The organism is Arthrospiribacter ruber (assembly GCF_019343195.1).
Lineage (GTDB): Bacteria > Bacteroidota > Bacteroidia > Cytophagales > Cyclobacteriaceae > Arthrospiribacter > Arthrospiribacter ruber.
Genome location: NZ_RPHB01000002.1, coordinates 576,714 through 634,384 on the forward strand (window position 1 = coordinate 576,714; position 57,671 = coordinate 634,384).

General features: G+C 41.2%; 52 protein-coding genes and 1 pseudogene (2 of these 53 cut by a window edge). 35 read left to right on the forward strand and 18 right to left on the reverse strand.

Features of this window, described 5'->3' with window-relative positions; translation table 11 throughout:
• Positions 1 to 366: the 5' portion of a DoxX family protein gene (locus EGN73_RS05415; RefSeq protein WP_219287498.1), read on the reverse strand. The gene continues 87 nt to the left of window position 1, outside the view; 366 of the gene's 453 nt are visible here — the first part of the coding sequence; the start codon lies at positions 364 to 366; its stop codon lies off the left edge, out of view.
• Between the two features lie 154 nt (positions 367 to 520).
• Here EGN73_RS05415 and EGN73_RS05420 point away from each other — a divergent pair, with 154 nt between their 5' ends.
• Complete coding sequence (locus EGN73_RS05420) at positions 521 to 1,105, forward strand: CAP domain-containing protein (protein WP_219287499.1); 585 nt, start codon at positions 521 to 523, stop codon at positions 1,103 to 1,105.
• A gap of 105 nt (positions 1,106 to 1,210) precedes the next feature.
• Positions 1,211 to 1,753: a fasciclin domain-containing protein gene (locus EGN73_RS05425; RefSeq protein WP_219287500.1), complete on the forward strand. Its 543-nt coding sequence runs from the start codon at positions 1,211 to 1,213 to the stop codon at positions 1,751 to 1,753.
• 209 nt (positions 1,754 to 1,962) lie between these two features.
• Here EGN73_RS05425 and EGN73_RS05430 read toward each other — a convergent pair whose 3' ends face one another.
• Together EGN73_RS05430 and EGN73_RS05435 are read right to left on the reverse strand one after the other, a co-directional pair.
• The gene (locus EGN73_RS05430; protein WP_219287501.1) at positions 1,963 to 3,453 is read right to left on the reverse strand and encodes a xylulokinase; all 1,491 of its coding nucleotides are present in this window, start codon (positions 3,451 to 3,453) and stop codon (positions 1,963 to 1,965) included.
• Between the two features lies 1 nt (position 3,454).
• On the reverse strand, positions 3,455 to 5,098 hold the full coding sequence (locus EGN73_RS05435) for a sodium/sugar symporter (RefSeq protein ID WP_219287502.1): 1,644 nt from the start codon (positions 5,096 to 5,098) through the stop codon (positions 3,455 to 3,457).
• A 393-nt stretch (positions 5,099 to 5,491) separates the two neighbouring features.
• On the opposite strand from EGN73_RS05435, the gene EGN73_RS05440 reads away from it, so the two are divergent.
• The 3 genes and pseudogenes from EGN73_RS05440 (at position 5,492) to EGN73_RS05450 (ending at position 10,521) form a co-directional block, all read left to right on the forward strand.
• Complete coding sequence (locus EGN73_RS05440) at positions 5,492 to 7,750, forward strand: PAS domain-containing protein (RefSeq protein WP_219287503.1); 2,259 nt, start codon at positions 5,492 to 5,494, stop codon at positions 7,748 to 7,750.
• Positions 7,751 to 7,886: 136 nt separating this feature from the next.
• Positions 7,887 to 9,788, forward strand: a pseudogene (locus tag EGN73_RS05445) (fumarate reductase/succinate dehydrogenase flavoprotein subunit).
• A 1-nt stretch (position 9,789) separates the two neighbouring features.
• Positions 9,790 to 10,521 (forward strand): succinate dehydrogenase/fumarate reductase iron-sulfur subunit, encoded by a 732-nt coding sequence (locus EGN73_RS05450; RefSeq protein WP_219287504.1) that lies wholly within the window; start codon positions 9,790 to 9,792, stop codon positions 10,519 to 10,521.
• A gap of 250 nt (positions 10,522 to 10,771) precedes the next feature.
• Here the strand turns inward: EGN73_RS05450 and EGN73_RS05455 are convergent, their stop codons facing one another.
• The 3 genes from EGN73_RS05455 to EGN73_RS05465 form a co-directional block, all read right to left on the reverse strand.
• A complete protein-coding gene (locus EGN73_RS05455) occupies positions 10,772 to 13,624 on the reverse strand; it encodes a S9 family peptidase (RefSeq protein ID WP_219287505.1) in 2,853 nt (950 codons plus the stop codon).
• Positions 13,625 to 13,782: 158 nt separating this feature from the next.
• The gene (locus EGN73_RS05460) at positions 13,783 to 15,702 is read right to left on the reverse strand and encodes a M14 family metallopeptidase (RefSeq protein WP_219287506.1); all 1,920 of its coding nucleotides are present in this window, start codon (positions 15,700 to 15,702) and stop codon (positions 13,783 to 13,785) included.
• A gap of 232 nt (positions 15,703 to 15,934) precedes the next feature.
• A complete protein-coding gene (locus EGN73_RS05465) occupies positions 15,935 to 16,375 on the reverse strand; it encodes a hypothetical protein (RefSeq protein ID WP_219287507.1) in 441 nt (146 codons plus the stop codon).
• A 377-nt stretch (positions 16,376 to 16,752) separates the two neighbouring features.
• Here EGN73_RS05465 and EGN73_RS05470 point away from each other — a divergent pair, with 377 nt between their 5' ends.
• The 18 genes from EGN73_RS05470 to EGN73_RS05555 all read left to right on the forward strand — a co-directional run bounded on the left by EGN73_RS05470 (position 16,753) and on the right by EGN73_RS05555 (position 35,305).
• Entirely contained in the window at positions 16,753 to 17,220 is a 468-nt protein-coding gene (locus EGN73_RS05470; RefSeq protein ID WP_219287508.1) for an Lrp/AsnC ligand binding domain-containing protein, read from the forward strand.
• 287 nt (positions 17,221 to 17,507) lie between these two features.
• A complete protein-coding gene (gene sufB, locus EGN73_RS05475; protein ID WP_219287509.1) occupies positions 17,508 to 18,953 on the forward strand; it encodes a Fe-S cluster assembly protein SufB in 1,446 nt (481 codons plus the stop codon).
• A gap of 41 nt (positions 18,954 to 18,994) precedes the next feature.
• Positions 18,995 to 19,756, forward strand: coding sequence for a Fe-S cluster assembly ATPase SufC (gene sufC / locus EGN73_RS05480; protein ID WP_219287510.1), 762 nt, complete (start codon positions 18,995 to 18,997; stop codon positions 19,754 to 19,756).
• 36 nt (positions 19,757 to 19,792) lie between these two features.
• Positions 19,793 to 21,067 carry a Fe-S cluster assembly protein SufD gene (gene sufD / locus EGN73_RS05485; protein WP_219287512.1) on the forward strand — a complete coding sequence of 425 codons (1,275 nt, stop codon included), beginning with the start codon at positions 19,793 to 19,795 and terminating at the stop codon, positions 21,065 to 21,067.
• 6 nt (positions 21,068 to 21,073) lie between these two features.
• Positions 21,074 to 22,297, forward strand: coding sequence for a cysteine desulfurase (locus tag EGN73_RS05490; protein WP_219287513.1), 1,224 nt, complete (start codon positions 21,074 to 21,076; stop codon positions 22,295 to 22,297).
• Positions 22,294 to 22,725: a SufE family protein gene (locus EGN73_RS05495; protein WP_219287514.1), complete on the forward strand. Its 432-nt coding sequence runs from the start codon at positions 22,294 to 22,296 to the stop codon at positions 22,723 to 22,725. The genes EGN73_RS05490 and EGN73_RS05495 overlap by 4 nt, the downstream gene beginning before the upstream one ends.
• A gap of 5 nt (positions 22,726 to 22,730) precedes the next feature.
• The gene (locus EGN73_RS05500) at positions 22,731 to 23,072 is read left to right on the forward strand and encodes a DUF59 domain-containing protein (protein WP_219287515.1); all 342 of its coding nucleotides are present in this window, start codon (positions 22,731 to 22,733) and stop codon (positions 23,070 to 23,072) included.
• 23 nt (positions 23,073 to 23,095) lie between these two features.
• Complete coding sequence (locus tag EGN73_RS05505) at positions 23,096 to 23,515, forward strand: BrxA/BrxB family bacilliredoxin (RefSeq protein WP_219287517.1); 420 nt, start codon at positions 23,096 to 23,098, stop codon at positions 23,513 to 23,515.
• A gap of 302 nt (positions 23,516 to 23,817) precedes the next feature.
• Positions 23,818 to 25,107, forward strand: a complete 1,290-nt coding sequence (locus EGN73_RS05510; RefSeq protein ID WP_219287519.1) for a citrate synthase — start codon at positions 23,818 to 23,820, stop codon at positions 25,105 to 25,107.
• A gap of 137 nt (positions 25,108 to 25,244) precedes the next feature.
• Entirely contained in the window at positions 25,245 to 25,505 is a 261-nt protein-coding gene (locus tag EGN73_RS05515) for an acyl-CoA-binding protein (protein WP_219287520.1), read from the forward strand.
• A gap of 202 nt (positions 25,506 to 25,707) precedes the next feature.
• Positions 25,708 to 27,462 carry a DEAD/DEAH box helicase gene (locus EGN73_RS05520; RefSeq protein WP_219287522.1) on the forward strand — a complete coding sequence of 585 codons (1,755 nt, stop codon included), beginning with the start codon at positions 25,708 to 25,710 and terminating at the stop codon, positions 27,460 to 27,462.
• Positions 27,463 to 27,628: 166 nt separating this feature from the next.
• The gene (locus EGN73_RS05525) at positions 27,629 to 28,345 is read left to right on the forward strand and encodes a 16S rRNA (uracil(1498)-N(3))-methyltransferase (protein WP_219287524.1); all 717 of its coding nucleotides are present in this window, start codon (positions 27,629 to 27,631) and stop codon (positions 28,343 to 28,345) included.
• Positions 28,342 to 28,827, forward strand: a complete 486-nt coding sequence (locus EGN73_RS05530) for a hypothetical protein (RefSeq protein ID WP_219287526.1) — start codon at positions 28,342 to 28,344, stop codon at positions 28,825 to 28,827. The genes EGN73_RS05525 and EGN73_RS05530 overlap by 4 nt, the downstream gene beginning before the upstream one ends.
• Before the next feature lie 87 nt (positions 28,828 to 28,914).
• Complete coding sequence (locus EGN73_RS05535) at positions 28,915 to 30,054, forward strand: alpha/beta hydrolase (RefSeq protein ID WP_219287527.1); 1,140 nt, start codon at positions 28,915 to 28,917, stop codon at positions 30,052 to 30,054.
• Positions 30,055 to 30,087: 33 nt separating this feature from the next.
• The gene (locus EGN73_RS05540; RefSeq protein WP_219287528.1) at positions 30,088 to 31,512 is read left to right on the forward strand and encodes a leucyl aminopeptidase family protein; all 1,425 of its coding nucleotides are present in this window, start codon (positions 30,088 to 30,090) and stop codon (positions 31,510 to 31,512) included.
• A gap of 3 nt (positions 31,513 to 31,515) precedes the next feature.
• Positions 31,516 to 32,733, forward strand: coding sequence for an ATP-grasp domain-containing protein (locus tag EGN73_RS05545; protein ID WP_219287529.1), 1,218 nt, complete (start codon positions 31,516 to 31,518; stop codon positions 32,731 to 32,733).
• A 486-nt stretch (positions 32,734 to 33,219) separates the two neighbouring features.
• Entirely contained in the window at positions 33,220 to 34,737 is a 1,518-nt protein-coding gene (locus EGN73_RS05550; protein ID WP_219287530.1) for a hypothetical protein, read from the forward strand.
• A 1-nt stretch (position 34,738) separates the two neighbouring features.
• On the forward strand, positions 34,739 to 35,305 hold the full coding sequence (locus tag EGN73_RS05555; RefSeq protein ID WP_219287531.1) for a hypothetical protein: 567 nt from the start codon (positions 34,739 to 34,741) through the stop codon (positions 35,303 to 35,305).
• A 385-nt stretch (positions 35,306 to 35,690) separates the two neighbouring features.
• Here the strand turns inward: EGN73_RS05555 and EGN73_RS05560 are convergent, their stop codons facing one another.
• Both EGN73_RS05560 and EGN73_RS05565 read right to left on the reverse strand, forming a co-directional pair.
• Positions 35,691 to 36,326 (reverse strand): LysE family translocator, encoded by a 636-nt coding sequence (locus EGN73_RS05560; RefSeq protein ID WP_219287532.1) that lies wholly within the window; start codon positions 36,324 to 36,326, stop codon positions 35,691 to 35,693.
• Entirely contained in the window at positions 36,323 to 37,873 is a 1,551-nt protein-coding gene (locus tag EGN73_RS05565) for a GH3 family acyl-acid amido synthetase (RefSeq protein WP_219287533.1), read from the reverse strand. Before EGN73_RS05565 ends, EGN73_RS05560 begins: the two co-directional genes overlap by 4 nt.
• A 48-nt stretch (positions 37,874 to 37,921) precedes the next feature.
• Here EGN73_RS05565 and EGN73_RS05570 point away from each other — a divergent pair, with 48 nt between their 5' ends.
• The 6 genes from EGN73_RS05570 to EGN73_RS05595 all read left to right on the forward strand — a co-directional run bounded on the left by EGN73_RS05570 (position 37,922) and on the right by EGN73_RS05595 (position 43,015).
• The gene (locus tag EGN73_RS05570; RefSeq protein ID WP_219287534.1) at positions 37,922 to 38,596 is read left to right on the forward strand and encodes a YggS family pyridoxal phosphate-dependent enzyme; all 675 of its coding nucleotides are present in this window, start codon (positions 37,922 to 37,924) and stop codon (positions 38,594 to 38,596) included.
• Position 38,597: 1 nt separating this feature from the next.
• Positions 38,598 to 38,981, forward strand: coding sequence for a DUF423 domain-containing protein (locus EGN73_RS05575; RefSeq protein WP_219287535.1), 384 nt, complete (start codon positions 38,598 to 38,600; stop codon positions 38,979 to 38,981).
• Positions 38,982 to 38,985: 4 nt separating this feature from the next.
• Entirely contained in the window at positions 38,986 to 40,287 is a 1,302-nt protein-coding gene (locus EGN73_RS05580; protein WP_219287536.1) for a D-alanyl-D-alanine carboxypeptidase/D-alanyl-D-alanine-endopeptidase, read from the forward strand.
• Positions 40,288 to 40,384: 97 nt separating this feature from the next.
• The gene (locus EGN73_RS05585; RefSeq protein ID WP_219287537.1) at positions 40,385 to 41,425 is read left to right on the forward strand and encodes a S66 peptidase family protein; all 1,041 of its coding nucleotides are present in this window, start codon (positions 40,385 to 40,387) and stop codon (positions 41,423 to 41,425) included.
• Positions 41,426 to 41,430: 5 nt separating this feature from the next.
• On the forward strand, positions 41,431 to 42,132 hold the full coding sequence (locus tag EGN73_RS05590) for an SGNH/GDSL hydrolase family protein (protein ID WP_219287538.1): 702 nt from the start codon (positions 41,431 to 41,433) through the stop codon (positions 42,130 to 42,132).
• A gap of 121 nt (positions 42,133 to 42,253) precedes the next feature.
• Entirely contained in the window at positions 42,254 to 43,015 is a 762-nt protein-coding gene (locus tag EGN73_RS05595; protein ID WP_219287539.1) for an META domain-containing protein, read from the forward strand.
• A 124-nt stretch (positions 43,016 to 43,139) separates the two neighbouring features.
• Here the strand turns inward: EGN73_RS05595 and EGN73_RS05600 are convergent, their stop codons facing one another.
• Together EGN73_RS05600 and EGN73_RS05605 are read right to left on the reverse strand one after the other, a co-directional pair.
• A complete protein-coding gene (locus EGN73_RS05600; RefSeq protein ID WP_219287540.1) occupies positions 43,140 to 43,532 on the reverse strand; it encodes a DUF1573 domain-containing protein in 393 nt (130 codons plus the stop codon).
• A gap of 4 nt (positions 43,533 to 43,536) precedes the next feature.
• Positions 43,537 to 45,000, reverse strand: coding sequence for an ATP-dependent DNA helicase (locus EGN73_RS05605; protein WP_219287541.1), 1,464 nt, complete (start codon positions 44,998 to 45,000; stop codon positions 43,537 to 43,539).
• A 22-nt stretch (positions 45,001 to 45,022) separates the two neighbouring features.
• On the opposite strand from EGN73_RS05605, the gene EGN73_RS05610 reads away from it, so the two are divergent.
• From EGN73_RS05610 to coaD, 4 genes are read left to right on the forward strand one after another with little or no spacing between them, the layout of a single operon-like run.
• Complete coding sequence (locus tag EGN73_RS05610) at positions 45,023 to 45,526, forward strand: NUDIX domain-containing protein (RefSeq protein ID WP_219287542.1); 504 nt, start codon at positions 45,023 to 45,025, stop codon at positions 45,524 to 45,526.
• Between the two features lie 51 nt (positions 45,527 to 45,577).
• Entirely contained in the window at positions 45,578 to 46,159 is a 582-nt protein-coding gene (locus EGN73_RS05615) for a hypothetical protein (protein ID WP_219287543.1), read from the forward strand.
• Positions 46,160 to 46,161: 2 nt separating this feature from the next.
• Positions 46,162 to 46,989 carry a DUF3822 family protein gene (locus EGN73_RS05620; protein WP_219287544.1) on the forward strand — a complete coding sequence of 276 codons (828 nt, stop codon included), beginning with the start codon at positions 46,162 to 46,164 and terminating at the stop codon, positions 46,987 to 46,989.
• A gap of 7 nt (positions 46,990 to 46,996) precedes the next feature.
• Entirely contained in the window at positions 46,997 to 47,452 is a 456-nt protein-coding gene (gene coaD, locus EGN73_RS05625; RefSeq protein WP_219287545.1) for a pantetheine-phosphate adenylyltransferase, read from the forward strand.
• On the opposite strand, the gene EGN73_RS05630 is transcribed toward coaD, so the two are convergent.
• Positions 47,440 to 48,126 carry an NUDIX hydrolase gene (locus EGN73_RS05630; protein WP_219287546.1) on the reverse strand — a complete coding sequence of 229 codons (687 nt, stop codon included), beginning with the start codon at positions 48,124 to 48,126 and terminating at the stop codon, positions 47,440 to 47,442. The two genes, coaD and EGN73_RS05630, sit on opposite strands and share 13 nt — an antisense overlap.
• A gap of 105 nt (positions 48,127 to 48,231) precedes the next feature.
• On the opposite strand from EGN73_RS05630, the gene pyrE reads away from it, so the two are divergent.
• Positions 48,232 to 48,888, forward strand: coding sequence for an orotate phosphoribosyltransferase (gene pyrE / locus EGN73_RS05635; RefSeq protein ID WP_219287547.1), 657 nt, complete (start codon positions 48,232 to 48,234; stop codon positions 48,886 to 48,888).
• A 245-nt stretch (positions 48,889 to 49,133) separates the two neighbouring features.
• Here the strand turns inward: pyrE and rfbB are convergent, their stop codons facing one another.
• The 3 genes from rfbB to EGN73_RS05650 all read right to left on the reverse strand — a co-directional run bounded on the left by rfbB (position 49,134) and on the right by EGN73_RS05650 (position 52,601).
• Positions 49,134 to 50,180: a dTDP-glucose 4,6-dehydratase gene (rfbB, locus tag EGN73_RS05640; RefSeq protein ID WP_219287548.1), complete on the reverse strand. Its 1,047-nt coding sequence runs from the start codon at positions 50,178 to 50,180 to the stop codon at positions 49,134 to 49,136.
• A 28-nt stretch (positions 50,181 to 50,208) separates the two neighbouring features.
• Entirely contained in the window at positions 50,209 to 51,261 is a 1,053-nt protein-coding gene (locus EGN73_RS05645; RefSeq protein ID WP_219287549.1) for an NAD-dependent epimerase, read from the reverse strand.
• A gap of 167 nt (positions 51,262 to 51,428) precedes the next feature.
• Positions 51,429 to 52,601, reverse strand: coding sequence for a glycosyltransferase family 4 protein (locus EGN73_RS05650; RefSeq protein ID WP_219287550.1), 1,173 nt, complete (start codon positions 52,599 to 52,601; stop codon positions 51,429 to 51,431).
• Positions 52,602 to 52,805: 204 nt separating this feature from the next.
• Here EGN73_RS05650 and proC point away from each other — a divergent pair, with 204 nt between their 5' ends.
• On the forward strand, positions 52,806 to 53,609 hold the full coding sequence (proC, locus tag EGN73_RS05655; protein ID WP_219287551.1) for a pyrroline-5-carboxylate reductase: 804 nt from the start codon (positions 52,806 to 52,808) through the stop codon (positions 53,607 to 53,609).
• Between the two features lie 182 nt (positions 53,610 to 53,791).
• Here proC and EGN73_RS05660 read toward each other — a convergent pair whose 3' ends face one another.
• The 4 genes from EGN73_RS05660 to EGN73_RS05675 all read right to left on the reverse strand — a co-directional run.
• Positions 53,792 to 55,210 (reverse strand): Glu/Leu/Phe/Val family dehydrogenase, encoded by a 1,419-nt coding sequence (locus EGN73_RS05660; RefSeq protein WP_219287552.1) that lies wholly within the window; start codon positions 55,208 to 55,210, stop codon positions 53,792 to 53,794.
• A gap of 214 nt (positions 55,211 to 55,424) precedes the next feature.
• On the reverse strand, positions 55,425 to 56,108 hold the full coding sequence (locus tag EGN73_RS05665; RefSeq protein ID WP_219287553.1) for an ABC transporter ATP-binding protein: 684 nt from the start codon (positions 56,106 to 56,108) through the stop codon (positions 55,425 to 55,427).
• A gap of 9 nt (positions 56,109 to 56,117) precedes the next feature.
• The gene (locus tag EGN73_RS05670; protein WP_219287554.1) at positions 56,118 to 57,377 is read right to left on the reverse strand and encodes an ABC transporter permease; all 1,260 of its coding nucleotides are present in this window, start codon (positions 57,375 to 57,377) and stop codon (positions 56,118 to 56,120) included.
• A 2-nt stretch (positions 57,378 to 57,379) separates the two neighbouring features.
• Positions 57,380 to 57,671 carry the final stretch of an efflux RND transporter periplasmic adaptor subunit gene (locus tag EGN73_RS05675; RefSeq protein WP_219287555.1) on the reverse strand. It continues 791 nt past the right edge of the window, so only the last 292 of its 1,083 coding nucleotides appear in the window; its start codon lies off the right edge, out of view; its stop codon occupies positions 57,380 to 57,382.

Consider the following 57,671-nt stretch of genomic DNA (forward strand, 5'->3'; position numbering starts at 1 on the left):
AGGTTGGAAAAACAACCGAATTAACCTTGCTCTGTCAGAATCCAATCCAAAAGCATCTACCTCGTTATGGTATTGAGCCAAATTCCCTGGGAAAATCAAGATAAAAAATATCCCCGTAACTAAGCCAAAGAACACTTTCTGAGAAATAAAAAAGATCAAACCTAAACCAAGAATTATTTCTACAATTCCAGACAAAATCACAACCAGATCCGGATCCAAAGGCACCCACCGGGGAACTTGGGCCAAGAACTCTTCTCTATTAAACGTAAGGTGGCTCACCCCAGCATAAGCTAAAGCCAAACCCAAAAGCACTCTCATGATATGCTGTAAGACCATAGTCTTTGCTTTAAACTTAAATATATTCATAACCATAATTTCATTTTAAAATTTATATCGCAAACGATATAAATGTACACGGAAAATAAATCAAATCGCTCACGATCAAAATTATTTTTATTTAAGAAAAGCAAAATGATCAGGCCTTAGCATTATATTTAAGGACAAACCCTCTTTTTATTCTATGAAAAAATTGTTTTCTGCTTTCGCTCTTTTTTCTTTGACCCTTATCGCCTTATCAATTTTCTCAGGATGCGAATCCAAAGAAGAAATCAAAGAAGATCGGGTAAGCCTTTCTCCAGCTGAAATGGAACTTTACAGCCTGTTGATGACTTACAGGGCTGAATTAGGCTTACCGGAAATTCCTCTTTCCACTTCCATGACCATAGTCGCCCAAACCCATGTAAAAGACCTTCAGGAAAACAACCCCATGTCAGGTGAATGCAACAGTCACAGTTGGTCGGAATTTGGGGACTGGACACCTTGCTGCTATACCGCTGACCACTCCCAAGCTGCCTGCATGTGGAACAAGCCGCGAGAACTGACTAAATATACAGGGAATGGATTCGAAATAGCCGCTTACAATATGGCCAGCATCAATCCTTCCGGAGCCCTAAATGCTTGGAAAAACAGCCCCGGGCACGATGCCGTGATCAGAAACGATGGCCCTTGGAATCAAGAGTGGAAGGCCATTGGAATAGGTATAAACGGCAGGTTTGCAACTGTCTGGTTTGGCCGGGAAGCCGATCCTGCGGGGATACCAGGATAGTTTTTATTTCACCTTACGGGTCACTCATCCCCATTTTTCTCAAACTGATAAAAACTTATTGGCTTCTTGTTAGTTAACTAGGGGAGAACTTTAAACTAACTTAATATGAAAAATCTAAGAATTTTATCGCTGGCAGTGGCAACTTGCGTGACTTTGGCTGCCATTAGCTGCAACACAAAACTCAGACAAGAGGAGGATGAACCGGAAGTTTTGGACAAAGTGGTCGTTGAAGAGGAAGCTCCGACTGTGATTGAAATCGCAAGCGCTTCTGCTGACCATACTACCTTAGTAACAGCCATTTCAGAGGCCGGAATGGTCCCATCACTTAACGGTGACGGACCCTACACCATTTTTGCACCGACCAACAATGGGTTTGAAGCACTTCCTGAAGGAACTGTAGAAAACCTGCTTCAAGAAGAAAATAAAGAAAAACTTCAGGACATACTCAAATACCATGTAATATCTGGCGAAATCATGGCTGCTGACCTAGAAGATGGCAAGGAAATCACAACCGTGCATGGAGACAAGCTTAAAGTATCCATTAGGGACAGTAAAGTGTACATCAATGATGCCCAAATCACAGGTGCTGATGTGGAAGGCAAAAACGGAGTAGTACATATTATTGATGGTGTATTGCTTCCAGATTAATAGAACTCCTAAATTTAAAAAAGCCTGTAACTCATAAGAATTACAGGCTTTTATTTTTTAAAGTCAAGAACGATGCATCGGCCACATTTGGGGGGACATCTCAATTTTACGTCAACACCCATTTCGCAACAGCAGCGGTCTCTGGCTTGTTGCCTTTGACAATTTCCTCAAAATGTCAAAATTGGCATGAATCAAACATCAATCAATCCTCAAATCACTCTCCCCAAAGCTTTCTGCCAATTGCCATAAACATCTTTGTAAGCTTCAATTTTAGAACTTTCCGGCTCAAAAGAGGATAATTTTTCAAGGCCTGCAAATGCTTCCCCGGCATTGGAATAAATTCCCGCTCCGATTCCTGCTCCTCTAGCAGCTCCCTGAGCCCCATCGGTATCATAAAGCTCAAGCACCACATTATTCATATTGACAAATGCTTCCCTAAACAAAGGACTCAAAAACATATTTGCCTTTCCTGCCTTTACTGTATTCAGATTTAGCCCCATGTCCTTCATGATATCAAAACCATACTTGAGAGATGATACAATTCCTTCCTGCACTGCACGAAGAACGTGTTTTCGGTCATGCTGCAGTAAGTTAAGCCCTATCATGTGGGCACCTACAGGTTGGTTTTGCATGATGCGCTCTACTCCATTGCCAAATGGAATAAAAGATAATCCTTCAGCTCCAATATGTGTTTCCTGAGCCAGGTCATTCATTTCCGGGTAAGACACGGATTCTCCACCCAACAACTTCTTAACCCAGGAATTGAGTATCCCGGTGCCATTGATACAAAGCAAAACCCCATAATGTGGGTCATTTTCTGTGTGGTTGACGTGAACAAAAGTATTTACTCTTGATTTAGGGTCGTACACAGGCTTGGTACTCACTCCGTACACAGTACCTGATGTACCGGCAGTAGTTGCCAGTTCACCTTCCTGAAGCACGTTGAGCGAAAAAGCATTATTGGGCTGATCACCTGCTCTATATGTAATCGGAACACCTTCCTCTATACCCAAAATTTCCGCGGCATCCTTAGTCACTTTTCCCTGCTCAGAAAATGACGGGACCACATCTGCAATCAGGCCTTTATCAATGCCGTAATTTCCAAGAAGTTTTTCGGACAGCCCATTCACTTTAAAGTCCCAGAAAATCCCTTCAGAAAGACCGGTTTCAGAAGTTTTGATTTCTCCGCTTAGTTTCATGGCAATATAATCCCCAGGGAGCATGATTTTATAAATTTTTGAATAGAGCTCAGGCTCATTTTCCTTTACCCACTTGAGTTTGGATGCGGTAAAGTTTCCCGGAGAATTGAGAAGGTTAGGCAGACAATATTCTTCACCCAACTCTTCAAATGCCTTATTTCCTATTCCTACTGCCCTGCTATCACACCAGATGATCGCAGGTCTGATCACATTGAGTTCTTTATCAACACAGACAAGTCCATGCATTTGGTAAGATATCCCAATGGCTTTTAATTCACCTTTTTTTATTCCACCCTTTTTTACAATCTCTTTGGTGGTTTCGACAATATACTTCCACCACATTTCAGGGTCTTGTTCAGCCCAATCCTTTTTAGGAGCAAGGATTGGCATTTCTATTTTCGGAAGTCCTTCTGAAGCAATGGCTTTTCCGGAATCCGCATCCAACAAGGTAGCCTTTACAGAGGAGCTACCGATATCATATCCAATTAAAAGTCTCCTCATCTTACCAGAAAATTATATATAGTGCCGCTGTAATACCCGTGATGATAAATGCTCCGATCTTAAACGCCGCGCTTGTTTTAAACAATTCGCTATTGATCTCGATGCTGTTAGGATGATCTTTACCTTTACCTTCCACTAAGCTGATCAATACCATCAAAGCTGCAATGACCAAAAATACCACTCCCATCCTGTCAAGGAAAGGCAAATTAGGAGCAAGCCACTTCAACAATACTGAAAGTGGAATACTCACGGCTGCACCAGTAAGGGCTGCATTAGAGGTGGTTTTTTTCCAAAATACCCCAAAGAAGAATATCGCAAACACTCCTGGACTAATAAAACCTGTATACTCTTGGATAAACTGGAACGCCTGATCTAATTGTCCCAAGGCAGGTGCTACAATAGCTGCGATCACAAAAGCCACAACAGCGGTGATTCTTCCTACTGCTACTTGCTTGGTTTCAGAAGCATTTGGGCCAATGTATTTTTTGTAGATATCCATAGTAAAAATGGTAGAAGTACTATTGGCCATAGAAGCCAAAGATGAAACAATTGCCGCTGTCAATGCCGCAAAAGCAAGCCCTTTCAATCCCACTGGAAGCAATTGCAACAGTGTAGGATATGCCCTATCCGACTTGATGATTCCCGAAACAGGATCCTGCATAGACTGGATAAAGCCAGTATCTATTCCATTTTTCACAATCACCAAAGCTGCTATACCTGGTATTACCACGATCAAGGGCATCAATAACTTTAAGAAACCTGCAAAAATCATCCCCTTCTGGGCCTCATCTAGACTTTTGGCTGCCAATGCCCTTTGCGTAATATACTGGTTGAATCCCCAATAACTGAGGTTGGTGATCCACATACCTCCTACCAACACTGAAATTCCCGGTAAATCCTGATAAGCATCATATGTACCACCTTTGCCATCAGGGATCATCATTTCTCCCCTATCCAAAATCATAGAAAAATGACCTGGTACTTCTTGCCTCAACAGGCCAAGACCTTCCCATGCACTGCCTTCTCCTACCATCTGCAAGGCAATGTAGGTAGTAGCAAGACCTCCCAAAACAAGGAAGAATACCTGTACCACATCGGTCCAAGCAACAGCCTTTAGTCCACCATAAATGGAATAAATCATGGCAAAGACTGCCAGTCCGGCAATTCCATAACCTAAAGGCACATTTAGGATGGTATTTAAACTCAATGCCCCCAAATACAATACTGAAGTAAGGTTGACGAATACATAAAGCAATAGCCAAAAAATGGCCATGGTAGTTCTCACTCTGGTATCATACCTGTCCAAAAGAAATCCGGGCATGGTATAGATCCCTTTTTTGATATAAACAGGCAAAAAGAAAATCGCTACCACCAATAAGGTAATGGCTGCCATCCATTCATAGGTAGAAATCGCCAATCCAAGTGCAAAACCGGAACCTGACATACCGATAAATTGCTCTGCTGAAATGTTGGAAGCAATCAAACTGGCCCCTACTGCCCACCAGGGGAGTGCTTTGGAAGCCAAAAAGTAATCTTGGGAATTCTTGACATGGCCTTTCTTCTCTCTGGAGACAAAAAGCCCCATGCCCACTATCAGGCAACAATACCCGATAAATACAATGAGGTCTAAAGGTTCTAATAACATAGATTTGGTTTACTGTATAAGGTTTGAGTTGGTGGCCGATCCACAATTAGTACTATGTTCCGGCAACGAATAATCTCCAAATATAATGTTTTGCTTCAATTGACTAGGAAATTTCAAGTATTTATGCATACTAAAACAAGGTTATAAGCGATAATAGAAAAAGAAATTTGCCAATCAGATTCACTTTTTGCCAACAGTTATAGCAGATGAAGTGTCTTGCATACATTTAAATGTTTCTTTTGAAGAAACTTTCCTGTTACTTTGTATTTAAATCAGTGACACAATTCAATTCTCATTCTTTATCAGTATTTTAGATCGACAATAGAGTAAAGAGAATACCGCAATCTGATGAAATAAACCTTAAAGTCATAGCTATGTGACATCTCAAATCCCGTGAAAACAAATAGCCAATCCGAACTTCTGAGAAGGAAGGAAAATTTACTCTCCATTTTGGATCTTCTCACCCAAGAATCAAATGATGATTTTAAGCAAACTCTTGAATTAGGCCTGGCTTTAAGCCAAGCCAAAGCAGGTTATATATCGATTGAAGGATCTAAAAACCCTGTTGTCAAGACTTCAATGAATTCCCCCCTCACTGAATTTCTTCCGGAAGCTGGTTTTTTTTCGGAAAAATACAAGTCAGAGGGTCAGCCTATAAGTGTAGCTTCACTCCCCGACTCAGAGGATTTTGCGATTCAAAAATCCGCTTTCGAGAAGGTATCGCTTAGTTCTTTTTGTTACTTCCCTATTTTGGTTCAAAAAGGCATTTTTCTTGGAGAAATGGTTCTTCTTTTTGAAAGTATTCCTACATGGAAAAAAAAAGAGAAGGACAATCTTACTTTATTGGTTTCAAGGCTTTCTAGTACAATAGACCTGCGGCTTGAAATATCTCAAAAAAAGGCAAAGTCCCAAATTTTAAAAAATGGATTGAACTTTAAGAATTCACTCCTTTCCTCAATTCCTGATCTCCTTTTTGTGCATGACAAAGATGGGAATTACCTAGAGGTAATGGGGGGAAATGTGAAAGATCTTTTACTTAGTCCGAATGAATTTATAGGTAAAAATGTAAGGGAAATTCAGCCTGAAGATAGGTCCAACTATTTTTTTGAATCCATTAGAAATATTGAAAATGGTAAAGTGCCTGACCCTCTACAGTACACTTTAGAAACTAAAAACGGTTTACAAGTTTATGAGGCAAGAATAACACTTTTCTCAGATGACAAAGTAATAGTTTTGGTACGGAACATTACCCAAAAATCCCTGGCAGAAATGGAATTAAAAAAAACCAGGGAACTGTTGGAAATTTCTTCCAGCTTGGCAAAAATCGGTGCTTGGGACTTCAACCTCCTTGACAACACACTAGAATGGTCAAAGACCACCAAGACCATACATGAGGTAGAAGATGACTTTGTCCCTACTCTGGAAAAAGCAATTTCATATTATGCCAATAAAGAGGAACAGAAAAGAGTCAGCAACTTGGTTGAATATGCCATTTCAAGCGGCAGAACATTTGATGAAGAATTCCAGATAATTACGGAAAAAGGAAATCCTAAATGGGTTCGGTCATTAGGACAAGCAGCCTATGAAAACAACACCTGTGTGAGGATATTTGGAACCATTCAGGACATTACTGAAAAAAAAGAAGCCCAGATCTCCAAAGAGCTTAGCGAAATGGAATATAAAAAACTCTTTGACTTTATGGGGCAGGGAATAGTTTACCAATCAGCTGATGGAAAAATCATCAAAGCTAATAAAGCTGCTTCCAAAATCTTAGGCCTCAGCATGGATGAATTGCTTGGCAGAACATCCACTGATCCAAGGTGGAGAGCCATTTTGGAAGATGGTAAGCCATTTCCAGGAGAACTTCATCCTGCCATGCGTTCACTGAAAACAGGAAAGCCTTTAAAAAACCAAATCATGGGGGTTTTTCATCCTGGAAAAAACAATCCTACCTGGATCATGATTGACTCCGAACCGGAATTTAAAAATAATGGAAAAAAACCTTTTAGAGTTTTGACCTCATTTTTTGACATTACAGAACTAAAAAAAACCAGGCTAAAAATCGAAGAAAGTCAAGCCAACTTGCGTGCGATTATAAACAGCTCAAGCGAGGGGATTTTCGCAGTAGACCAGCACCTTAAGGTCAATTTCTGGAATAAGGCTGCCAAAAAGCAGTTCAAGATCCTTTACAAATCAAATATTGAAGAGGGAAAAGATTTACTTGAACTCATTCCAGAGGAACAAAAGGGCTTTTGGAAGAAAAAGTTTGAACAAGCACTTTTGGGAAATGAATCCCAGTTCAATGAATTTTCGGAGGAAAAAAATTACAACTTGGATTTCACGCTGAATCCAATCAAAATGGGCGACAAAGTTCTAGGTGTTGCAGCCTTCGTGACTGACATGCATGCCATAAGGCAATACATCAAGACCATAGAAACCCAAAACATCGCGCTGAAAGAAATCGGTTTTATTCAATCCCATATAGTCAGAGCACCAGTTGCCCGAATAATGGGACTGGTAATGCTTTTGGAAGAGGGTGAAATAGAAGAACTCAATACACCGGAAATCCTTCAGGAAATCATCAATTCATGCAAGGAACTTGATGAAACCATCCGTGAAATCTCCGCTAAGACCTATCATACTGCCCAATAAAAAAATCCTCCTAATTGATTATATCCTAAGTACCTTCATTTACCTCTTGACCTGCACTTTCCAAGAAGAACCTTACTTGTTAAAAAATTTAAACGCATTCTTTTCGGTAGCTCCCTTGCCTTGGCTATATTAAGGCATGATTGAATCGAAAATACCGCCAGGTCCAATTCAGGACAAATGGACCCAATATAAAGCTACCTGCCGGCTGATCAACCCGGCCAACCGAAGAAAATACCGGGTAATTGTGGTAGGAACAGGCTTGGCTGGCTCTTCCTGCGCAGCGAGTCTTTCTGAATTGGGTTTTCAGGTAGATGTTTTCACTTTTCATGAATCTCCCAGAAGAGCCCACAGTGTCGCCGCTCAAGGAGGAATCAATGCCGCCAAAGATTACAAAAATGACTGAGACAGTATTTGGAGAATGTTTTATGACACCGTCAAAGGTGGGGATTTCAGGTCCAGAGAAGCCAATGTATACAGAATGGCAGAATGCTCCCTGCCACTGATTGACCAAGCAGTAGCCCAAGGAGTGCCCTTTGCAAGGGAATACAGTGGATACCTGAGCAACAGGTCCTTTGGAGGTGTTCAGGTCAGCAGGACATTTTATGCAAGAGGACAGACAGGACAGCAATTGCTTCAGGGTGCCTATCAGTCACTGATCAGACAATCTGTAGATGGGAATGTCACCTTATACACCCGCCATGAAATGATGGACCTGATTTTACTGGATGGCAAAGCTAAAGGTATAGTAGCCAGAAACCTGGATACAGGTGATATTGAGATAAAAGAAGCCGATGCAGTCGTGCTGGCTACTGGTGGATACGGAAAAATCTATTACCTATCAACTTTGGCCATGAACTGCAATGCCTCTGCAATATGGAGAGCCCACAAGAGAGGGGCTTATTTCGCAGCACCCAGTTGGACCCAATTCCACCCCACATCTCTTCCACAGTTGGGAGATTACCAATCCAAGCTCACCCTCATGTCAGAATCCTTGAGGAATGACGGGAGAATATGGGTTCCAAAAAAACAAGGTGACCAAAGACCTCCACATCAAATCCCCGAAGAGGAAAGGGATTATTACCTGGAGAGGAAATATCCTTCATTCGGCAACCTTGCCCCAAGAGATATTTCCTCTCGAGCTGCCAAAGAACAAATCGACAATGGGCATGGTGTAGGACCTATGCAAAATGCCGTCTATCTGGATTTTGCAGATGCCATCAGGAGAGAAAGTAAATCAGCTATTGCCAAAAAATACGGGAATCTTTTTGATATGTATAAGAAAATCACAGGCATGGACGCCTATGAGCAGCCCATGTTGATTTCTCCCGCAGCCCACTTTTCTATGGGAGGTCTATGGGTGGATTATGAGCTGATGAGTAATGTGAAAGGCTTATTTGTACTGGGGGAAGCCAATTTTGCAGATCACGGAGCTAACCGCCTTGGTGCAAACTCCCTTCTGCAGGCCTGTGTAGATGGATATTTTATCTCTCCCCATACTATCATGAATTTCCTGGCGGGAGAAGTCCCTGAAATGAGTATTCCTGATGAGGTTAAATCATCTTATTTGAAACAAAACAAATCACGACTTGACAAATTACAGAGCATCCAAGGGAACACCACTGCGGAAGGATTCCACAGGAAATTGGGCATTATCCTTTATGGAAAATGTGGATTGATCAGAGAAAAAGAAACTCTGGTAGAGGCAAGATCGGAAATTTTGACCCTTCAACAAGCATTTTATCAAGACCTGACGGTTCCCCCGGGCCAAAACCTGAATTTCGAACTTGAAAAAGCAGCACGGGTAGAGGATTATATGGAATTGGCCCTATTGATTGTAGAAGACGCTTTACAAAGAGAAGAGTCCTGTGGAGCCCATTTCAGAAAGGAGCATCAGACCCCAGATGGTGAGGCCAAAAGAGATGATGAGAACTTCCAATATGTTTCGGTCTGGGAATCTCTCGGTGAAAACCAACACAAGCTTCATAAAGAAGCATTAAATTTTGAATACATCAAATTAAGCGAAAGGAGCTACAAATAGCATGAAACTGATTTTACAAATATGGAGGCAGGCAGGCAAAACAGCTAAAGGTGGTTTTGAAAAACATGAACTCAAGGAGCTTGACCCAAACATGTCTGTACCCGAAATGCTTGATTTTCTTAATGAGAAGCTGATCAAGGCAGGAAAAGACCCTGTTGCTTTTGAGTCAGATTGCCGGGAAGGTATTTGTGGGCAGTGTGGCTTTGTAATCAACGGACACATCCATAGCCCGGAAAAAAGTGCCACTACTTGTCAGACCCATCTCAGGAGTTTCAAAGATGGAGAGGAACTGTTTTTGGAGCCTTTCAGAGCAGCTGCTTTCCCCATCAAAAAAGACCTTTGTATAGACCGTACTGCTTTGGACAGGATCATAGGACAAGGCGGATTCATAGGAGTAAATACAGGTCAGGCACCGGAAGCAAACAGCATACTCATTGCCCATGATACAGCAGAGGCTGCTTTTGATGCAGCTGCCTGCATAGGCTGCGGAGCATGTGTGGCTGTCTGCAAAAATGCCAGCGCGGCTCTTTTTACCGGAGCTAAAATCAGTCATTTGGCCTTACTCCCACAAGGCAAGTTGGAGGCAAAAAAACGGGTGCAAAAAATGGTCGCACAGATGGACAAAGAAGGATTTGGCTCCTGCACGCTAACAGGCGCATGCGAAAAGGTCTGCCCTCAGGGCATCTCTATAGCACATATCGTCACCATGAACCGGGAATATTGGAAAAGCTAAAGCAAAATTGAACCATAAAAAAGAGGCTGTCTCATAAATTGATCTTCAGATTTATTGACCAAACAAAACTCTGTTTAAGAGTTAATTCCTTTGTGACTTAGAGGCTTTGTGGCTAAAAATGCCACGAAGGCTCTAAGACACAAAGTTTCACTGATTACAAACCAAATAAAATTCGGTAATTTTTTAAAGCTTTGACTTATGAGACAGCCTCTTTTCTATTTTTAGCAGATATTTTATTGAAAAGATACTTTTAATAATCCATCCCCTCCTCTTCTTCAGAAAGCTCATATTTGAGTGTCCTACCTTTTTCTACTGCCGGCAAACCTTCCGTCATCCACAATGGCGCCGGGGCTCCTTTTAAGTAATGGTCAAAAAACTGTGAAAGCCTTATAGATAAATCCTTCCTGTTTTTCCTTAATCTTAAATTATGATCTTCCCCGTTGTACTGCAACAGCCAAGCTGGCTTATTAAGCCTTTTCAATGCCATAAACATCTCTATTCCCTGATACCAGGGCACAGCTCCATCTTCGTCATTGTGCATGATCAGTACAGGAGTTTCTACCCTGTCCATATAAAACAAAGGTGAGTTTTGGAGGTAATACATGGGCTTTTCCCAGAGAGTTCCCCCAATACGGGATTGTGTCTGCTCGTACTGGAACATCCTACTCATACCTGTTCCCCAACGGATCCCTCCATAAGCAGATGTCATGTTCACCACAGGTGCACCAGCACCAGCTGCCTTGAACATATTGGTCCTTGTAATCAGATGAGCTACTTGGTAACCTCCCCAACTTTGTCCCTGAATGGCCATATTTTTGGCATCAACAAATCCTTTGCTTACTACATATTGTACACCGGGAATGATGCAATTGAAGGCACTTGGCCCTGGAAGTCCCAGTTCGTATTTGATGTCCGGTACAAATACCAGATAATCATTGCTCACAAAAAACGGGATATTAATAATTGAAGCACTCGGTACGGGTGGCCTATAAATGTGTAGGCCATCTGAGTTTCTTTCATAAAAATACACCATCATCGGGTACTTTTTATTCTTATCGAAATTCTCAGGCTTATACAGCAAACCTTGCAAAGGGGTACCATCATTGGCCATGTAATCAATCAGCTCTACTGATCCCCACTTAATTCTTGCCTGTTGAGGATTCAGCTCCGACACTTTAGCCAGGTTTTGGAAGCTTAAGTCCGTTAGGTAGATGTCCGGATTTTCTTTGAACGTGGACCTCCTGACGATCACTTTATCGGCATTCTTGGCTTTGGCAAATCCAAAATACCTATGGTCTGAAAAAAGCAACTCTCTTGGCAAAGACGCCTCCTGATGGCTGGCAGTAAAGAAACCATCCTTTTTCTTCAATTCATGAAATCCACTTAACATCATGGCTTTCTCTGGGTCGATTGCTTCCTCTTCTGAGTCAGTTTTTTGCCTTCTGAAGACAATATTACCTTTTCTACCTTCACCCGAAGTCAGGTTCACAGGGGCCATAGTCCCAGTCGGATCTACTTTCCAAATATCATATTTGTCATAGACCAAAAAACCAGCATCCCCCTTAAGCCATCCAGCTGATCCATAACTTGAAGGCATGGACGGTGAATCATGTTGTTCATTGTAAAAATTCACCCCTATATTTTTCGTGAGGTTTTTGGTCTTTCTCGTCGCAACATCAAATGTTACCCAAGAACTATCTTTGTAAGAATACCAATACACAAATTTACCTTCAGGAGAAAGCTGTGGATTTCCCACCAGATTCTCTTTCATCATATACCTGTGTCCATTTTCCAGATTTACTATATAAATGTCTTTGCCTATCTGAATATCCCAACTGTAGTTTCTCCTATATGGCCTGTCATCTGTTCCTATTGCTATTTTATTTTTGGCATTTCTGTCCACACTGATTTCGGGGACTTTCTCATCTCCTAACTGCATCACATTTCCATTACGCAGGTCATAAGCGGCCAAATACGTCCTGTTTTCCTCTCTAGACTTGTTTCTCAACTGCATAGGCTGGATTTCAGCATCCTGCCATCCCCATATATCCAGGCTTACCCGGTCTTCGTCAAGAATAGTAGTATCCTCCTCATATGCAAATGTCCTGTAATCAGGAGCAGTTCCGAAAAACAAACGCGTCTCGTCCTTGGAAAAGAAGATCCTCCCGTTTTTGGAAATCATCCCTTCTATTGCCTCATGATTATTGCTGAGGAGTTTTCTGTTAGTTTCCTTTTCTGTATCATAAAGGTACAGATCGTAGTAAGGTTTTTTGGACTTGGCTGAATCTTCTGTAGTCAGGTAAGCCAGGTATTTATTATTGGAAGAAAAAGAAGGTGACAGGTAATCGGTTTTTTGAACATCAATGATTTTGGACACCCCGGTCTTGAGATTGAGTAAAAAGATTCCGGTGTTTTTGAGGGTATCTTCCTGCGCTTTGACATAAAAAAAATAATCCCCATTTTCAGAGAATCCGTATGTCTTTACTCTGCTGTATTCAAATTTTTTTGATCCTTCAAAGTTCCTTACCAACAACTTTGTCCCATCAGATTTTTTAGGCTTCTCTTTCTGATCACTTTCAGTTTTGGAAGAATCGCTCTCAGCTTTTGCCGCAGCTTGTACATGACCCTCTTTTTCAAAATGTATGGCCAACCACTCCCCCTTTTTCTTTGGCTGGGCGAAGGATTTGACCCTGGCAAATTTCTCTATTTTACCATTTTCAAGATTGTAGATAAAAAGGCTGTCTTTGGGCATATCGTCCGGTTTGGTCTTTTTCAGCTTAAGTAACCTTACTGAATCTGACTGCGGCACGATCTTGCCTGCTGCAAACCTACCATCATGGGAGAAGATCCAATTGCTACCTCTTGGAACAGTATATTTGTTGCTGGTATTGGAAGTGGACACCATTTCAAGCTTGCTATCTCCGTCCTGAGGATTGACTTCATAGCCTATCCAATTGCCGTTTTTGGAGATTTTTTCAGCTCCTATAGACTGCCAGGCATCATAATCATCATGTGTCAGCGACCGCTTTTGCTGAGCAAATACCGACAGTGATAGGGTAAATAATGAAAGAAAAAGAAAATGCTTTAAACTTAATAATCTCATATTGGGGTGTTCTATTTTCCGAAAACTAACAAATCTCATACTGCCAAGCAGGCAGATTTATTTCAATGGAGTGAATTTTGTTTTAGCCAAAAAAACAAAAAGCCACATAAAAGAGAGATAATCCCCCTTTTATGTGGCTAAAATTAAAGTAAATGCTTTTATCGACTTAGAGTAATCTCTTTTTCGACATATCCACCTCTGGTAGACAATAGCTTCACTTTTCCTTTTACCGGTTGGTCATGGTTGACTTTCACCTTGAATACAGACTCTTTGGATTCGCCTGCTTCTGTATAGCCTGCATAGATGGTTTTGTCATAGAGTTCCGGAGTTACGATTTGAACTTTTGCGTTTTCAAAGCCTTTCATCAGCTCTTTATCAAACTCCAACATCAACCTGTCCTCCTGCACTATTTTGACCCTTTTTGCTTGATCCAGAGCCACAGGCAGCTTGCCTGAATTGCTCCACTTTACTTTGATTTCATACTCATCCCCTGACCTGCTCACTTGTACATCATTGATTTCGATCTGAGGAAGATCCATGGCCATTGCCAGATTAAACAGAGACTGTTTTTTTATCCAGCCTTCCAACTGCCATGGTGGACCATTCTGAGAGAAAAACTTGGGATGAAACCCGCCTATCTCTACTTCACCTAATTGGGGATGATCAAATTTCTCCCAAGGTTTGAATCCTCTGGAGCCATTTTCTTCATCGTCCCACATGAGTGCATCGTAATCATCCAAAATCCCGTCTCCATCATAATCTTTCATCGCGCCATTGTTCCAAAGCTCATCTCCATACCAGACTGCACCATAATAGAAATACCCAAAATCAGGACCATGGCCAAAAAGCGGATTAGGCTTCAAAGGATCACCTGTCAACCTGTTGACTTTCCATCTGGTGGAATAAGTTTCGTATACATCTCCCGCCCAAGGGTACCCTGTAATACTCATCCCCAAGCTGTCATAGTATTCATATATCTTCCTATCTTTCTCAAACATGGACTCTTCCGAAGAGGAGGTTGAAGGCGGTCTGAGGTGCATTGGCACCCTAGTATCCAAAGAGTTGACCACCGAAATATTAGGATGGGACAATAGCCAGAGGACAGTTGACCTTGTTTCGATCTCGCTCAGCGGATACTCTCCGGCACCAAATTGGGTATAGCCTCTCCCTGTTTTATCTCCACGGCTTCCCGGTCTCCAATTTTCAGGATAGTTTCTGTGAAGGTCAAGCCCACCTATACCGTCTTCGTTGAACTTTCCATCTCCATCATTGTCAATTCCTTCTGTGTACATCAAGTATTCTCCTTGGCCGTCAAACACCCTTTTCATCAACCTCCCGGAAGGATCCCTAGGATCAAGAACATAATTCGCTTCAGCTTTTTCTTCCTCAGTGACAGCTTTTTTACGCATCATGTGAATGATACCATCCCCATTGAGGTCTTCTTCCGGATCCTCATCGAAAAGACCATCACCATCCACATCATAAGGACGGACTGTACTTCTGTTTCTTTGTTCTGAAAAGAGGTACATATTACTTCCATCAGGATTGTTCTGAGGTCTGACATATATGGTCTTGGTATCTATAAGCTTGGTGATTTCAGGATCCTTGCCATAGTTTTCAAGCAGGTGCTGGGTCAGCCACAATACCGCCTCACTCGCTGTCACCTCTCCACCATGTCTTCCCCCTTCAAAGTATGCAGCAGGCTTATCCGTGTGCTTGCCTGTCTTTTTGTTGGTAATGGTCATTTGTAGAATCGGCCTTCCTTCATAGGATTTGTCTACTTCATACAACTCTGTGATATCGGGATACTTTTCTGCCCAAAGCCTGTACCAGTGGTACATTACATCAGGTGTATGATAGATGTCAAAGGTCAGTTTTTCTCCTGGAGTGTACTCTACTTCAGGGAATTCATATTTTTTGAAAAAAGATTGACCATGTCTTTCACCTGACACTGTATAAAATTTGGCATCTTTGTCCTGTTCTGGCCACTTTTTCTCATTAAGGACTTTCTCCTGTGCCATACCCCATCCGGGCATCATCAGGAAAACACCCAAATAAAGATGTAAACTTCGTTTCATAGATATATAGTTTAGTTTGTGTTTTGCGTTCCAGTAAACTGCACATGAACACTATGGAAATCACATCAAAGGTCCGATCCTTGTGTAGGATTTTGATCCAAATAGAGCTTCTAAGTATGCAATTAGGCTTGGAATAAATGTAAAACGCTTCAAAACATCTTCCTAACCGCTCAAAAAAAAAATCCCCAACAATTGATGTTGGAGATTTCAATTTATAAAACACTCTTTGAAATTACTTTTTGATAATAAGCAGAAACTCTGCTGCATCGTAGTTATCAAAACCGGGAACAGGCATAGGTCGGGGAATTTGTCGTAGAACATATCCCATTCTCTCAACCAGACCCTTATCGGCATCTTTGTTGAGCACCTTGTAACCTGAAATCTTACCTTTTGGGTTCACATTCAATACCACCCTCAACTCCTCTACTTCCGCACTTTTTTTGGTCCTGAAAATAAATGAAGAATAACTGTCTATGATTTCACTGGTATGTTCCGGAAATTCCCAGGCTGCCCCGTATATCTCGGAAGTAGTACTTAAAAAAGTAATATCGGAAATTGGACTTTCCACAACATCTAGATCGCTGTCGAATCGAAAATCCAATACAATCGATGAAAACGATGAAAGTGTGAAGAGCATCACAAGAAAAAGAGCCAAAAGGGAAAGTTTTTTCATTGCGCCAGTGATAATAACACAATAATACATAATTAAATATTTCAAACACAATTTTTTGCATTTAAAATTTAAATAGGCAGAAAATAAAAAAGTCTTGCCAAAAGCAAGACCCTTTTCAGAATATAAACCCAAATATAACTTTAGAGATTAAAAGTTCGACTTCAAAGTACTTGAAAATAAACGTTTTAATAAATAAACAGACAAATATATTTTTAATTATTAAATATTCAAAATAATATATAAGCCTTCAAGTACGACCTCAAAATAAATAGATTCATGTCACTTTTACAAATTGAAAAATATATTTTGGTATTTTTTAAGTATTTTATAATTTGACGGCAGTATTATTAACATAGATTCAAAACAACCTCTTTAAAATGGACAAAATTTTAGATATTGATAATGTAGATCTCAAGATCATCTCCCTATTAAATGACGATGCCAAAACCCCATACACTGAAATCGCCAAAAAGGTATTTGTTTCTTCCGGTACAGTACACGTCCGAATGCGAAAGTTGGAGGACATGGGAATTGTGAAAAGTGCCACTTTGAATATTGACTTTTCCAAATTGGGCTATGATATCTCAGCTTTTTTGGGAATCTATCTGGAAAAAAGCTCCCTTTATGATACCGTAATAGAAAAACTAAAGCAGATTACAGAAGTCATCAATGCCTATTATACTACAGGTAACTATAGCATTTTTGCCAAAATCATCTGTAAAGACACCAACCACCTCAGGACTGTTCTGGATAAAATCCAAAAAGTAGAAGGAATTGACAGAACAGAAACATTGATCGTTTTGGAAGAAAGTATCAACAGACCAATACAGTTTTTTGATAAATAACATGATTTTTGTCATTTGATATCTAAGCCGATTATAGTAAATAAAACAATTTAGATTAAATCTAAATAAATAAATTTACAGATTATTCTTTCATTAAATTGTATTTATCCAGTATTGGCAAATCTTATCGATTTGCCAATATTTTTTCATAACATTTTATTTTTCAATTATTTATTGATTTTTTCAATCACATTGAGTAATATTTTACTGCCCTATCGAACAATTATTTTTTCTATAATGTTGTATCTTCGCACTGCAAACTATAATTAGTCTAAATAACTCACCGCATGAGCAAAGACAATCAAATTTTAGAAGAATTTACTTCCAAGGAGTACGAACATGGCTGGTCGGTCAATTATGAAGCCGATGAAGCCCCTATAGGACTCAATGAAGATATCATCAAATGGATCTCAGCCAAAAAAGAAGAACCGCAATGGCTTCTCGATTGGAGACTGAAGGCTTTCAGACATTGGCAGGAAATGACCGAGCCTGAATGGGCCAATGTGACCTATCCAAAAATTGATCTTCAGGCACTGAGGTATTACTCTGCGCCTAAACAAGCCAAAAAACCTAAAAGTCTCGACGAGATCGACCCTGAACTGTTACAGATTTATGAAAGGCTTGGAATATCCTTGAATGAACAAAAAAGACTTCAAGGTATCGCTGTGGATGCCGTTCTTGACTCAGTATCTGTGGGCACTACTTTTAAAGAGACCCTTTCCAAGCTTGGAATAATTTTTTGCTCGTTCAGTGAAGCTGTACAGGAGCACCCTGAGTTGGTAAAAAAATATTTGGGCTCTGTAGTACCTATGACTGATAATTATTATGCAGCCTTAAACTCTGCTGTATTCTCAGATGGTTCTTTTTGTTATATACCATCAGGTGTTCGATGCCCGATGGAATTATCCACCTATTTCAGGATCAATGCTGCCAACACCGGTCAGTTTGAAAGAACTTTGATAGTAGCTGAAGATGATTCTTATGTTTCGTACCTTGAGGGTTGCACAGCTCCTCAAAGAGATGAAAATCAGCTTCATGCTGCCGTAGTGGAAATCTATGCCGCCAAGAATGCAGAAGTTAAATATTCCACCGTCCAAAACTGGTTCCCTGGAGACAAGGAAGGCAAAGGCGGTATATATAATTTTGTAACCAAAAGAGGAATATGTGCCGGAGACAACTCCAAAATCTCTTGGACTCAGGTAGAAACAGGTTCTGCGGTGACCTGGAAATACCCTTCCTGTATTCTTAAAGGTGACAACTCCGTTGGTGAATTCTACTCTGTAGCAGTCACCAATAATTACCAACAGGCAGATACCGGCACCAAGATGATCCACATTGGTAAGAATACCAAATCAAGGATTGTATCTAAAGGTATATCTGCAGGGAAATCCCAAAACTCTTACAGAGGACAGGTTCAGGTAATGAAAAGGGCAACAAATGCCAGGAATTTTTCCCAATGTGACTCCTTATTAATGGGAGACAAATGCGGTGCACACACTTTCCCGTACATCGATATCCAAAATTCTACCGCCATGGTAGAGCATGAGGCTACAACTTCAAAAATCGGTGAAGACCAGCTGTTTTACTGTAATCAAAGAGGAATCAGCACAGAAGATGCGGTGGCCTTGATTGTAAACGGGTATGCGAAAGAAGTCTTAAATCAGCTTCCAATGGAATTTGCAGTGGAAGCCCAAAAATTACTTGCCCTGACCTTGGAAGGCTCCGTCGGGTAAATTTTAAAATAGTATTAATTGAATCAATCTGAATTTACGATATGTTAACGATAAAGAACTTACACGCTTCTATAGAAGGTAATCCTATACTTAAAGGCATCAACCTTGAAGTAAAAGCTGGAGAAGTCCATGCCATTATGGGTCCAAATGGATCAGGAAAGTCTACTTTGGCTTCAGTTCTTGCAGGCAGAGAAGAATACGAAATCACTGAAGGTGAAGTACTCTTCAAAAATAAAGACCTCCTTGACCTAGCCCCGGAAGACCGTGCACGTGAAGGTGTATTTTTGGCATTTCAGTATCCGGTAGAAATCCCAGGCGTATCTACTACCAATTTCCTGAGAACTGCGGTAAATCAGGTGAGGGAATATAGAGGACAAGAGCCTCTTGATGCCGTAAAATTCCTTTCTGTGATGAAAGAAAAAATGAAACTGGTAGAAATCGACCAGAAATTACTGAGCAGATCACTGAATGAGGGTTTCTCAGGCGGTGAAAAGAAAAGGAATGAGATTTTTCAAATGGCCATGCTGGAGCCTACTCTTTCTATCTTGGATGAAACGGACTCAGGATTGGACATTGATGCTTTGAGGATTGTTTCCAATGGGGTAAATAAGCTCAAGTCAGCAGAAACAGCCACAATCGTGGTAACACATTATCAAAGACTGTTGGAATACATTGTTCCGGATTTTGTCCATGTACTTTACAATGGAAGGATCGTCAAATCCGGAACCAAGGAGCTGGCACTTGAGCTTGAAGAGAAAGGATATGATTGGATCAAAGAAGAAGCTAACGCTGCTTCTGTTTAATCATTATTCCTCCAAAACCTTCTAAATAAAATTTCAATGGCATCAGCTACGCAAATAGATCACCTAGAATTACTTTTGGGACAGGACAGCTCGTCCAGTTTCCCGGAAATGGCTTCTTCTGCAAGAGAACAGGCCTTGGCTGCAGGTCTGCCCGCAGTCAAAGAAGAAGAGTATAAGTTTACAGCAATACAGAGAAAAATAGAAAAATCAATCTCAGATTTTGGAAGGGCAAAAGTACTGGAACTGACACCAGAACAGGTTGCCGCAGCACTTCCTGAAGGGTTTGACGGAGATTATATCGTGTTCAACAATGGCATCCCTGAACTGAACCTTTCCTCATTTGGACAGGAAGGGTATACAGCCACACTGCTATCTGGGAGCAGACCTGAAAAATTAGGAAAAGTTGCCAAAAATGAGAAGGACGTCTTCACCGCAATTAATACCGCATCTTTTATCGATGGACTTCATATTGAGGTGGCCAAAAACCAGCAAATAGAAAAACCCATCCACTTCTTATTTTTCAATCAAAGCAACTCCGGTCAGGTGATCAATAGCAGGATTCTGATCGAAGTAGAAGCAAATGCCGAAATTTCTTTTCTTGAAAATACGGTATCGGTAAATGACGAAAGTTATTTCTTAAATCAGGTAACTGAGGTAATTGCTGCCCCAAATTCAAAGTCCAGCTATAGCCGACTTCAAAATGAAAGCAATCAGGCCATTACTGTAAATAATTTCGAAACAGATATTCACAGAGATGCTGTATTTACCAGTAATGTCATCTCATTGGGTGGAGACATGGTGAGAAATAACCTGACGCTCAACCTGCTTGATTCAGGCTGTGAGGGGAACATGTACGGACTTTATCTGCTCAACGGAAAAACCCACGTGGACAACCATACCAATGTAGATCATACAAAACCTCATGCAGAATCCAATGAGCTTTACAAAGGAATTCTTGCTGACAGCTCAAGAGGCGTTTTCAACGGGAAGATTTTTGTAAGGCAAGATGCCCAAAAAACCAATGCCTTTCAGCAGAACAACAATATCCTCTTGTCAGAAGACGCCACCATCAACACCAAGCCTCAATTGGAAATTTGGGCTGATGATGTAAAATGCTCTCATGGATGCACTACAGGACAGTTGGACGAGGAAGCGTTGTTTTACCTTCAGGCCAGAGGTTTGGGCAAAGACCAGGCAAAAGGCTTAATGCTCTATGCATTTGCCGGCGAAGTATTGGAACATATTCCGGATGAAGCCTTTAGAAACCATGCGGATGCTTTGGTAAAGGAACGCCTGGGCACCAAAATTTAAAAACCTATGTCTTTCAATATTGAGGAAATACGCAAGCTTTTCCCAGTGCTTCATCAAGAAGTAAATGGAAAACCCTTGGTGTATTTCGATAATGCCGCTACTACCCAGAAGCCTATATCGGTAATTGAGGCACTGAGCAACTATTACGAAACAGACAACTCAAATATCCACCGTGGTGCACATACCTTGGCGGACAGGGCAACGCGGTATTTTGAAAATACCAGAAAAATCCTGAAGGATTTTGTCAATGCCAGAGAAGAGGAAGAAATCATTTTCACCAAAGGAACCACGGAAAGCATCAATTTGGTAGCCTCTACTTTTGGCAGAAAATACATAAAGGCCGGAGATGAGATCATCATCTCCACCTTAGAACACCATTCCAATATCGTTCCCTGGCAGATGCTGTGTGAGGAAAAAGGAGCTACACTCAAAGTAATCCCGATCAGTGATATTGGGGAAATAGACTTGGAAGCTTATGCCAATTTGTTGAGTGATAAAACCAAATTGGTAAGCATAGTCCATGTGTCCAATGCTTTGGGAACGATCAATCCTGTCAAACAAGTGATTCATCTTGCTCATGAAAAAGGCGCAAAAGTCCTTTTGGACGGTGCTCAATCCACCAGCCATTTGGATGTAGACGTGCAGGAGCTTGATTGTGATTTCCTGGCTTTTTCAGCGCATAAGTTATATGGTCCAACAGGATTGGGAGTATTGTACGGCAAAAGAGAAGTTTTGGAGAGCATGCCCCCCTATCAGGGAGGCGGCGAGATGATCAAAGAGGTCACCTTTGCCAAAACTACCTACAATGAGATCCCTTTCAAATTTGAAGCAGGGACACCAAACATTGCCGATGTGATTGCTTTTGGAAAAGCAATTGACTTTATCCAATCTGTGGGTAAAGATCGGATCAAAGCTCACGAAGACGAATTACTGGGCTATGCTTCTAAGACATTTTCCGAAATCAAAGGATTTGAACCTGTTGGTACAGCTAAAGAGAAAGTCAGTGTAATTTCCTTCAATATCAGAGGCATGCACCCATTTGATGTAGGCATGATGCTGGATGCTAACGGTATTGCGGTAAGGACGGGGCATCATTGTACCCAGCCCCTCATGAAGAGATTTGGCATTGAGGGAACTGTCAGAGCTTCCTTTTCTGTTTACAATACCAAATCCGAAATAGACCAAATGGCCACATCTTTGGCCAAAATAGCTAAAATCAAAAACAAATGAGCAGCATCCAGGATGTGCAAGAGGAGATAATCGGGGAGTTTGAAATCCTCGGTGATGACAAGGAATCAACCATATACTATATCATGGAACTGGGCAATAACCTGCCTGAATTCCCTGAAGAAGAGCGTGTAGATGCCAACATCATTAAAGGTTGCCAATCCAAAGTATGGTTGACCGCAAGGTTGGAAGATGAAAAGGTGGTCTTTTTTGCCGATTCCAATACCGACATCACCAAGGGATTGATCAGCCTGTTGATCAGGGTATTGTCCGGAAGAAATTCCCAAGAAATCCTAAATGCTGAACTGGAATTTATTGATAAGATCGGAATGGGAAATATCATCGGTTCGCAAAGGTCCAACGGACTTGCAGCCATGATCAAACAAATGAAGTTATACGCTTTGGCTTTTCAAGCCAAACAAAATGTCTGAAACGCATGTCAGAAAATACAGAGAATGTAAAGGAAATTCCTCAGCAGGAACTCAAGGAAAAAGTCATCAACGCCATCAAACAGGTGTATGACCCTGAGATTCCCGTGGATGTATATGAGCTGGGACTGATATATGAGATCAGTATCTACCCGGTAAACAATGTCTTCATCCTGATGACACTGACATCGCCTAATTGCCCTTCGGCTGAGTTTATTCCTTCAGAAGTAAAAGATAAAATACAGCAAATTCAGGGGATCAACCATGTGGAGCTGGAACTTACCTTCGACCCTCCGTACTCGCAAGACATGATGTCAGAGGCCGCCAAACTGGAATTAGGTTTTCTATAAGCAAAAATTAAACTAAGATAGATATGTACCCAGAAGAATTGATAGCACCAATGCGTGCAGAATTGACCGATGTAGGTTTTCAGGAATTCAGAACAGGTGAAGAAGTAGAAGGTCACCTAAAAGATCACAAGGGGACTACCTTTATCGTGATCAACTCAGTATGTGGCTGTGCAGCAGGTGCCGCAAGGCCCGGAGTAAGGTATGCTTTGGACAGAAGTGATGTCAAACCAGATGTGTTGGCCACTGTTTTTGCAGGCAATGACAGGGATGCTGTAGATATAGTAAGAAAACACCACCTGCCCTACCCTCCATCCTCTCCAGCCATGGCAATGTTCAAAGATGGAGAGCTGGTTCATTTTGTGGAAAGACACCACATTGAAGGCAGAAACGCCCAAATGATAGGCGAACACCTTGTTGAAGTATTTCAACATTTCTGTAAATAGAAAATGCCCTTCGGGGCTTTTTTATTGCTAAAAAAATATAGCAACCCCTACCCCCAACAGCGAAATTTTATTCGGGAAAATGGGTTGTAACTGTTATGGGCTTCCATGTAAAAAGCGGTTATCTTTTCCAATAAATGAAAAAACTGCAAGAAACAGGGATTACCTTTTTTTATACATTTGTACCAATCATGGTGCAACTGAAATAATAAATGCTATAAAAAACGCCTGTTTTTACTAACTTAAGCCCTTTAATTACAGTTACACATTTTAAAACAATAAACTGACAAACAAATAATATACTTATGGCCGAAATAGCTAAGTTATCATACGGAGGAAAGGAATACGAACTCCCGATTATTGAAGGAACTGAAAATGAAAAGGCAATTGATATCGCCAAACTCAGAGGTCAATCCGGCTTAATCACCATTGATCCGGGATTCAAAAATACAGGTTCCACCACCAGCTCAATCACTTTTTTGGATGGAGAGCAAGGAATTTTGAGATACAGAGGCTATAGAATTGAAGATCTTGCAGAAAAATCTTCCTTCCTAGAAGTTGCATTTTTATTGATTTACGGACATTTGCCCACTCAGGCAGAATACCAAAAATTCACCAGGGATATCACCACCCATACTTTGGTGCATGAAGACATCAAAAAAATATTGGACGGATTCCCATCCAACTCCCACCCAATGGGAGTGCTTTCTTCTTTGATCTGTTCATTGACGGCTTTTTATCCAGAGTCACTTGACCCCACCAGAAATGAAGAAGCAGTAAACCTGAGTATCATCAGGCTATTGGCCAAAATGCCAACCTTTGCGGCTTGGGCATACAAAAACGAAGTCGGTCATCCGGTAAATTACCCTGACAATAGCTTGGACTATTGCTCCAACTTCCTGAAGATGATGTTTGCTCTTCCTGCCGAAAGGTATGATGTAGACCCTGTGGTATCTAAAGCATTGGACCAATTGCTTATCCTTCATGCAGATCATGAGCAAAACTGCTCCACTTCCACAGTAAGGGTAGTAGGCTCTTCTCAGGCAAGCATCTACGCATCTATCTCTGCCGGTATCAATGCATTGTGGGGACCTCTTCATGGCGGTGCCAATCAAGCTGTAATCGAAATGCTTGAAGCTATAAAAGCTGATGGTGGCGATACAAAAAAATTCCTCAACAAAGCCAAAGACAAAAACGATTCCTTTAGATTGATGGGTTTTGGACATAGGGTTTACAAAAACTTCGATCCAAGAGCAAAAATCATCAAAAAAGCAGCTGATGATGTTTTGGCCAAATTAGGTGTAAATGACCCAGTATTGGACATTGCAAAAGAACTGGAGCATGCCGCATTGAATGATCAGTACTTTGTAGACAGAAAACTTTACCCTAACGTAGATTTCTACTCAGGAATCATCTACAGAGCTTTGGGAATACCTACAGACATGTTTACCGTGTTGTTTGCCATGGGTAGACTTCCGGGATGGATAGCACAGTGGAAAGAAATGAGAGAAAACGGTGAACCTATCGGAAGACCTAGACAGGTTTACACCGGTGAAACCGAAAGAGACTATGTTTCTATGAATAAAAGAGGTTGATCCTCCTTATTCTGAAAACAAGAAAGCCTTCTGATAATCAGGAGGCTTTTTTTATTCGTCAAAAAACAAACACAAATTCTAAAATCCCGTGTTCTTGTAATATATTTGGAAACTCAAATTCAAAAATAAGTTTACCTATGCAAGCAAATACTTTAGAAGAAGCTGTAAGCCTGACCAAAAAATTTACTTCCAAGCCGAGTAACGACGAACTTTTAAAAATCTATAGCCTATACAAGCAAGCCACAGATGGAGACAATGAAGAAGAAAGGCCTACTGGCTTTGATTTTGTAGCTGCCGCCAAATACAATGCATGGCTGTCTCTTAAGGGAAAATCAAAGCAGGAAGCCGAAGCGGAATACGTATCTTTGGTCAATAAACTGTCAGAAAAATACATTTGACAGAATTATTTTACAGTTCTGCACTTAAAAGTTGTGAATTATTCTAAATACTTTCTGAATAAAGTTGGTATTCAAAATAATTTATCATACCTTTGTACCCGAATTAATTATAGAACATTTTTCATACCGTGGGTTTCCTTACTGTCGCTTGATCTGGGATACTTCTAGGAAATCATGGTTTGAAGAAGTAAGGAAACATTTCATGGAACAAGAATTATTATTCTCAGACCTTGGGATTTCAGCCGAAATCCTAAAGGCCGTGGAGGAGATGGGCTATACCCACCCTTCAACTATTCAATCACAATCCATCCCTTTCATGTTGGAAGGCAAAGATGTCATCGGGCAGGCACAGACCGGTACCGGAAAGACAGCTGCTTTTGGCATACCGATCATCGACAATGTAGATCCAGCAATCAACAAGCCACAGGCTTTGATATTGTGTCCTACTAGAGAGTTGGCCGTTCAGGTAGAAGGAGAGATTGTAAAATTATCAAAATTTAAAAGAGGCATATCTTCTACCTGTATTTACGGTGGAGAGGCGATTGATCGTCAGATCAGAAGCTTGAGAAAAGGTGTGCAAATCGTAGTAGGAACTCCTGGAAGGGTTATGGATCACATAGACAGGGGTACACTCAAATTAGACATGGTTCGCATCATCGTATTGGATGAGGCAGACGAAATGCTCGATATGGGCTTTAGAGAGGATATCGAAAGTATCCTTAGTGACTGCCCTGACGAAAGACAGACTGTCTTCTTCTCTGCTACCATGCCAAAGCCAATATTGGATCTGACCAAAAAATATCAGGACAATCCTGAAATTGTTAGGGTTTTGAGAAAAGAACTTACTGTAGAAAACATCTCTCAGGTATACTACGAAGTAAAATCACCATTGAAAATGGAATTGATGGCAAGGTTGATGAACCTTAACCAATTCTCTCTAAGTGTAGTATTCTGTAACACCAAAAGAGTGACAGACGAAGTTACCGAAGAATTGATCGCAAGAGGTATAGGTGCAGAAGCCCTTCACGGGGACCTTTCTCAGGCACAGCGTACCAAAGTAATGAACAAGTTCCGTAAAGGACATGTCTCTGTACTAGTAGCTACAGATGTGGCTGCAAGAGGCATAGACGTGGACAATGTGGAAGCTGTATTCAACTATGACTTGCCTTTGGACGAAGAAAATTACGTCCATAGAATCGGTAGAACCGGTAGAGCTGGCAAATCAGGTACTGCTATCAATTTTATCACTGGAAGAAAAGATATGTTCAGATTGAGGGACATTGAGAAGTTTATCAAGACTTCCATTGCCAAAATGGCACCTCCTTCCGTGTCGGATTTGATAGAGCTTAAGAAGCAACAACTTGTGAAAGATGTATACACCCAATTGAGCAAAGAAGATGATAACAGTTTCTATGAAGAAACTATTGGTCAGATGCTTGCTGAAGGTCTTAGCATGGAACAGGTAATCCTTGGACTTACCAAAATCCAAATGGCTGATGCAGTCACAGAAATGCAGGATCAAAACTTTGACCTGGATCTAAGCAGAGACAGAGACAGAGGTGCAAGAGGAAGAGATAGAGACAACGACAGAAGAGGTAGAGACAGAGATAGAGGCGATAGAGGCGGTAGATTCGAAAGAGGTGGCCGAAGTGAAAGAGGAGAGAGAAGCGATAGAGGAGATAGAAGAAGATCTACCCGTGAAAAAGGTGTAAGAGAACCTGGAATGGCAAGATTGTTCCTCAACCTTGGTAAGAAAGACAGGATCCGTCCAAATGATATCGTAGGTGCTATTGCCGGTGAAACAGGCGTACCTGGAAAAAACATCGGAGGCATTGACATCTTTGACAACTTCTCATTCGTGGATGTACCTCAAAAAGATGCTGATCACGTGATCAACATGATGAGAAACAACACCATCAAAGGAAAGTCCGTCAATATGGAAATCTCCAAAGGATAAGCATTCATAATTAAGGTTAGTAGTTTATAAAAGGTTAGTGGTTGAAAAGCGTAGTCCCTCAGGGATTACGCTTTTTTTTATTTTTTAAGCAGCAAAATGAACCATTATGACTTTAATCATTTTTAATAGATTTGAAGGATGTTATTTTTAGAAAAACTAAAAAACTATGCAGCTTTTCTTTCATGAAAATATACAAGAGCCCTCTTTTCACTTGGATACAGAGGAGTCAAAGCACCTGATCAAAGTATTGCGCAGGCAACAAGGTGACAAGGTCAATTTCACGGACGGCAAAGGCTGTCTGTTTGAATGCACCATCATTGATGCCAACCCCCAAAAAGCCGTTCTTCAAGTCACACAACGGCTCTACACACCCGATGATGACTACTACATCCACTTGGCCATCAGTCCCACCAAAAATTCTGAAAGGATGGAGTGGATGGTCGAAAAACTGACTGAAATCGGTGTTCATGAAATCACTTTTATGGAGTCCGAATACTCAGAAAGAAGCAAGCTCAAACTGGACAGACTTCAAAAAAAGGTCATAGCAGCCTGTAAACAAAGTCTCAAGACCAGAGTTCCTAAGATAAACCCGGTTACTCCCATGGAGGATCTGGTCAAAGACAAAAAATTCGATTCTTATCAGAGGTTTATCGCCTATGTAGACAAAGAAAATGACCAGCACCTGTTCGAAAAAATAGAAAAGGACCGGGCTTACATTATTCTCATAGGTCCGGAGGGAGACTTTTCCCAGCAGGAATTGCAATTGGCATTTGACTTTATGTTTCACCCTTGTTCTCTGGGCAAAAGCAGGCTCAGATCCGAAACCGCAGGAGTCGCAGCAGTACATACCGTCCAACTTAAAAACAACCTAACCAACTTATGAAAAAAGCATATTTGATTTTATTCTCCGCCTTACTGACATTTTCCTGCAGTCAGGAAGAAAAGTCTTCCGCCGTAGGACCAGATGGTTGGCTCGAAGGTACCAATGAAGAAAAACTGGATGAAGTAGCCCATCAACTGGGAGGCTTTAGCAGAACCATGGTGGAAGTTTCCTACAGGTACTCCGAACTCTATTGGGCCGGAATGGACGAAAACTGGGATTATGCTGACCATCAGGTAGAGCATATTATTGAAGCGATGGAGGATGGGCTTAAAAGAAGACCCTCTAGAAAAGCCTCTTCTGAATCATTTATGGAAGAGACCCTACCCATGATGGAAGATATCATCCAAAAGAAGGATAAGGAAGAATTTATCAAAGGGTTTCAAATGCTCACCTCTGCCTGTAATGCCTGCCATGCCAAAGAAGGAGAATCATTTATCATGATACAGACTCCCGAAAACAGGACCTCTCCGGTAAGATTCTGAAATAAATAGACTTGAATGCTTCATTTGAAAAAGTGAAGCATTTATTTTTATAGCCCCTATTAACATCAGTACCTATACCCTATCAGGATGGAAAGTCAAGAAAAGACAGAAGTGGACGAAGAAAAAGAAATAGAAACAGGATTATCTATCAAACTGACAACTGATGAAGACGACGAAAGGCCTGTATACCTTGCCGGAAATTTCAATGATTGGCTCACCCAGGACAGAAGATATCAATTGATCAGACAAGAGGAGGGAAAATATACCTACCATTTCTCCCCCGAAGCGGATCTGCCGCATCCTTTGGTCTACAAATTCACCAAAGGCGACTGGTCTGAGGTAGAAATAGACCGATACGGCAACAAAACACCCAATAGAACCACCGAGCTCAAATCCGGAATCCAAGAAGAACATGTACCCAAATGGAGAAAAAACTGGCTGCCATATAGGCCTAGTCAGCTCCCTAAAGTACATCTCATTTCCGAAGAATTTGAAATCCCCCAACTCAATAAAACCCGAAAAATCTGGGCCTTACTTCCACACGATTACGAAACCTCAGAGGAACATTACCCAGTACTCTACCTTCAGGATGCCCAAAACCTCTTCAATGAAAACTCTCCTTTTGGCAATTGGCAGATTGACAAAAAGCTGGCTGTGATGTCTGACTATGGAATCGGAAAAATCATCATCATAGCCATAGAACATGGTGAAAAAGAAAGGGTTCTGGAGTACAATTTCGGAAAAACCATGCTTGGACAGGGGCAGGGAAAAAAATACATCAGGTTTGTTACGGATACCTTAAAGCCCTTTGTAGACAAAAATTTCAGAACCAAACCCGAAAGAGATCATACAGGAATTGGCGGAAGCTCTATGGGCGGTCTTGTCAGTATTTTCTCAGGATTGATTTACCCGGAAGTCTATGGCAAGCTGATGATTTTCTCTCCATCTCTCTGGGTCATCCCCAAAATCAAGTTTTCTTTCCTCGATTTTTTCGAACCTATGGCAACCAAAATCTATCTTTATGCTGGAGGTGATGAAAGCGAAACCATGGTAAGACATGTCAAGAAATTCAAAAAAAGACTGCTCAAAAGGGAAAACATCAGGGAAAAAATGAAAGTCAAACTCAGCATCAATGAGGACGGGAAGCACAGCGAGACTTATTGGTCTGACGAATTCCCAAAAGCGATTGAATGGCTGTTTTTCTCTGATAAAGAAGGTGATTTATAGTGCATTTTTCCATTACTCTAACCATTTTAAAAAATGAAAATCCAAGTCAATAATTCCAAAAAAGTTATAAAAGGCCTCGCCATTATTCCTTACTTCGAAAATGAGAACGGCATCCAACTGCCTGAAGCTTTTGGGGCTGAGGCTGTCAGTCCTTTGATTTTTTCCGGAAAAAAAGACAGCACCCTCCTACTTTCTTCTGCAGATAAAAAAACAGCCCTTTATCTCATCGGCTTGGGCAAAGACCCTGATTACAAGACAGTCAATACAGCCTTCAGGCGTATAAGTGCGAAAAAAGCCGAGCTCTTCGAAAGTGAGGTCCATCTCCTTTTTGGGGCAGAAATGGATGCAGCATGGATTGAAGCAGCCATTACTGGTTTGTTGCTGGGTACGTACAGGCTTTCCCATTTCAAATCGGAAGCACAAAAAGACTGGAGCAAAACAAGCCTTTTTATCCAAAGCACACTTCCCAACACAGAAGAAACGGTCAGCAGAGCAGAGAAAATTGCCAATGCCCAAATGGAGACCTTCCGCCTGGTGGATTTGCCTCCGAACACCGCTACTCCGGAGTATCTGGGCAATTGGGCAAAAGAGAGCGGCAAAAAGCACGGCTTCACTGTCAAAATTTTAGACCGTAAAAAAGCCCAAAAAGAAAAGCTGGATGCCTTCCTTGCCGTCAGCCAAGGAGCCGTAAAAGAGCCCCAATTTATCATAATGACCTATAGGCCAAAAACTGCCTCCAAACATGTTGGTTTGGTGGGCAAAGGAGTGACTTTCGATACCGGAGGACTGAACATCAAAACCCAGGGAATGGTGCACATGAAGTGTGACATGGGTGGTGCAGCGGCCGTATTGGGAGCCATGCAGCTGATCGCTGACATGCAGCTGCCTGTAAAAGTGACAGCTATTGTACCCTGTGTGGAAAATGCCGTGGACAATCAATCCTACCTTCCTTCAGATGTGATAGGAAGCTACAGTGGCAAAACCATCGAAGTGATAGATACAGATGCCGAGGGCAGGTTGATCCTGGCCGATGGGCTGAGTTATCTGGTCAAAAACTACAAACCGGATACCGTCATTGACATTGCTACACTGACAGGAAGTACGGTGGGCACATTTGGTTATGAATGTGCGGCTCTTTTCACCAATGACGAGCAGCTTTCCAAAAACTTGCAGTTTGAAGGAGAAAAAATCGCTGAAAGGGTGTGGCCACTTCCTTTGTGGAATGTGTACAAATCCGAAATGGATAGCGAAATCGCAGATATCAAAAACTTCCACGGAAAACCTTACGCAGGAGCCATTACGGCAGCAAAATTCCTTGAAGTATTCACCGAAGACCATCCCTCTTGGGCCCATATAGACATCGCAGGAACAGCTTTTGGGGATTCAGAATTTGCAAAAACCAAACACGCCACAGCATTTGGTGTGCATTTATTGTTTAAATTGTTAGAAAATCATTGAGTTATGAGCCAGGCAAGCAAAACCTTTCTTTGTATATCCAACTTTTTTAAAGGAGGAGCATTTCTTACTGCTTTGAAGCAGGCCGGGAATAAAGTTTTCCTTATCACCACTGAAAAACTCAGGGACAGCCCCTGGCCTCATGCTGATATCGATGAGATTTTCTATATGCCGGGTCAGGATTTGGATTGGGATCTGGAAAAATTGCTTTTCGGCGTGGCTGGTATCATGAAAGCCAATAAGATAGACGCTATCGTCGCTTTGGATGATTATGATGTAGAAAAGGCCACTTTCCTGAGGGAAAGCCTGAGAATTCCCGGAATGGGACAGACTACAGGCAGGTATTTCAGAGACAAACTCGCCATGCGCATGCGGGCCAAGGATGCAGGCGTGTTGGTTCCTGACTTTTCTCCTCTCTTCCATGATGAAGACATCAACCATTTTGCCGATACCGTTCCGGCCCCTTGGGTGCTTAAACCAAGGTCTGAGGCTTCCGCAAATGGCATCATCAAAGTACACAACAAAGAGGAACTTTGGAACAATATTCATGAACTGGGAGACAACAGAGTCCGCTATCTGGTAGAAAAATTTGAGCCGGGTGATGTGTATCATGCCGACAGCCTCAACCTGGACGGCAAACCCATAGCCTGTGTGGTTTCCCAATACCTGGCAACTCCAATGGAAATTTCTCTGGGAGGAGGTATTTTCCGAAGTGCCAATGTACCTTATGGTTCGGAAGACGACAAAGACATCAAAGAGGCCAATAAACAGGTCATGAAAGCCTTTGGTATGAAAAGCGGGGCAGCACATACGGAATTTATCAAAGGCAAAAAAGACGGTAAAATCTACTTCCTGGAGACCTCCTCCAGAGTGGGCGGTGCGCATTTGGCAGAAATGGTAGAAGCCGCTTCCGGGATCAACATGTGGGCTGAATGGGCCAAAATAGAAGATGCCAAAGTCAAAGGGCTCAGCTACAAGCTGCCAAAGGTCCAGAAAGGATATGCAGGAATCGTATTGACCCTATCCAAGTACCAGCACCCAGACCTTTCTTCTTTTGATGATGATGAGGTATGCTTCAGGGTTCCCTTGGATTACCATGCCGGTCTGATTGTCCGATCCAAAAATCATGCACGGGTAAGGGAGCTTTTGGATGATTATGCAGAAAGACTGACCAGGGATTTTTCCACCACAGCGGCACAGGAAAAGGTGAAGAAGTTTCATTAGGGATTTGGAGAAATACAAATTTATGTATCCGCCTTATTGCAAGTATTTATTATAAATTCTATTTTGATCAAATTCTGGGTTGATATTAGGATATTTATCTACTTGACACCAAAAATCAAACTGATTTTCTTTTGGCATATGCATCATTACGAATATTCACAAATAATATTTTTTTGAGTATAATTTTATTTTTTGTAATGAACATTATCTGGCATTCCTTAAACTATTACATCTTAAATATTAATTGATGGATAGTTTAAGCGGTCATCGATTCAGAAAACGCTAGGTTTTATGAAAAGTAATAGATTTATAAAATATTATTTGAAAATTATTTTGATTTTGAAAACAATATTATACTTTTAGTCAATTCTTTTAAAATCATATTTTAAACTTAATTATTTCATAATGAAAAGAAATTTTACCCCCCCCATATGTAAACGGATAGATTCGTTTTCTCTTTTTAGAAAATCCCTTTTTTATTCAGGTTTGATTTTAATTTTATTCATTTCATGTTTAGAAGAACAAACTGAAATATTAGAGATCTCGCAGCAAGACACAAAACTAACACTTGTAAAGAACTGGTTTGAATCAAACAAAAGTGAGTTAAGGGTTGAGGATTCAAGGGACAATTTCAGAACTGAATTCAATGAACTGATTCTGCCATTTTTCGAAAAAGAACCCGATTGGGACAAATTTCATATCTTTCAATTTCCAGATGGAAGGGAAGTATATGAGATCAACCTGGCCAATACAGAGCTGTATTTTCCGGACTATCTGTTGGATAGCTTGCCAGGGATGATACCCCAAAAATCGGTAGTACAGAATATCATGTTTGTCGAAAACACCCAAACACAAAGATTTGATCCACTGATTGTCCGTTATTATCCCGACAACAAGGAATCCTTGAGGGAGTTTGGGGAGATTTTCTATGGAATGATCGACATGGACTGGTCGGGAATGGTGGATATCTGGACTTATGATGAGCGCCATTTTATCAGTTTTACGATAAGAGATGGGGCAATTACATCAAGTATGCAGACCTTGCCCAAAGACCCTGAATCCCATCAGGATTACGGGGGAAATCTCTTGACCACCGAACCCTGCAGGGAAGTGGTCACCCAAAGAAATTATGTTGGATCAGACGGAGTGGTCACGGTATCGTATACGGTGACCTATCAGTGTTCCGGGGGATCGGGTAGTGGTAGTTCGTCCGGGTCATCATATGGAAATCACAGTGGAAACACCTATACCTATACTGGCCCCTATCAGGGAGGTGGTTCCGGTAGTTATGGGTCTGTAGGTGGGACGACTTATACCCCTCCTACAATTACCTCACCTAATATTAAAATTGAAAAAATTGATATGGAGGATCTTGATGATTGCCATCAGAATATTATTAACGATTTAATTGGAAGCACCCAACAGGAATTCCATAGGATCTTTAGGAAATTTTACGGTGACAAACCCTTGCCTTCAAACTATAATGTAAAATTTCAGTATGGGGTTTGTAGCAATTCACAGGCTAATGCCTGTGCTTCGTCTGCCTTGATTAATGGTTGGGCAACCATTACCTTCAATCCAAACAATATTGGCAATGCTACGGATCTATCATTTGCACGAACAGTAATACATGAGATTTTGCATGCATATTTGCTGTTTGAGGCTGCTTATCCATCAAATTGTGACTTAAATTGTTTACTAAACAAATATTTTGATAAGTATAACAGTAATAATCCTTCTCATCATAACTTATTTGCTGAAACTAAGTTTCTAAACGATATCGCCACGGAGCTGAGGAACTATGCTGCAGGTATTGGCTACAATGTTAATGCCCTAGGAGATCAGTTCTTTAAGGACATGGCCTGGGGAGGATTAACTCGTACGGACGTTTTCAACAGTTTATCTGCATCGGACAAAACTAGGATAATCAATCGACTAAATGCAGAAAATACTGGAGATCCTAAAGGAAACATTGTACCAATAGGGATTAAAGCTTGCAATTGATATGGCTGCTATAAAAACACTCGCTTTTTCGATTTTACTTGTTATGGCTGTTTCCTGCGGATCAGACAGACAGCGGAAAATGGACCTGATTTTGATGACAATGGAAACCGCATCGAGAGGGAAATCCATTCATCTGCTAGATGAATCAGATACCAGCTGGTGTAGAGTTATGGGCGAGAATATATGTACATTGAACCGCTTGAACACATATCAACTGCATGGTAACCCAAGGAACAGGACTCCGGAACTCAGGGAAATATTTAAAGCAGATGAATTCGACTATATCGCAGACCAATTCAAAAAACGCGTTAGTTTCAAAGAGAAGGATTTTACAAGCAATATCCAGCTAATTAGCCAAAAAGAACTGGACAACAAGAGTGATTTTGAATTATCCAGCTTCTCTTATTTCACATTGTCGGCTCCTGCCTTTTCCGAGAATGGTGAATATGCACTTATCTATATTTCTGAATTCTGTGGAATGGAATGTGGGGGTGGAGATTTAATGATTTACAAGAGAGAGAAGGGAAAATGGGTAAGAATCCTGATATTGGGTATTTGGCTGTCGTAATTATTACTGGAAATATGGTTATAGACCCCTCAGTCTCTTTTTGTTGATACCAAATTCCTAAATGACATAGCGATTGAATTACAAAATTTTGCTTTATTAAAAGGATATAATCTAAACACTTTAGGTGGGGATCAATTCTTCAAATACGTGGCATGGGAAGGATTAACCAATACGAATGTATTTAATACTCTGTCGTCAGCTGAAAAGACAAGGATAATTAATACTATTGGGGCTGAGCTATATAACAAAAATTATTCTGGCACATTACCAACGGGAAAAAAAGCCTGCGATTAATATGACAAAATATATTATTCTCTTATTGGTATCCATTTCTATTTCGTCTTGCTTCGATCGGGAGGAAAAAGAAACCTATCTACTGAAACCTTCACACCACCCCCTGCTTTCCCAAAGCAAACCAGATCAGCCTTAAGCCGAATCCTACCAAAAGCAGCCCAACCATTTTATTGAGTATAAGCATTACCCTTGGAGTGATAAATGAACGCAGCTTTTTGGCCACATAGGCCTTGAGTAAATCTATGGAAAAAACAGTCCCCAAAATCCCCATATAATACAGCGTGATATCTGCCTTACCGAAGTGATCCTTGAGACTTACCAGGCCTGCAATGGATATCCAAAAAAGTAGCACAAAAGGATTCACCCCATTTATACCAAAACCTTTGAAAAAACCTTTGGTCTTCCCTGTCTTCGGCAAAGGTAAACCTCCGGAATTAGGTCTTGCACCGCTAGGTTTGAAAAATGAACTGATACCAAAAGCCATTAAGATCAACCCTCCAGCATAGCCCAACACAATCTCGAAATTGGGATTCCGGGCAAATACACTCACCCCAAAATATGTAATCAGGACATATATCAGGTCACTGCACAAAATCCCCAAAGCCAGCACCACGGTATGCCTAAAGCCATTTTCTATGCTATTGGTGATCAATGCAAAAAAGACCGGTCCAATCATCGCTGACAAGACCAGTCCCATTCCTATCCCTTCCAGCAGGGCCTCCGTCATATTTCAATATTGTTATCCTTCAAAAACTCCAGCCATTGGGTCATTTTTTCTTTTTTCAGTACTCTAGGGAATTTGTTCTGCCCCCCTTCTTTGCCCTGCGCCCTCAACCAATCGTAAAAATATCGCGGAGATAAGACCGTACAGCTCACCTCTTTCAGCGCGTGTTGACGCTCCACACCATAGTCATCATTGAGAATTTTCAGCTTTTCATCGATTTGCTTAACCAATTCTTCCTGATCGATTTCATCATCTGTACCCACAAACCAGTGGTGCTTGAAGAGGGATCCGTGAGGCAGACCTATCACAGTGAATTCTTTGATGTTCAGGTTCTGCTCCTCTCCCACCATTTCTATGGCCCTGTTCATGTTGTCCATAGAAAGGTGCTCTCCACACAAGCTCAAAAAATGTTTGGTACGTCCGGTGATGATGATTTCGCTTTCTTCCAAAGACACAAATCGGATCACATCCCCTATAAGATAGCGCCAGGCCCCGGAACAGGTACTGATCAAGAGGCCATAATCCACATTTTCTTCAATTTCATCAATTTTCAAAGTCCTCGCTCCCTCTTTCACTTCACCGTTTTCATCAAAATTCTCATCCTTGAAGGGTATGAATTCATAAAAAATCCCATTATTCAGGACCAGACGCATGCTTCTTCTGTCAGGCAAAGCCTGAAAAGCCAAAAACCCTTCAGAAGCCAAATAAGTCTCCATATAAATCAGTGGGTGGGCCAAGAGCTTTTCAAAACCCTTTTTATAGGGTTCGAATGACACCCCACCATGGACAAAAATCTGAAGGTTGGGCCAGATGTCATGAATAGTGCTGAGCTGATACCTCTCTATGATTTTCTCCAAAAGAATCTGCAACCAGGCGGGCACCCCCACTATGATGCCTATGTCCCATTTGGGTGCCATTTCTACGATCTGATCCAGCTTCTCTCCCCAGTTTTTATTTCTGGAGATTTGTTTTCCCGGCTTGTAAAATCTTTGAAACCAAATCGGCAATCTTCCCGCGGTGATCCCACTGAGGTCTCCGGAAAAAAAGGTACCGTTAAAATCAAGATCTGTGCTGCCTCCCAGCATCAGTATTCCTTTGGTAAAAAGGTCATCGGGCAGGTCATACTTGGAAAGAGTCAAAATCTGCCTGACACCTGTTTTTCTGATTGCCCTCACCATATCCCCTGAAATCGGGATGTACTTGGAAGAAGCCCCAGAAGTACCTGATGTCAAGGCAAAATACCTGATGGCTCCCGGCCAGGTAATGTTCCTTTCTCCATCTTTGAGCCTGTACCACCATTCTTTGTAGATCTTCTCGTAATCATAAATAGGAACCATACTGGAAAATGCCCTATAAAAATCCTTGTTGGGCTTCCTGAATTCTTTCAGAATCAACTTAAACCCATACTTCTTCCCTATGGCGGTGTTGGCTGATTTGATCAAAAGTTTCTTCAGTTCTTCTTTCTGAAGCTCAGCAGGAGAGCTGTATTCCTGCTCAAGCGACACCCTTAATCTGATGCCTTTTTTTAGTAATGTACCCAATATCGCCATATCTTTGCTTACTTTAGAAGTCTTTCTTAATAGATCAAAAATAAAGGAATGAGTATTAAAGAAAACCTTATTGACATAAAAAAAACCTTCATTGACCCAAATTGTCTTCTGGTGGCAGTGTCCAAAACACACCCTGAAGAAGCAATCATGGAAGCCTACCAGGCTGGTATCAGGGATTTTGGTGAAAATAAGGTACAGGAACTGGTAGAAAAAGCGGAAAAACTCCCAAAAGACATACGCTGGCACATGATAGGCCACTTACAAAGAAATAAGGTGAAATACATGGCAGGGTTTGTTCACCTTATCCATGGGGTAGATTCGCTCAAGCTTCTCAAAGAAATCAACAAACAGGCCGTTAAGGCCGACAGGACAATCAATTGCCTTTTGCAGGTACATATCGCAGAAGAAGAAAGCAAGTTTGGATTTGATGAAGCTGAACTGATGGAGATGCTGGAGGATGAAATTCTCCCCACCCTGAAAAATGTCAAAATCATCGGAATGATGGGAATGGCCACTTTCACAGAGGATGAGCTACAGGTACTGCGGGAATTTGAAGGTTTACAGTCTCTTTTTGAAAAAATGAAAAAAATGGATCTTCCTGATAACTTTGACCTGAAAGAACTTTCCATGGGTATGAGCGGTGACTACCTGCTGGCGCAAAGAAAAGGCAGCACCATGGTGAGGATAGGTTCTGCCATTTTTGGGGAGAGAGATTACAAGTAATATGAAAAACTACAAATACTTACAGATAGCCACACTTCTGGGTGCTTTGGCGGTAGGAATAGGAGCATTTGGGGCCCATGGGCTATTGGAAACCCTAGCTTCCAATGGCACCACAGATACATTCGAAACTGCCGTCAAATACCATTTTTACCATGTGATGGCCCTTTTGGTTTGCAGTTTACTTATGGATACTTACCCCCCAAACAGAAAGTTGAAAACCGCTTTCTGGCTCTTCTTCACAGGGATATTGATTTTTTCGGGTTCCTTATACATTTTATCCCTGACAGGCGTTTCATGGCTGGGAGCCATCACTCCCATTGGAGGAGTAGCCTTTATTGCAGGTTGGATAATGATGCTGCTTTCCGCAAAACCTAAAAATCTTTAATTGAATGATAAAAAAGTTAGGCAGTAGCGTGCTGCTATATACCATTTCGATTTTTGCCCTATTTGCCCAGGAAATCGATGCCAGGGAGAGGTACGAAGGACTAAATGCCCTTATTGGTCCCAACACCTTTTTTGACAATCATCCTACAGGATTTATGCTTTATGAATTGGACTCAGGTTGGGTGCACTTCGAAAAAAACAGCCACATGAGTTTCATTCCGGCTTCTACGACCAAACTGCTGACTTTTTATGCTTCTTTAATGGTACTTAGGGACCAGACCAATACTTTCCGATATGTAGAGGAAGGAAATGAAATCACCATCTGGGGATCAGGAGATCCGTCCTGGAAGTATAACATACTTCCCCAGCCAAAAATTGAAGATTTCCTGTCCCGTTACAGCAAAGTGAAGTTTTCGGCCAGCAATTGGAAAGACGAAGCCTTTGGCTATGGCTGGCAATGGGATGATTATTACTATCCTTATTCTGCCGAAAGATCTCCCTTCCCTATCTATGGTAATATCGTAATGTTCAAAAATGTAAACAGGTCACCACAAGCTACAATTCCTGCTTTTGCCAACAGTATCAAAACCTACAGCAAAGTATCACCAACTGTCCGAAGGGATTTTCACAGCAATATTTTTTACTACAACCCAAGTACCTATACCAATCCAGGACCTATGCTGCCTTTTGTTACTTCTCCTGAGCTTACCGTACAATTGCTCCGAGATGTTCTCAAAAAACCAGTAGAACTTGTCAATACGGAACTGCCGACCACAGCACGGCTTTTCAACGGAGGAAGTATGCGCCCACTTTGGAAAGAAATGCTCCAGGAAAGTGACAACTTTATAGCTGAACAAATCCTACTGATGGTATCGGATCAGCTTTTCGGGGAGCTCAATTCAGAAAGGGCCATAGATCATGTGTTGAAAACATACCTCAGGGACCTCCCGGATGACATCAAATGGGTGGATGGCTCGGGACTCTCCCGGCACAACTTGGTAACTCCCAGAAATATGATCACCCTGATGGAAAAAATCGATAAGTCCATTCCCAGAGATCAGCTGATGAACCTTCTGCCACAAGGAGGGATCAACGGGACTTTAAAAAATAATTACAAAGCCCCTAGACCCTATATTTTTGCGAAAACAGGCACGATCAGCAACAACCACTGTCTGGTTGGCATTATCCGAACAGACAGTGGCAGACACCATGCTTTTGCCTTTATGAACAACAACTACCTGAATAAAGCCTCTGAAATCAGAAGGGAAATGGAAAAGGTCCTCTTGTACATCAAGGAGAATTATTGAAAAGGTAAGCCAATTTCAGAATGAATATGAAATTCCTGGGCCAAGCAGGAACAATTGAAAATTATTCCTATAATTTTGATCAAAAGCAATTTTCAACATGAATAAAAGATCCTTTTTAAAGACTTTCGGGATGGGAATCGGAGCTCTTCCTCTGGTTTCTTTTGTCCCCGCACTTTCTATGGATGAAAAACAACTGCTTCCCTATGCTTTGAGCCCTGGGGACAAAGTTGGACTTATCAGCCCTTCTGCAGCCACTTCAGAAAGGATTGAGTTTGAATTTGCAAAAGAAGCTTTAGAGGCGCTTGGTCTGGAAGTCGAAATGGGAAAGCACCTCAAGAGCAGAAGAGGTCATTTGGCGGGTACCGATCAGGAAAGGGCGGATGACCTCAATAGGATGTTTGCCGACACAAGCATCAAGGCCATCATCTGCATCAGGGGAGGCTCAGGGGCGGCAAGAATTTTACCTTTGATAGATTATGAACGGATTAAAGCCAATCCAAAGCCATTGTTAGGTTATTCCGATATAACAGCCTTACACAATGCCATACACGCCAAAACAGGCCTGATCACCTTTCATGGACCCAATGGAACCGGAAGTTGGAACACCTTCAACGTGACCCAATTTCAGAAAATATTCTATGAGAGAGCCCTCACCATCTTTGAAAATGAAGTCCTCAAGGGAGATGAGCTAATTGTAAAACAAAACAGGATACAGACTATTTATCCCGGGAAGGTCAGTGGCAAGATCTTGGGAGGTAATCTAACGGTACTGACAGCACTATCGGGGACTCCTTATTTACCTGATTTTACAGGTAGCATTCTTTTTATAGAGGACATAGCTGAAGATCCTTACAAAATTGACAGGATGATGAGTACCTTGATGCTCAATGGTACCCTTTCCAAAATCAAGGGATTTATCTTCGGTCAATGCACCAATTGCACTCCAGGAGGAGGATACGGCTCATTGACTTTGGATGATATTTTGGACGACTATATTCTCCCGCTCAAAATTCCCGCTTACAAAGGGGCTATGATAGGGCATATTCCGAAGCAATTTATCGTTCCAGTAGGTGCTGAAGTGGAAATGGATGCAGAAAGCGGCACCTTCACCATGCTAAAACCCATATTCCAAGATTGAAAACGATGAAATCACTAAGCCTATTTACTTTATTTATCCTGATTTTTACAAGCTGTATGTTACAAGAGCAAACGACCAAAAAAAAGGCAAAAGACCTTACTTATCTGGCTTTAGGGGATTCCTATACCATTGGAGAAGGTGTTGACGAAAAGGATCGCTATCCCAATCAATTGGTCAGTATGCTTTCCCATGAAAACCTGAACATTTCTCTTTCCAAAATTATCGCCAAAACAGGCTGGACTACAGATGAATTAGCCACCGGAATTGAAAATGCCGGAATCAGTGGAAATACCTATGATTTGGTCACCCTTTTGATTGGGGTCAACAATCAATATAGAGGTAGAAGCATAGAAAACTACAAGGTTGAATTTGAAGAAAGATTGGTTCAGGCAATAGAATTTGCAGGAGGAAATCCACAAAGAGTGTTGGTTTTATCCATCCCTGATTGGGGAGTAACACCTTTTGCTGTAGAAAGAGGAGCAGATCAAAATAAGGTGAGACAGGAAATAGACCAATATAACGCGAGTAAAAAAGCTATTAGCGAAACCTTGGGTGTATTTTACATTGATATCACTGAACACTACCGGGAAGTGGGAGCAGAACCGGAAATGGTCGTTGAGGACAAATTGCATCCCAGTGGTCGGGTGTATAAAGTTTGGGCAGAAAAACTTGAAAAGGTGATCCTTTCCAACATCAATTTTTATTGAATAAATTGATTTTTGGATTTTTTACGGTAACAACCGGGCAGTCCCACTGATATGCAATTGAAAGATCAATTGCCAGCCATCAGTTGGGTATTGATTTTTTTAACACGCACTCTTTTATCTTATGGAACTCAAAAAATGGATATTACCCATTTTATTATCTCTAACATTTTCCTGCGAAATGGTAGAAACCGAAAACTTGGAAAATGACTTCATTGAGGTGTGGTTGTACAGCAACCGTTTGCAATGTACCAAGCCGCTGGAAAGTGGGGCACCCTGTCACTACTATTCCATGGAAACAGAGTTGACAGCAACTCAGTGGAAAAGCCTAAATTATGAAGTAGATAATTTCGGTTTTCAGCCGGGCTATTACTACCGGGTTTTGATAGAAAAATATTGGCTGGATTTGGATCCAATTGAAATTTTTGATGAGAATGGAGAGACAGTACTCGAAGTAGTAGAACTGGAACCACAGAGGAGAATCAGGATAAAAACTGTTTTCCAAAAACTGAGGGATTATAAAACCCTTTTCAGTGGAAATTGGAAACTTGTACACGTCGAAGGTGCAGAAGATATCCTCTTGACTGATCTCGACAAATCTTACACTGTAGATCCATTACATAGAAAAATGCGGGGAAAATACCTTTGTCATGACCTGGAGATTGCCCTGAATGATTTTTTGGACCTTAACAGGATAGACCTATCTGATGTTTCTATAGAACATCAAGCCTGCGATCCTGATAAAAAGTATCTGGAAACAGAAGATCTGATTCTTGCGATGTTCAACAAAGTAAAAAGTTATACCCTGAAAGATGGAGACTGGGTTCTTAAAGATTCAGCAGGAAAAGAACTTCTTAGATTTTCAAGAAACAGCAGAGCACCGTGAAGATGATCTTAATTTTTAAAAACAAATCAGAAAATGTTCCGGTAAAACTTTTCAAAACCCCAAATGAAAAAATAAAAAAGCCGGAACTAATCCGGCTTTTTTAAATTGAAGTTTTTTTTGAATTTCACTTACCTTTTGGAAGTACATTGGAGATCAATGAAACTTTCTCAATAGGTTCAGAAGCATTGGAGTAAACCCTCACCACTGAATTTTGTCTTCCCATTTTCCCGGCAGAATTGAAAACCACCTTCAATTCTCCCGTAGCTCCAGGAGCGATTGGCTCTTTTGGCCAGTTCGGCGCAGTACATCCGCAGGAAACTGCCACATTGGAGATCACCAAGGGTGCGTCGCCGGAGTTGGTGAAAACAAAGGTATGCTCTACCTTATCTCCTTGGGTGATATCTCCGAAATCTTTGGATTTTTCTGAAAAATCCATCACTGCACCTTTGCTATCACTCTGTGCATTGACAGCAAACGCCACAAAAGCAACCATAACAAGTAAAAACAGCTTTTTCATAGTTTTATTCATCATTTAAATTTGTCTCAGAATCTTCTTTGTAAATGTAAAACTTTGGATTAAAGTTCACCATAAACAATTCCTTTTTTGCACGTGTCACCGCAGTGTATAGCCACCTGATATACTCTTGGTTGACCTGATCTTCTGTCAGGTAGCCTTGATCTACAAATACCGCATCCCATTGGCCACCCTGTGATTTGTGACAGGTCAGGGCGTAAGCAAACTTCACCTGCAAAGCCGAAAGATACGGATCTTTTTTGATCAGTTCCATCCTTTCACTTTTATTAACAACATCCATATAATCCAAAGACACCTGTCTGTAGAGCTCTCTATATGCTTCCACTGTCAAAGCAGGATGTGGGCTGTATAGGGTATCCAGAACGACTTTTGCTTCGAAATAAGGTTCATCGGGGTAATCCAACAACCTCAGCTCAAGAGTAGCAAACCTCAAGCCATACATTTCCTCAAACGACCTGATTTTGGTAACCTCCACAAAATCCCCATTGGCCAAAAAATTGACCTTATCGGAGTCCGCCATATAAGTGTAGTTGTTCTTGACAATCATCAGCAAATCTCCCGCACTGATTTCTTCATCAAAAAAATGTATTGTCCGCCTGATATATTGATTGTATTGTACAGCCGATTTATTGGACCGCGTGACTATGGCCGTATTTTCTGTTCCATACTTATCATAAGCATACCTCAAGCCATCCTCCAACCGCTCTCCTGTCATTTTGAAAAAATCCTTAAAACCTTTGGTCTGAAAGTAAATCACAGGGTTTTTTGCCTTTACCTGATCTCTCAAAAAAGTAGCATTATAGAGAATTCCGGACTCCAGCTGCTGCCTCATGACTTCGGTCAGTTCAATCATCGAAACTTTGAGCCTGAAATGCCTTACCAAATAATCCCTTTCCAAAGCAGGACTGAGTACACTCCCAACAGGAGGCAACTGTGCCGTATCCCCTACCAAAATGAGTTTGTTGCCCACACCCTGAAACACATAGTGGATCAAATCCCTCAAAAGGCTTCTGCTCCCCATAGATTCATCAGAAAGCATGGAGGCTTCATCTACAATAAAAAGTGTGTTTTGGTAATAGTTTTTGACCAGATCAAACCCTCCACCCATGTCTCCAGCTTGATCCTTGGGCTTGTAAATGATTTTATGGATAGTAAAGGCCGATTTTTGGCTGTAATTGCCCATGACTTTTGCTGCTCTGCCCGTGGGTGCCAACAGCATAGATTTCATTTTAATCCTGGGAAGCAACTTTACAAGCGCAGAAATCAATGATGTTTTCCCTGTACCTGCATAGCCTCTAAGGACAAAGGTAGCCCCGTCAGTATCTTGGTCTGTCAAAAAACCGTCCATCAGATTGAAAAATTCATTTTGACCATTGGTAGGTTCAAACTGGAAATATTTTTTCAACAAAACTGACGGCCTGACTGTAGGCTGATTATCTTTACTTCCCATAAGTCCACGAATCTAAGTTGAAATGGCAGAACTCGAAAAAGAATTGACTGATAAATTCGGTGGAAGACTCAGAATAAGGGTTAATGGTATATTGATAGAAGACGGTGCAGCTCTGATGATCAAACACCGGATGGGACCTGAGAGGGATTTTTGGAACGTACCTGGCGGGGGAATGAAATTTGGGAGTGATGCAGCCGAAAACCTGAAGAGGGAATTCAAGGAAGAAACAGGGCTCGACATCCGTATATGTAATTTTGTTTGTGCCCACGAATATTTGGAAACACCTTTACATGCAATTGAGCTGTTTTTTTTGGTGGAAAAAACAGGCGGGCGCTTAACTCTAGGGACAGACCCTGAACTTGACAGCGGTAAGCAATTGATTACAGAATTGAAATTTATGACACCCGAAAAACTACAAATGATCCCAAAAGGTGAAAAACATCCTCTTTTTGACGGAATAAAATCATGGAATGATGTGCGAAAGTGGATGGGATATTTTAATTTTGAAAATAATTCGATAAAATAGCAACTTGAATAAAAACCATCAACCTTTATAAAAGATTAAATCATCTCTAAAATGACACTAAGCAAAATTTTATCCGTAGTCTTCTTTCTCGGCGCTTTAGGATTGGGCTATTTCCTATTCAAAGGCGTAGATGATGTCATGCAGGAAGAAAAAAGAATCGCTGCCATCGAATCTAGAGTAATTGAAAAGCTTCAAATGCTGAGAGATGCTCAGATAGCTTACAATGCTGCTAATGGAGAATATGCGGACAACTGGAATGACCTGAAAAACTTTATCCAAGGAGGAGAAATCTGGTTGGTACAAAGAAAAGAAACTACTAAACTGTTGGAATACGGAAAAGAAGAAACCACAGTCACTTTTGACACTCTAGGCTCTGTGTACGTGATGGACTCCCTTTTCAACGAAAGAAGACACCCTAACTTCAACTTGGAAACATTGAACGTAGTACCAGGATCAGGTGGTCAGGAGTTTGAATACTTCACTGACAAAATCGAAAGAAGTGGACGTGAAATCCCTGTTTTCGAAATCAGAGACCCTGCTCCGGTAAATCCTAAGAGAAGAGAAAACAACAACGAGAAAGCCTTGAGAGTAGGTTCTAGAACTGATTCTTCTACTTCTGGTAACTGGGAGTAATCTTGGCAAGCTCAGTAATACATACGCAAGAAAAATACTTAAGCGATAAATTTGACATCAATACGGTGTCAAGTTTATCGCTTTTCTTGTATGAACATACGGCTCTACTGATTGCAAAGGACCAAAACAATAAGGTGATCGCAGCCGAATCTTTCAATGAAGCAGATCAGGAAAAAGTTGTGGATACAATACTGGAAAGTGATATATTCAACAGGGATATTCCCACCGCCTTCTTTATTCACAATTCCAACTTCAGCTTAGTACCAGGCACCTTATTTAACCAAAGCTTTTTATCCACCTACCTGTCTTTCGCGGGAAAAACTGAAAACATAGCAGCTTTTGACACTCCACTCGAAAGCAATAGCCTTCATTTGGTAGGGAGCGTTGATTTTGGATTATATCAAAAGCTTACCAAAGAAAAAACTTCATTCCGCTTTCACCATGGAGCTGCCTCTTTTCTGTCCTATTGCTTTAAGAGTAAAACCAATCTGCTCAATCAGGAAATTCTGATCAGTTGGCACGATGGATCGTTCTATCTTGCAGGATTTTCCAAGCAAGAATTACAGATTTTCAACAGGTTCGAAGCCAAAGACCGGGATCAGCTGCTCAGCTATGTATTTGGAATTATGCATCAGCTCAATTTTAACCGGAAGCTTTGCCGAATCACAATTTTTGGTGATACCTCTACATTGGAAATTGACCAAGAATGGGGCAATCTTTATTTCAAAAACTTCAGGCTTTCTGACCCGGACAGCAATGTTCACTATGCAGAAAACGTAGACAACATCCTTAAATCCGCTGCCTTCGAAACACGTTGGACGATTATCTGAACCATTTATGAAAAAAACAGCCATTTTTCCGGGATCTTTTGACCCGTTTACCAAAGGACATCATGACATCGTATTGCGTGGCCTCAATTTATTCGATGAACTCATTATAGGTATCGGATATAATGTAGCAAAAAAAACCAGGTACTTTGAAATAGAGGGTATGGTAAAGAAAATAGAGGAACTCTATAAGGATGAACCAAGGGTAAAAGTGGTGGTATACAATGAACTTACCTCAAGTCTTGCCAAAAAACATCAAGCAAACTTCCTGATCAGAGGATTAAGGAACACGACGGATTTTGAATATGAAAATACAATAAGCCAGATGAACAGGAAATTAAATCCCGAGCTGGAAACAGTATTTTTGATCACCTCCCCACAATTTGCTGCGGTAAGCTCTACGGTCATCAGAGAAGTACATAAATTCGGTGCAGATGTCAGCGAATATCTTCCTTATGAAGTATAAACTCTGGGTACCATTTTCAGAAATTTCTTGTACAAAAACCGCATAGAAGGATAGGAATTTACCAAGGCTGTCTTTGCTTCATGATGAGTCAGCCATCGGATATCTTCTATACCCTCTTCTTTCTGTGGAGCCATCTTGGAATCATCCAGATTTTCCATGGCATACCAATAAGTTTTCTTCAAAATACTTTTCCTGTTGTGGGTATAAGTATGCCAGGTTTTGCAGATCTCCGGGCCTAGCTTGACTTTGATATTGCACTCCTCCTCCACTTCCCTTACGGCACACTGCTCAGGAGTCTCTCCTTTGTCAAATTTACCTTTAGGCAGGTCCCATTTTCCCAAACGATGGATAAAAAGTATGTCCTTTCCCTTGGTCACCACTCCTCCCGCTGCCTTGATCACCAAAAACCTGCTTTTGATAAAATCCTTCACCTCTTTTTTATCTTCAGCTACTATAGTCACCGAATCTAAATGTTTCAGTTTTCTGGTTCGCAAGAGATAGAGGAGCTTGATCAAAATATCATGAGAGGGCTCTACAATAAGCACATCATCGTGAAAGTCACAGGTAGCGGGCATGTCAATGGGACGGTCATAAACACACTCAAAAACCTTATCCTTAGAGAGTTCTCGTGGTGTCAGGACATCGAGCGGTTTATCGTTTACAAAAATCTTCATAGCTGGCTATTAAAAACTTTTCTTTATTCGAGATTTGGATCAAAAATGCATAAAATTTTCAGGCTTCACAACCGCCACTTATTTTTTATCCTTTAATTTTGACACATGGAAATATTCGACAAAAAGACAGCAGCAGAAGTAGCAGGAATGCTTCTGGAAGTAAAAGCCATAAGACTACAGCCTGAAAAACCCTTCACTTGGGCATCAGGATGGAAATCACCTATCTATTGCGACAACAGACTTTCCTTGTCTTTCCCTGAGGTGAGGACCTTTATAAAGAAAAACATGGTGAAGGCCATTGAACAAAACTTCCCTTCCGTGGAGTCAATTGCTGGTGTGGCCACAGCAGGAATTCCTCAAGGGGCACTTTTAGCGGATCAGATGGAACTGCCATTTCTGTACGTGCGATCCAAGCCTAAAGGGCATGGCATGGAAAATATGATAGAAGGAAAAGTTACTCCCGGTCAAAAAGTGGTAGTAGTAGAAGACCTGGTTTCTACAGGAGGAAGCTCTCTCAAGGCCGTAGAAGATTTGAAAGCAGCGGGTTTTGAAGTCTTGGGCATGGTGGCCATCTTCACCTATGGATTTGATGTGGCCAAATCCAACTTTGAAAATGCAGGAGTAAAGCTTATTTGTCTAAGCGATTATTCCTCTATGCTTCCACAGGCACTAGCCAATGACTACATTGATGATGAAACGCTAGCCTCTTTGGTAGAATGGAGAAAGGATCCTTCTGCTTGGCAGGGAGTACGGGTAAGGTGACCCTCTGAACCAAAAAAACCAGCTCTGATTAAAATCATAGCTGGTTTTCAATAAACTGTATGCCTGATATCTTCAGCAGACACTGAATAGCGGCAGATTTTGACGGAACTCCTTGATCCTAGGCAATTTCTAGAATATACATTAGACCTTTACGATATATGGGATAAAACAATTAATTTCTTCCTACATTACTAAGGATTAATAATAGGTCTATTTATTCATACTCCCCAAAAAAACAAATACTTTTATTCGTAATGTTCCTCATAGTACTTCTGGTAATTACCTGAAGTGACATTTTCAAGCCAGGCCTCATTTCCAAGGTACCAGTCCACTGTCTTTTCTATTCCTTCCTCAAATTGAAGACTTGGTTCCCAGCCCAATTCCTGCTGGATCTTGCTGGCATCAATGGCATACCTATGGTCATGGCCGGCCCTGTCTTTGACAAAGGTGATCAACTTTTCAGAAGTCCCTTCTTCCCTGCCTAGCTTTCTATCCATTATCTTACAGAGAGTTCTGACGATATCTATGTTTTTCCACTCGTTAAACCCACCGATATTGTAAGTTTCCCCATTTTTCCCAGAGTGAAACACCACATCAATTGCCCTTGCATGGTCCACTACATACAACCAGTCACGGATGTTTTCTCCTTTACCGTAGACCGGAAGTGCTTTGTTATTTTTGATATTGTTGATACAAAGTGGAATCAGTTTTTCAGGAAACTGATTTGGGCCATAATTATTACTGCAATTAGAGATTACAGTCCTCAGCTTGTAGGTATTGTTATATGCCCTAACAAAATGATCTGAAGAAGCTTTGGAAGCGGAGTAAGGTGACTGTGGGTCATAAGGAGTAGTCTCAAGGAAAAAGCCTCCATCATCTAAGGATCCATACACTTCATCTGTTGAGATATGGTAAAAAAGGTGTTTCTCATAATCTTTCCAGTAAGATTTTGCAGCATTCAGAAGATTCACGGTCCCGATAACATTGGTTCTCACAAAAGCCAATGGGTCAGAAATAGACCTGTCCACATGGGACTCCGCAGCCAAATGGATCACATCAGTGATGTCATGCTTTTCAAACACCTGATTAAGTTCAGACTCGTCCAATATATCCACCTTTTCAAAGGTGTAATTGGAAGCGCCTTCTATTTCCTTAAGGTTTTCAAGATTGCCAGCGTAGGTAAGCACATCCAAGTTGACAATATGATAATCAGGGTAATTCTTGACAAAAAGTGCTACCACATGACTGCCGATAAATCCGGCACCTCCTGTAATCAAAATGTTCTTTTTCATTTCTTTTGAATAAAAAACTTGTTGAAAATTATTTTTTATAAAACGCTCTGTACCATTCTACAAATTTAGCTACTCCCGTTTCCACAGAAGTGTCCGGCTTGTAGCCTGTATCCCGCATCAGATCAGTGACATCAGCAAATGTAGCGGGAACGTCCCCTGCCTGTAAAGGCAACATTTCCTTTTTTGCCACTTTCCCAAGTGCCTTTTCCAAAGCACCTATATAATCCATCAGTTCTACCGGGTTGGAATTCCCAATATTGTAAACTTTGTATGGCGCATAAGAGCTTCCTGGATCGGGATCATCCCCGGACCATTCCGGGCTTCCAGCCGGGACGGTATCGGCGACTCTTTTTATACCCTCCACTATATCTCCTACATAAGTGAAGTCCCTTTTCATTTTGCCATGGTTGAAAACCTGAATAGGCTCATCTTTGGAAATGGCTTCTATAAAAAGGAACAATGCCATATCGGGTCTTCCCCAAGGACCATAAACTGTAAAAAACCTCAAGCCTGTGGTGGGAATATTGAAAAGATGGCTGTAAGTATGGGCCATCAGTTCGTTGGACTTCTTAGAAGCTGCGTACAAGCTTAAAGGATGATCAACATTATCCGAAGTGGAAAAAGGCATACTTGTATTGGCACCGTACACTGAGCTTGAGGAGGCATATACCAAATGCTTGACCGGATACGCCCTACAGGCCTCAAGAATATTCACAAAGCCTGAAACATTGGTATCAATATAGGCAGTAGGATTGATAAGTGAATACCGTACCCCTGCTTGGGCAGCAAGGTTGATCACTACATCAAATTTCTCCTTTTCAAACAAAGCCATCATGGCTGATTTATCCGCCAAATCCATCTTTACAAAAGTGTATTTTTCAAATCTGGATGAACTTACCGGTTGATGGTCCTGGATCTTTTCCTTATCAATCCCGCTCTCAGAAAGTCTTGCAAACTTCAGGTTGACATCATAATAATCGTTGATATTATCAATCCCCACCACGAAATCTCCCCTTTCAAGCAACAAATGGGCTAGATGGAACCCAATAAAACCGGCAGTACCGGTAATCAAATATTTCATTTGTATAAAATTGATTTGTAAAAAACCATATTCTTATTTCTGAGCTTTTCCCACTCTTCCAGATGAAAAGGGTAAATTTCAAAAATCGTAAATAGTGGTTTCATTGAAAGAATTAAATTGGTTCTTGCCAATAGCAAATTAACACAAGTATTTCCATAAATATCAAACTAAGCACTTTGATTTTGAGGATCATCGGCCAAAAGCCTCTTATAATTTTCTAAAATCAGCTGATGCATATCCTTTCTATCAAATTTCTCCCTTACTTCCTGATAAAGGTTATCCGCCAATTGCTGCATGTAGTCTCTTTTGACAAAAGCAAACTCTAAAGCGTCCTTAAGTATTTCAGCATTTTTGACAGGAAAAACCAAGCCGGTCTTTCTATTGGCTATCAGATCCACATTACCTATGATATCCGAACAGATCACCGGTACTTGCATGGCTCCTGCTTCCAGAAGAACGTTGGGGAATCCTTCCCTATGAGAAGCATGTACCAGCACGTCAGCCAATGCAAAATAGTGTGCCACATGGTCTGACCACTCTACCTGTACTATCCTTGGATGGTCCTGAATTTTTCGGATGATGTCATCATTGATTGGATTCAGTTTTTGCTCAAAAGAGCCCAAAAGCACCAACTTCCCGTATTGGGATACTTTGGATTGCAAAAAGGCCTCCACCAGTTCCTCCACTCCTTTATCCCTGACCAACCTGCCTACAGCCAAAATGAGGAAATCATTTTCTGAGGGCGTAATTCTTATTGTAGCGGCAATCAAATGATTTTCGGCCAATGCATTCCTGCTGAATCTTTCCAGATCCACTCCGTTGGAAGAGCCATGCCCTATCACTTTTACCTTGCTTTCGTCAAGTAGGCCTTCTTCAAGCATAAAATTCTTGAGCGAATGTGAATTGGGCCAAACCTCATCTGCCCACTTGAAAGTAAGCTTTTCCATGGCAATTAGCAGTCGTTTTTTATTCTTCTCTGCTACCATATATGGCATCCCTGCTACTGTGTGGATTTTGGTCTTTACTCCGGCAAGTTTGGCGGCAATCATAGCCAATAGGCCTGCCTTAGGGGTATGGGAATGTACTATGTCCGGCTTTTCTCTCTTAAACAACCTGAAAAGCAACCACAGGCAATACAAATCATGAAATGGAGTTATCTTTCTGGTAAATGGAATAACGTAGTGAGAACAGCCTTCCCTTCTGCATACTTCCTGGACCTCTCTTCCGTCTGCGCTTACCATCAACACATCCCACCCAGCTTCTTTCATAAATCTCATCTGGCCTGCCAATAAAAGTTTGAGCGAAAGTGGGACTGTTGTTATTCTGATTAATTTTGGCATTCAGCTTTTTGATTTTAAAATGTCAAAGTTAACTTTTTATTGCTTTAGAGCCTGTCTAATTCCAAAAAAATGAAGGGATATGCCAATGATTTTTTGAAATCAAAACCTCCTAAGTCATCCATTAAAAATATGCTAAACACCTCACTGTAAAGGATAACTTTTTACCTTTACAAACTATAGAAAAACCATCTTTCGCCAAAAACCATGTTAAAGCATACAAAAATCGCCATCATCGGCTGTGGCAATTTGGGAAGTTCCATTTTAAACGGGCTGCTCAACCTTGCTGAAATTTCGGCTGACCATATCCATGTCACCAAAAGAAATCCAAAAAACCTGCTTTCTTTCCAAGATAAAGGTGTGCGGGTTCATTCTGACAATTTGATTGCTTCAACAGAAGCTGACATCATCATTTTGGGTGTCAAGCCCTTCAATGTCACCAATATCCTGAAGGAAATCAAGCCTGTACTCCATCCTAAAAAACAAATCATTGTATCCCTGGCAACAGGGATTACCTTAGAGGAAATCTACCAGGTAGTAGATCCGACCACCGTTGTGTTCAGGGCCATGCCCAATATTGCGGCAGACATCAGGGAATCTATCACCTGTATTTGCGGCAAAAACTTCAAACATGAGCACGAATCCAAAATCATTAGCCTGTTTGACAGCATTGGGCAGAGCATCACCATAGATGAAAGCCTTATGGAAGCCGCTACTGTGCTCGGGGCATGTGGTATCGCTTATGTTTTGAGATTTATGAGGGCCATGATTCAGGGAGGCATTCAGATTGGATTTGACGCCAAAACTGCCAGTCAAATAGTAAATCAAACCGTAAAAGGCGCTGCAGAGCTAATGATCCAAAAAGACATGCATCCTGAAGAAGCCATCGATAAGGTAACCACTCCAAAGGGCTGCACCATCGTAGGACTCAATGAAATGGAGCATCAGGGATTTTCGGCTGCCATGGTCCGGGGAGTATTGGCTTCCTACCAAAAAATCGAGAAATTATAGATTTTATACCAATGTCATTTAGTTAAGACTAAAAGTTGAATTTAAACTTTTCCAAAGTTGGATTAAATGTAAAAACTAACATTGTTTACAAATCTGAACTTTGGAAAAGTTACCCAAAACTAAACGACATTGGATTTTATACTTTGAACTGCATAAAAAAGCCCGGGAATTTCCGGCCTTTTTTATGGGAAAATTCCCAAATCCATATAACTGATGGAAATCCTCTGCAAAGCAAGTATAAAGCCGGCTGTCCTCAGGCTTTTGATTCCTTTTTCTTTTCGGGTTTTGTTCATGTCATGATACGCGGTCACCATGGTCTCTTCCAGACCTGAAAGTACCAGGTCCCTTTCGGATGCTCCTTTTATCAAGGAATCTTTTTCATCTTCTGTAAAACGCTCCCCGGTGGCATTCTCAATCGTTCCTAGTAGTTTCCGGTATTTTTCCATATCGTATCTTTTTTCCAGTTTCCCAAAAGATACCCTCGAGAGATTTTTCAACCATTCAAAATAAGAAACAGTCACACCACCTGCATTGAGATACATGTCAGGCACAACCAAAACCCCATTTTTCAACAGGATTTTCTCTGCTTCATTGGTAACAGGACCGTTGGCAGCTTCTCCTATGATCTTAGCCTGCACTTTGGCTGCATTGTCTTTGGTAATCTGATTTTCCAAAGCCGCAGGAATTAGGATATCGCAAGGGTATGTCAACAACTCCTTGCTATCTTTGATGAATTCACCTTTATTAAATCCTTTAAATCCTTTATTTTCAATCTGGTAAGTTTTCAATGCTTCTATGTCGATACCGGATTCATCCCAAATCCCACCGTTCCATTCTGCTATCCCTACAATCTTGGCTCCCGCCTCACTGAGGTATTTGGCCGAATAATATCCCACATTACCCAAACCTTGAACAATAACTTTTTTACCTCTCAGACCCACAGACAAGCCTAACTCCTCCATATCCTCTTCCACACTCACGGCTTCCCTGATACCAAAAAACACACCCTGTCCGGTAGCTTCTGTCCTCCCGTCGATTCCGTGTTGGGACAGGGGCTTACCGGTAACTGCTCCTTTTGCATTGATCAGTTCGGGATTAAAAGCCTCAAAAGTATCCACAATCCAGGCCATTTCTCTTGCCCCTGTACCATAATCAGGTGCCGGAACATCTATGGCAGGACCAATAAACTTTTTCTTGATCAATTCTGCAGTATACCTTCTTGTGATTTTCTCCAGTTGTCTTTCGTTGTATTTCAGGGGGTCAATGCTTACTCCTCCTTTGGCCCCACCAAAGGGAACATTGACCAGGGCACATTTGTAAGTCATCAAAGCGGCAAGTCCCTTGACTTCCTCCTCGTCTACATGCTCGCTGTAACGTATACCCCCTTTTACGGGAAGTTTATGGTGAGAGTGTTGAATCCTGTATCCTGTAATGGTTTCATAGGTTCCATCCTCATTTCTTAATGGAAAATTAAACTTGTAGATACTGTTGCATTGTTTGATTTGGTCCAGTAAACCAGGATGCAAATCCATGTGTTTGGCTGCATCATCCACAAAACCACAAACATCGTCAAACAAACTGTATTCTGTCTTTTTACTCATAAAAATCTGTTTTTGGTGAATATCTCTAAGATACGAATCTTTCCAGAGATGGGCCGAAAATACCTAAGGATTTTGTATGACTGGGGCTACTAATGCCAGATTCAATTGAAACAAAAACAAATCATAAAAAAAAGGCCCAATTTCTTGAGCCTTTTTTTGAATAAGGCTAAAATCAAATTCAAAAAGTTGAAAAAAGCATTTTAAACACTGAAAATTAATGATTTACAACCCAACCATCCTCCATTTCAATTATCCTATCGGTCCCAGCAGCAAATTCAGGATCATGGGTGACAATCAGCATGGTCTGATGAAACTCCTGGGCAAGTTCTTTGAAAATGTTAAATACAATATCTGAGTTTTTTTTATCGAGGTTGCCCGTAGGCTCATCTCCCATAATGATCAGAGGGTCATTCATCAGCGATCTTGCAATGGCTACCCGCTGCTTTTGCCCTCCCGAGAGTTGGTTGGCTTTCTTTAAAGCATGATCCTGCATGTCAAAAATCCGTAATTTTTCCATGGCTATTTGCTCAAGTTCCTCTTTGGTTTTCCGGTTCAGCTTAAGCCCGGGAATCATAACATTCTCCAAAACACTGAACTCATTGAGCAGGTAATGAAATTGAAAAACAAAACCGATCTTCTCATTTCTGATCTGCGATAGCCTATTTGCCTTTTTCCCGGTCACAAGCTCTTCATCAATCCACAACTCCCCTTCATAATCCGTATCCATGGTAGAGAGAATATACAGCAAAGTAGATTTACCACATCCTGACTTGCCCATCACAGAGACAAATTCCCCTCTGGTCACTTGAAAACTCACATCCTTCAAAACCCTTGTTTTCTCGGGACTGTAAAAATATTTATTGATTTTCTGTGCTTCGATTACAGGCTTTCCTCTCATCTTTTCTATCTATTTGCCTCGGATGATATCTACAGGATCAATACTGCTGGCTTTTCTTGCAGGAAAATATCCCGCAAAATAAGTAGTCACCAAGCTAAACACTCCAGCGATGATATAGTACTTTGGACTGAAGTCCACTGGTAGGGTTTTTATGGTCGGAAGCGCTTCCAATTCAAAAGGTACCTGCTCTATTCCTAAGCCCGCCAAAAACCCAAACATCAACCCCAACAGTCCCCCAAAAAACCCGATAGCCAAAGCTATGGTGATAAAAACCATATTTACATCTCTGCCTGAAAAACCAATTGCTTTCAATATGGCTATGGTGTCCATTTTTTCATAGATCATCATATTGAGGATATTGTATATTCCGAAACCCGAGACTATCAACAAAGTCACTCCGACTGCATAACTGATCAATGACCGTATGCCAGTCCCTGCTTCAAATTGGGCATTGACAGTTTGAATATCATCCGCATCAATTCCAAAAACTTCTTTATACTCCCTTGCCATCTGAGGAGCCAATTCAAAATCATGGAGTTTGACCTGAATGTCTGTTACAAAGGACGGGGGTTCTCCAAGCATTTTTTGAACAGTCCCCATTGATGCATAGGATTGCACATTATCCAACTCCCCTAATCCTGATTGATAGAAACCCACTACTTTCAGCTGCATCCTGCTCCCCTGAGCTGTAGTCACTTGCACCATATCTCCTATAGAAGCCAACATCCTGTCAGCGGCACCTTTTCCCAAAATGATAGAATTGGCAGTATTTTTCAGATCCAAAAAATCTCCATCAACCACATAATCTTCAAAAGCAAAAAGCCTGCTTTCCTCCTCTACATCTATTCCTTTGATCACTCCATTTACGTCTATGGCTCCTACATTGAAAAACACCTGAGCAGCAATTTTTGGGGCCACGCCCAACACCCTCCTGTCTTCTTTGAGTGTCCTCATAATGGACTCATTGTTGTAAATACTGGTACGGCTAGCTGCCGGCTTTACAGATCGGATGACATGGTAATACCCATCATAGGAAGCACTCATTTCAATCGGCTGCTGCGGAGAGGCTTTGATTTCATTATAAAATCTAATATGGGGAGTTCTGTTAAGAATCAATCCATCAAGTAACTGGTTTAGACCATTCATAAAGCCTAACAAGGCAACAAACATGGTGATACTGAATACCACTCCAACACCAGCTATCACTGTTTGTTTCAATCGAGCCAACATAAGGGCTTTAGCCATATTGAGGATCAGACCAATTCCCATCTCTAAGGTTTGATTAAGGCCATGTTTTCATCTATCCCGGAGATAATTTCTGCTTTCTGAAAATCCTTTATCCCCACCTCCACCTTTATGGTATCCCGATCAGAGCTCAGCACAAAGGATTCATTTAAAAGGAAAGACCTTGGGATAATCAACACATCATCCTTGACCTGAATGATGATATTTGCTTCTAAAGAAAGGTTAGGGTAAAGCACTGATGGCTGTTCTACAAATACCCCTTCTACTAAAAACGTCTTGTTTCTTTCATCCATTATAGGATTGATCTTAGACACCACC

Bases quoted from the DNA above. Each gene is read 5' to 3' on its own strand.
- EGN73_RS05420 (WP_219287499.1), top strand. From the start codon at position 521: ATGAAAAAATTGTTTTCTGCTTTCGCTCTTTTTTCTTTGACCCTTATC.
- EGN73_RS05425 (WP_219287500.1), top strand. From the start codon at position 1,211: ATGAAAAATCTAAGAATTTTATCGCTGGCAGTGGCAACTTGCGTGACT.
- EGN73_RS05430 (WP_219287501.1), bottom strand. From the start codon at position 3,453: ATGAGGAGACTTTTAATTGGATATGATATCGGTAGCTCCTCTGTAAAG.
- EGN73_RS05435 (WP_219287502.1), bottom strand. From the start codon at position 5,098: ATGTTATTAGAACCTTTAGACCTCATTGTATTTATCGGGTATTGTTGC.
- EGN73_RS05450 (WP_219287504.1), top strand. From the start codon at position 9,790: ATGAAACTGATTTTACAAATATGGAGGCAGGCAGGCAAAACAGCTAAA.
- EGN73_RS05455 (WP_219287505.1), bottom strand. From the start codon at position 13,624: ATGAGATTATTAAGTTTAAAGCATTTTCTTTTTCTTTCATTATTTACC.
- EGN73_RS05460 (WP_219287506.1), bottom strand. From the start codon at position 15,702: ATGAAACGAAGTTTACATCTTTATTTGGGTGTTTTCCTGATGATGCCC.
- EGN73_RS05465 (WP_219287507.1), bottom strand. From the start codon at position 16,375: ATGAAAAAACTTTCCCTTTTGGCTCTTTTTCTTGTGATGCTCTTCACA.
- EGN73_RS05470 (WP_219287508.1), top strand. From the start codon at position 16,753: ATGGACAAAATTTTAGATATTGATAATGTAGATCTCAAGATCATCTCC.
- sufB (WP_219287509.1), top strand. From the start codon at position 17,508: ATGAGCAAAGACAATCAAATTTTAGAAGAATTTACTTCCAAGGAGTAC.
- sufC (WP_219287510.1), top strand. From the start codon at position 18,995: ATGTTAACGATAAAGAACTTACACGCTTCTATAGAAGGTAATCCTATA.
- sufD (WP_219287512.1), top strand. From the start codon at position 19,793: ATGGCATCAGCTACGCAAATAGATCACCTAGAATTACTTTTGGGACAG.
- EGN73_RS05490 (WP_219287513.1), top strand. From the start codon at position 21,074: ATGTCTTTCAATATTGAGGAAATACGCAAGCTTTTCCCAGTGCTTCAT.
- EGN73_RS05495 (WP_219287514.1), top strand. From the start codon at position 22,294: ATGAGCAGCATCCAGGATGTGCAAGAGGAGATAATCGGGGAGTTTGAA.
- EGN73_RS05500 (WP_219287515.1), top strand. From the start codon at position 22,731: ATGTCAGAAAATACAGAGAATGTAAAGGAAATTCCTCAGCAGGAACTC.
- EGN73_RS05505 (WP_219287517.1), top strand. From the start codon at position 23,096: ATGTACCCAGAAGAATTGATAGCACCAATGCGTGCAGAATTGACCGAT.
- EGN73_RS05510 (WP_219287519.1), top strand. From the start codon at position 23,818: ATGGCCGAAATAGCTAAGTTATCATACGGAGGAAAGGAATACGAACTC.
- EGN73_RS05515 (WP_219287520.1), top strand. From the start codon at position 25,245: ATGCAAGCAAATACTTTAGAAGAAGCTGTAAGCCTGACCAAAAAATTT.
- EGN73_RS05520 (WP_219287522.1), top strand. From the start codon at position 25,708: ATGGAACAAGAATTATTATTCTCAGACCTTGGGATTTCAGCCGAAATC.
- EGN73_RS05525 (WP_219287524.1), top strand. From the start codon at position 27,629: ATGCAGCTTTTCTTTCATGAAAATATACAAGAGCCCTCTTTTCACTTG.
- EGN73_RS05530 (WP_219287526.1), top strand. From the start codon at position 28,342: ATGAAAAAAGCATATTTGATTTTATTCTCCGCCTTACTGACATTTTCC.
- EGN73_RS05535 (WP_219287527.1), top strand. From the start codon at position 28,915: ATGGAAAGTCAAGAAAAGACAGAAGTGGACGAAGAAAAAGAAATAGAA.
- EGN73_RS05540 (WP_219287528.1), top strand. From the start codon at position 30,088: ATGAAAATCCAAGTCAATAATTCCAAAAAAGTTATAAAAGGCCTCGCC.
- EGN73_RS05545 (WP_219287529.1), top strand. From the start codon at position 31,516: ATGAGCCAGGCAAGCAAAACCTTTCTTTGTATATCCAACTTTTTTAAA.
- EGN73_RS05555 (WP_219287531.1), top strand. From the start codon at position 34,739: ATGGCTGCTATAAAAACACTCGCTTTTTCGATTTTACTTGTTATGGCT.
- EGN73_RS05560 (WP_219287532.1), bottom strand. From the start codon at position 36,326: ATGACGGAGGCCCTGCTGGAAGGGATAGGAATGGGACTGGTCTTGTCA.
- EGN73_RS05565 (WP_219287533.1), bottom strand. From the start codon at position 37,873: ATGGCGATATTGGGTACATTACTAAAAAAAGGCATCAGATTAAGGGTG.
- EGN73_RS05570 (WP_219287534.1), top strand. From the start codon at position 37,922: ATGAGTATTAAAGAAAACCTTATTGACATAAAAAAAACCTTCATTGAC.
- EGN73_RS05575 (WP_219287535.1), top strand. From the start codon at position 38,598: ATGAAAAACTACAAATACTTACAGATAGCCACACTTCTGGGTGCTTTG.
- EGN73_RS05580 (WP_219287536.1), top strand. From the start codon at position 38,986: ATGATAAAAAAGTTAGGCAGTAGCGTGCTGCTATATACCATTTCGATT.
- EGN73_RS05585 (WP_219287537.1), top strand. From the start codon at position 40,385: ATGAATAAAAGATCCTTTTTAAAGACTTTCGGGATGGGAATCGGAGCT.
- EGN73_RS05590 (WP_219287538.1), top strand. From the start codon at position 41,431: ATGAAATCACTAAGCCTATTTACTTTATTTATCCTGATTTTTACAAGC.
- EGN73_RS05595 (WP_219287539.1), top strand. From the start codon at position 42,254: ATGGAACTCAAAAAATGGATATTACCCATTTTATTATCTCTAACATTT.
- EGN73_RS05600 (WP_219287540.1), bottom strand. From the start codon at position 43,532: ATGAAAAAGCTGTTTTTACTTGTTATGGTTGCTTTTGTGGCGTTTGCT.
- EGN73_RS05605 (WP_219287541.1), bottom strand. From the start codon at position 45,000: ATGGGAAGTAAAGATAATCAGCCTACAGTCAGGCCGTCAGTTTTGTTG.
- EGN73_RS05610 (WP_219287542.1), top strand. From the start codon at position 45,023: ATGGCAGAACTCGAAAAAGAATTGACTGATAAATTCGGTGGAAGACTC.
- EGN73_RS05615 (WP_219287543.1), top strand. From the start codon at position 45,578: ATGACACTAAGCAAAATTTTATCCGTAGTCTTCTTTCTCGGCGCTTTA.
- coaD (WP_219287545.1), top strand. From the start codon at position 46,997: ATGAAAAAAACAGCCATTTTTCCGGGATCTTTTGACCCGTTTACCAAA.
- EGN73_RS05630 (WP_219287546.1), bottom strand. From the start codon at position 48,126: ATGAAGATTTTTGTAAACGATAAACCGCTCGATGTCCTGACACCACGA.
- pyrE (WP_219287547.1), top strand. From the start codon at position 48,232: ATGGAAATATTCGACAAAAAGACAGCAGCAGAAGTAGCAGGAATGCTT.
- rfbB (WP_219287548.1), bottom strand. From the start codon at position 50,180: ATGAAAAAGAACATTTTGATTACAGGAGGTGCCGGATTTATCGGCAGT.
- EGN73_RS05645 (WP_219287549.1), bottom strand. From the start codon at position 51,261: ATGAAATATTTGATTACCGGTACTGCCGGTTTTATTGGGTTCCATCTA.
- EGN73_RS05650 (WP_219287550.1), bottom strand. From the start codon at position 52,601: ATGCCAAAATTAATCAGAATAACAACAGTCCCACTTTCGCTCAAACTT.
- proC (WP_219287551.1), top strand. From the start codon at position 52,806: ATGTTAAAGCATACAAAAATCGCCATCATCGGCTGTGGCAATTTGGGA.
- EGN73_RS05660 (WP_219287552.1), bottom strand. From the start codon at position 55,210: ATGAGTAAAAAGACAGAATACAGTTTGTTTGACGATGTTTGTGGTTTT.
- EGN73_RS05665 (WP_219287553.1), bottom strand. From the start codon at position 56,108: ATGAGAGGAAAGCCTGTAATCGAAGCACAGAAAATCAATAAATATTTT.
- EGN73_RS05670 (WP_219287554.1), bottom strand. From the start codon at position 57,377: ATGGGAATTGGTCTGATCCTCAATATGGCTAAAGCCCTTATGTTGGCT.